This window comes from Pseudomonas sp. NFPP07 (assembly GCF_900115645.1).
In the GTDB taxonomy this organism is placed as follows: domain Bacteria; phylum Pseudomonadota; class Gammaproteobacteria; order Pseudomonadales; family Pseudomonadaceae; genus Aquipseudomonas; species Aquipseudomonas chlororaphis.
This window is the reverse complement of the sequence record NZ_FOXG01000009.1, coordinates 55,427-111,051: the sequence shown is the minus strand read 5'-3', so window position 1 is coordinate 111,051 and position 55,625 is coordinate 55,427. Positions and strand designations below refer to the sequence as shown.

At 59.7% G+C, this 55,625-nt stretch carries 57 protein-coding genes and 1 pseudogene (2 of these 58 running past the window's edge); 29 read left to right on the top strand and 29 right to left on the bottom strand.

The genetic code is table 11. The features are described 5' to 3' along the window. Together BM019_RS23200 and BM019_RS23195 are read left to right on the top strand one after the other, a co-directional pair. On the top strand, nucleotides 1-579 hold the 3' portion of the coding sequence (locus BM019_RS23200; RefSeq protein ID WP_009045796.1) for a C13 family peptidase. 1,140 nt of this gene lie to the left of the window's left edge; the window shows 579 of its 1,719 coding nt (coding positions 1,141-1,719); its start codon lies off the left edge, out of view; it ends in the stop codon at nucleotides 577-579. Nucleotides 580-607: 28 nt separating this feature from the next. Then, entirely contained in the window at nucleotides 608-1,249 is a 642-nt protein-coding gene (locus BM019_RS23195; protein WP_009045797.1) for an oxidoreductase, read from the top strand. Nucleotides 1,250-1,403: 154 nt separating this feature from the next. On the opposite strand, the gene BM019_RS23190 is transcribed toward BM019_RS23195, so the two are convergent. From BM019_RS23190 to BM019_RS23175, 4 genes are all read right to left on the bottom strand, one after another. Beyond that, nucleotides 1,404-1,691 (bottom strand): YceK/YidQ family lipoprotein, encoded by a 288-nt coding sequence (locus tag BM019_RS23190; RefSeq protein WP_009045798.1) that lies wholly within the window; start codon nucleotides 1,689-1,691, stop codon nucleotides 1,404-1,406. Then, a complete protein-coding gene (ubiX, locus tag BM019_RS23185) occupies nucleotides 1,684-2,316 on the bottom strand; it encodes a flavin prenyltransferase UbiX (RefSeq protein WP_007927126.1) in 633 nt (210 codons plus the stop codon). Before ubiX ends, BM019_RS23190 begins: the two co-directional genes overlap by 8 nt. Next, nucleotides 2,313-3,662: a UDP-N-acetylmuramate:L-alanyl-gamma-D-glutamyl-meso-diaminopimelate ligase gene (mpl, locus tag BM019_RS23180; protein ID WP_092420621.1), complete on the bottom strand. Its 1,350-nt coding sequence runs from the start codon at nucleotides 3,660-3,662 to the stop codon at nucleotides 2,313-2,315. The genes ubiX and mpl overlap by 4 nt, the downstream gene beginning before the upstream one ends. Nucleotides 3,663-3,878: 216 nt before the next feature. Continuing rightward, on the bottom strand, nucleotides 3,879-5,792 hold the full coding sequence (locus tag BM019_RS23175; protein WP_092420618.1) for a sigma-54-dependent Fis family transcriptional regulator: 1,914 nt from the start codon (nucleotides 5,790-5,792) through the stop codon (nucleotides 3,879-3,881). A gap of 429 nt (nucleotides 5,793-6,221) precedes the next feature. On the opposite strand from BM019_RS23175, the gene BM019_RS23170 reads away from it, so the two are divergent. The 10 genes from BM019_RS23170 (at nucleotide 6,222) to BM019_RS23125 (ending at nucleotide 17,297) form a co-directional block, all read left to right on the top strand. Next, nucleotides 6,222-7,742, top strand: coding sequence for an acetaldehyde dehydrogenase ExaC (locus BM019_RS23170; RefSeq protein ID WP_009045801.1), 1,521 nt, complete (start codon nucleotides 6,222-6,224; stop codon nucleotides 7,740-7,742). Between the two features lie 164 nt (nucleotides 7,743-7,906). Beyond that, the gene (eat, locus tag BM019_RS23165) at nucleotides 7,907-9,355 is read left to right on the top strand and encodes an ethanolamine permease (protein ID WP_009051053.1); all 1,449 of its coding nucleotides are present in this window, start codon (nucleotides 7,907-7,909) and stop codon (nucleotides 9,353-9,355) included. Nucleotides 9,356-9,410: 55 nt separating this feature from the next. Then, nucleotides 9,411-10,805, top strand: a complete 1,395-nt coding sequence (locus BM019_RS23160) for an ethanolamine ammonia-lyase subunit EutB (protein WP_085534514.1) — start codon at nucleotides 9,411-9,413, stop codon at nucleotides 10,803-10,805. Between the two features lie 10 nt (nucleotides 10,806-10,815). After that, nucleotides 10,816-11,640, top strand: a complete 825-nt coding sequence (eutC, locus tag BM019_RS23155) for an ethanolamine ammonia-lyase subunit EutC (protein ID WP_092420615.1) — start codon at nucleotides 10,816-10,818, stop codon at nucleotides 11,638-11,640. Between the two features lie 107 nt (nucleotides 11,641-11,747). Beyond that, nucleotides 11,748-12,206, top strand: coding sequence for a GNAT family N-acetyltransferase (locus tag BM019_RS23150; RefSeq protein ID WP_009045805.1), 459 nt, complete (start codon nucleotides 11,748-11,750; stop codon nucleotides 12,204-12,206). Between the two features lie 253 nt (nucleotides 12,207-12,459). Then, nucleotides 12,460-13,116, top strand: coding sequence for a DedA family protein (locus tag BM019_RS23145; protein ID WP_092420613.1), 657 nt, complete (start codon nucleotides 12,460-12,462; stop codon nucleotides 13,114-13,116). Between the two features lie 5 nt (nucleotides 13,117-13,121). Then, entirely contained in the window at nucleotides 13,122-13,931 is an 810-nt protein-coding gene (locus BM019_RS23140; protein ID WP_087091878.1) for a M90 family metallopeptidase, read from the top strand. Between the two features lie 264 nt (nucleotides 13,932-14,195). Then, on the top strand, nucleotides 14,196-14,723 hold the full coding sequence (gene ppa / locus BM019_RS23135; protein WP_009045807.1) for an inorganic diphosphatase: 528 nt from the start codon (nucleotides 14,196-14,198) through the stop codon (nucleotides 14,721-14,723). A gap of 589 nt (nucleotides 14,724-15,312) precedes the next feature. Then, complete coding sequence (locus BM019_RS23130) at nucleotides 15,313-16,527, top strand: tyrosine-type recombinase/integrase (RefSeq protein ID WP_092420610.1); 1,215 nt, start codon at nucleotides 15,313-15,315, stop codon at nucleotides 16,525-16,527. Between the two features lie 59 nt (nucleotides 16,528-16,586). Next, nucleotides 16,587-17,297 (top strand): hypothetical protein, encoded by a 711-nt coding sequence (locus BM019_RS23125; protein ID WP_092420607.1) that lies wholly within the window; start codon nucleotides 16,587-16,589, stop codon nucleotides 17,295-17,297. A 51-nt stretch (nucleotides 17,298-17,348) separates the two neighbouring features. Here the strand turns inward: BM019_RS23125 and BM019_RS23120 are convergent, their stop codons facing one another. Together BM019_RS23120 and BM019_RS23115 are read right to left on the bottom strand one after the other, a co-directional pair. After that, entirely contained in the window at nucleotides 17,349-18,440 is a 1,092-nt protein-coding gene (locus BM019_RS23120; RefSeq protein ID WP_175510716.1) for a YagK/YfjJ domain-containing protein, read from the bottom strand. Nucleotides 18,441-18,663: 223 nt separating this feature from the next. Beyond that, nucleotides 18,664-18,879 carry a helix-turn-helix transcriptional regulator gene (locus BM019_RS23115; protein WP_092420853.1) on the bottom strand — a complete coding sequence of 72 codons (216 nt, stop codon included), beginning with the start codon at nucleotides 18,877-18,879 and terminating at the stop codon, nucleotides 18,664-18,666. A gap of 818 nt (nucleotides 18,880-19,697) precedes the next feature. On the opposite strand from BM019_RS23115, the gene BM019_RS23110 reads away from it, so the two are divergent. Beyond that, nucleotides 19,698-20,666 (top strand): DUF932 domain-containing protein, encoded by a 969-nt coding sequence (locus tag BM019_RS23110; protein ID WP_092420601.1) that lies wholly within the window; start codon nucleotides 19,698-19,700, stop codon nucleotides 20,664-20,666. Between the two features lie 250 nt (nucleotides 20,667-20,916). Here the strand turns inward: BM019_RS23110 and BM019_RS23100 are convergent, their stop codons facing one another. Next, complete coding sequence (locus BM019_RS23100) at nucleotides 20,917-21,234, bottom strand: helix-turn-helix domain-containing protein (protein WP_064364033.1); 318 nt, start codon at nucleotides 21,232-21,234, stop codon at nucleotides 20,917-20,919. A 173-nt stretch (nucleotides 21,235-21,407) separates the two neighbouring features. Between BM019_RS23100 and BM019_RS30610 the strand changes: the two genes are divergently transcribed. Next, nucleotides 21,408-22,040 (top strand): hypothetical protein, encoded by a 633-nt coding sequence (locus BM019_RS30610; RefSeq protein WP_139217389.1) that lies wholly within the window; start codon nucleotides 21,408-21,410, stop codon nucleotides 22,038-22,040. Between the two features lie 124 nt (nucleotides 22,041-22,164). Here BM019_RS30610 and BM019_RS30605 read toward each other — a convergent pair whose 3' ends face one another. After that, on the bottom strand, nucleotides 22,165-22,965 hold the full coding sequence (locus tag BM019_RS30605) for an HNH endonuclease (protein WP_139217388.1): 801 nt from the start codon (nucleotides 22,963-22,965) through the stop codon (nucleotides 22,165-22,167). A 377-nt stretch (nucleotides 22,966-23,342) separates the two neighbouring features. Between BM019_RS30605 and BM019_RS23090 the strand changes: the two genes are divergently transcribed. Further along, a complete protein-coding gene (locus BM019_RS23090) occupies nucleotides 23,343-24,197 on the top strand; it encodes a hypothetical protein (RefSeq protein WP_092420591.1) in 855 nt (284 codons plus the stop codon). Here BM019_RS23090 and BM019_RS23085 read toward each other — a convergent pair whose 3' ends face one another. The 3 genes from BM019_RS23085 to BM019_RS30600 form a co-directional block, all read right to left on the bottom strand. Continuing rightward, nucleotides 24,198-25,499, bottom strand: a complete 1,302-nt coding sequence (locus tag BM019_RS23085; RefSeq protein ID WP_175510714.1) for a DNA cytosine methyltransferase — start codon at nucleotides 25,497-25,499, stop codon at nucleotides 24,198-24,200. It lies immediately after the preceding gene. Nucleotides 25,500-25,567: 68 nt separating this feature from the next. Further along, complete coding sequence (locus BM019_RS23080) at nucleotides 25,568-25,996, bottom strand: very short patch repair endonuclease (RefSeq protein WP_092420585.1); 429 nt, start codon at nucleotides 25,994-25,996, stop codon at nucleotides 25,568-25,570. 199 nt (nucleotides 25,997-26,195) lie between these two features. After that, nucleotides 26,196-27,056: an HNH endonuclease gene (locus BM019_RS30600; RefSeq protein ID WP_139217387.1), complete on the bottom strand. Its 861-nt coding sequence runs from the start codon at nucleotides 27,054-27,056 to the stop codon at nucleotides 26,196-26,198. A gap of 2,026 nt (nucleotides 27,057-29,082) precedes the next feature. Between BM019_RS30600 and BM019_RS23065 the strand changes: the two genes are divergently transcribed. Beyond that, nucleotides 29,083-30,897: an ATP-dependent nuclease gene (locus BM019_RS23065; RefSeq protein ID WP_092420576.1), complete on the top strand. Its 1,815-nt coding sequence runs from the start codon at nucleotides 29,083-29,085 to the stop codon at nucleotides 30,895-30,897. A 649-nt stretch (nucleotides 30,898-31,546) separates the two neighbouring features. After that, a complete protein-coding gene (locus BM019_RS23060) occupies nucleotides 31,547-31,933 on the top strand; it encodes a DUF6124 family protein (RefSeq protein ID WP_092420573.1) in 387 nt (128 codons plus the stop codon). A gap of 115 nt (nucleotides 31,934-32,048) precedes the next feature. Here the strand turns inward: BM019_RS23060 and BM019_RS23055 are convergent, their stop codons facing one another. Further along, nucleotides 32,049-32,342: an addiction module antidote protein gene (locus BM019_RS23055; protein ID WP_007924096.1), complete on the bottom strand. Its 294-nt coding sequence runs from the start codon at nucleotides 32,340-32,342 to the stop codon at nucleotides 32,049-32,051. Then, nucleotides 32,339-32,638, bottom strand: coding sequence for a type II toxin-antitoxin system RelE/ParE family toxin (locus BM019_RS23050; protein ID WP_062824477.1), 300 nt, complete (start codon nucleotides 32,636-32,638; stop codon nucleotides 32,339-32,341). The genes BM019_RS23055 and BM019_RS23050 overlap by 4 nt, the downstream gene beginning before the upstream one ends. Nucleotides 32,639-32,809: 171 nt before the next feature. On the opposite strand from BM019_RS23050, the gene BM019_RS23045 reads away from it, so the two are divergent. Then, on the top strand, nucleotides 32,810-33,259 hold the full coding sequence (locus BM019_RS23045; RefSeq protein WP_009045812.1) for a DUF3828 domain-containing protein: 450 nt from the start codon (nucleotides 32,810-32,812) through the stop codon (nucleotides 33,257-33,259). A 24-nt stretch (nucleotides 33,260-33,283) separates the two neighbouring features. On the opposite strand, the gene BM019_RS23040 is transcribed toward BM019_RS23045, so the two are convergent. The 3 genes from BM019_RS23040 to nirK all read right to left on the bottom strand — a co-directional run bounded on the left by BM019_RS23040 (nucleotide 33,284) and on the right by nirK (nucleotide 35,807). Then, the gene (locus tag BM019_RS23040; RefSeq protein WP_175510720.1) at nucleotides 33,284-34,294 is read right to left on the bottom strand and encodes a zinc-dependent alcohol dehydrogenase family protein; all 1,011 of its coding nucleotides are present in this window, start codon (nucleotides 34,292-34,294) and stop codon (nucleotides 33,284-33,286) included. A gap of 57 nt (nucleotides 34,295-34,351) precedes the next feature. After that, a complete protein-coding gene (locus BM019_RS23035) occupies nucleotides 34,352-34,651 on the bottom strand; it encodes an ArsR/SmtB family transcription factor (RefSeq protein ID WP_007924100.1) in 300 nt (99 codons plus the stop codon). A gap of 67 nt (nucleotides 34,652-34,718) precedes the next feature. After that, nucleotides 34,719-35,807 carry a copper-containing nitrite reductase gene (gene nirK, locus BM019_RS23030; RefSeq protein WP_085534503.1) on the bottom strand — a complete coding sequence of 363 codons (1,089 nt, stop codon included), beginning with the start codon at nucleotides 35,805-35,807 and terminating at the stop codon, nucleotides 34,719-34,721. Nucleotides 35,808-36,032: 225 nt separating this feature from the next. On the opposite strand from nirK, the gene BM019_RS23025 reads away from it, so the two are divergent. From BM019_RS23025 to BM019_RS23005, 4 genes are all read left to right on the top strand, one after another. Then, the gene (locus BM019_RS23025; RefSeq protein ID WP_007924102.1) at nucleotides 36,033-36,275 is read left to right on the top strand and encodes an exodeoxyribonuclease VII small subunit; all 243 of its coding nucleotides are present in this window, start codon (nucleotides 36,033-36,035) and stop codon (nucleotides 36,273-36,275) included. Beyond that, entirely contained in the window at nucleotides 36,272-37,159 is an 888-nt protein-coding gene (ispA, locus tag BM019_RS23020; protein WP_092420568.1) for a (2E,6E)-farnesyl diphosphate synthase, read from the top strand. The genes BM019_RS23025 and ispA overlap by 4 nt, the downstream gene beginning before the upstream one ends. A 111-nt stretch (nucleotides 37,160-37,270) precedes the next feature. After that, on the top strand, nucleotides 37,271-39,169 hold the full coding sequence (dxs, locus tag BM019_RS23015) for a 1-deoxy-D-xylulose-5-phosphate synthase (protein ID WP_009045816.1): 1,899 nt from the start codon (nucleotides 37,271-37,273) through the stop codon (nucleotides 39,167-39,169). A gap of 142 nt (nucleotides 39,170-39,311) precedes the next feature. Further along, nucleotides 39,312-41,195 carry a TonB-dependent receptor domain-containing protein gene (locus BM019_RS23005; RefSeq protein WP_092420562.1) on the top strand — a complete coding sequence of 628 codons (1,884 nt, stop codon included), beginning with the start codon at nucleotides 39,312-39,314 and terminating at the stop codon, nucleotides 41,193-41,195. A gap of 15 nt (nucleotides 41,196-41,210) precedes the next feature. Here BM019_RS23005 and BM019_RS23000 read toward each other — a convergent pair whose 3' ends face one another. The 12 genes from BM019_RS23000 to nrdR form a co-directional block, all read right to left on the bottom strand. After that, nucleotides 41,211-42,005 (bottom strand): cobalamin-binding protein, encoded by a 795-nt coding sequence (locus BM019_RS23000; protein ID WP_092420560.1) that lies wholly within the window; start codon nucleotides 42,003-42,005, stop codon nucleotides 41,211-41,213. Further along, the gene (locus BM019_RS22995; RefSeq protein ID WP_009045819.1) at nucleotides 42,005-42,424 is read right to left on the bottom strand and encodes a hypothetical protein; all 420 of its coding nucleotides are present in this window, start codon (nucleotides 42,422-42,424) and stop codon (nucleotides 42,005-42,007) included. Before BM019_RS22995 ends, BM019_RS23000 begins: the two co-directional genes overlap by 1 nt. After that, nucleotides 42,421-43,038 carry a GTP cyclohydrolase II gene (gene ribA, locus BM019_RS22990; protein WP_007924108.1) on the bottom strand — a complete coding sequence of 206 codons (618 nt, stop codon included), beginning with the start codon at nucleotides 43,036-43,038 and terminating at the stop codon, nucleotides 42,421-42,423. Before ribA ends, BM019_RS22995 begins: the two co-directional genes overlap by 4 nt. Nucleotides 43,039-43,150: 112 nt before the next feature. Then, nucleotides 43,151-43,909, bottom strand: a complete 759-nt coding sequence (locus tag BM019_RS22985; RefSeq protein WP_092420557.1) for a substrate-binding periplasmic protein — start codon at nucleotides 43,907-43,909, stop codon at nucleotides 43,151-43,153. Between the two features lie 10 nt (nucleotides 43,910-43,919). Further along, nucleotides 43,920-44,423 (bottom strand): phosphatidylglycerophosphatase A family protein, encoded by a 504-nt coding sequence (locus BM019_RS22980; protein WP_009045821.1) that lies wholly within the window; start codon nucleotides 44,421-44,423, stop codon nucleotides 43,920-43,922. Next, on the bottom strand, nucleotides 44,420-45,385 hold the full coding sequence (gene thiL / locus BM019_RS22975; RefSeq protein WP_092420554.1) for a thiamine-phosphate kinase: 966 nt from the start codon (nucleotides 45,383-45,385) through the stop codon (nucleotides 44,420-44,422). The genes BM019_RS22980 and thiL overlap by 4 nt, the downstream gene beginning before the upstream one ends. An 18-nt stretch (nucleotides 45,386-45,403) precedes the next feature. Beyond that, complete coding sequence (nusB, locus tag BM019_RS22970; RefSeq protein WP_007924115.1) at nucleotides 45,404-45,904, bottom strand: transcription antitermination factor NusB; 501 nt, start codon at nucleotides 45,902-45,904, stop codon at nucleotides 45,404-45,406. Next, nucleotides 45,901-46,377 carry a 6,7-dimethyl-8-ribityllumazine synthase gene (ribE, locus tag BM019_RS22965; RefSeq protein WP_007924117.1) on the bottom strand — a complete coding sequence of 159 codons (477 nt, stop codon included), beginning with the start codon at nucleotides 46,375-46,377 and terminating at the stop codon, nucleotides 45,901-45,903. The genes nusB and ribE overlap by 4 nt, the downstream gene beginning before the upstream one ends. A gap of 91 nt (nucleotides 46,378-46,468) precedes the next feature. Next, entirely contained in the window at nucleotides 46,469-47,560 is a 1,092-nt protein-coding gene (ribBA, locus tag BM019_RS22960; protein ID WP_016702666.1) for a bifunctional 3,4-dihydroxy-2-butanone-4-phosphate synthase/GTP cyclohydrolase II, read from the bottom strand. A 31-nt stretch (nucleotides 47,561-47,591) separates the two neighbouring features. Further along, complete coding sequence (locus BM019_RS22955) at nucleotides 47,592-48,254, bottom strand: riboflavin synthase (RefSeq protein ID WP_007924128.1); 663 nt, start codon at nucleotides 48,252-48,254, stop codon at nucleotides 47,592-47,594. A gap of 46 nt (nucleotides 48,255-48,300) precedes the next feature. Next, the gene (gene ribD, locus BM019_RS22950; protein WP_009045824.1) at nucleotides 48,301-49,434 is read right to left on the bottom strand and encodes a bifunctional diaminohydroxyphosphoribosylaminopyrimidine deaminase/5-amino-6-(5-phosphoribosylamino)uracil reductase RibD; all 1,134 of its coding nucleotides are present in this window, start codon (nucleotides 49,432-49,434) and stop codon (nucleotides 48,301-48,303) included. After that, nucleotides 49,431-49,895: a transcriptional regulator NrdR gene (nrdR, locus tag BM019_RS22945; RefSeq protein ID WP_007924133.1), complete on the bottom strand. Its 465-nt coding sequence runs from the start codon at nucleotides 49,893-49,895 to the stop codon at nucleotides 49,431-49,433. The genes ribD and nrdR overlap by 4 nt, the downstream gene beginning before the upstream one ends. Before the next feature lie 129 nt (nucleotides 49,896-50,024). Here nrdR and BM019_RS22940 point away from each other — a divergent pair, with 129 nt between their 5' ends. From BM019_RS22940 to trxA, 3 genes and pseudogenes are all read left to right on the top strand, one after another. After that, nucleotides 50,025-50,483, top strand: a complete 459-nt coding sequence (locus tag BM019_RS22940; RefSeq protein ID WP_087091866.1) for a hypothetical protein — start codon at nucleotides 50,025-50,027, stop codon at nucleotides 50,481-50,483. Then, nucleotides 50,480-51,135: pseudogene (locus BM019_RS22935) on the top strand (50S ribosomal protein L11 methyltransferase). The gene BM019_RS22940 and the pseudogene BM019_RS22935 overlap by 4 nt, the downstream one beginning before the upstream one ends. Nucleotides 51,136-51,240: 105 nt before the next feature. Beyond that, entirely contained in the window at nucleotides 51,241-52,113 is an 873-nt protein-coding gene (trxA, locus tag BM019_RS22930; RefSeq protein ID WP_062824466.1) for a thioredoxin, read from the top strand. Nucleotides 52,114-52,163: 50 nt separating this feature from the next. On the opposite strand, the gene BM019_RS22925 is transcribed toward trxA, so the two are convergent. Beyond that, on the bottom strand, nucleotides 52,164-52,517 hold the full coding sequence (locus BM019_RS22925; protein WP_092420551.1) for a hypothetical protein: 354 nt from the start codon (nucleotides 52,515-52,517) through the stop codon (nucleotides 52,164-52,166). Between the two features lie 135 nt (nucleotides 52,518-52,652). Here BM019_RS22925 and BM019_RS22920 point away from each other — a divergent pair, with 135 nt between their 5' ends. From BM019_RS22920 to BM019_RS22905, 4 genes are all read left to right on the top strand, one after another. Further along, nucleotides 52,653-53,249, top strand: a complete 597-nt coding sequence (locus BM019_RS22920) for a DUF2796 domain-containing protein (RefSeq protein WP_062824464.1) — start codon at nucleotides 52,653-52,655, stop codon at nucleotides 53,247-53,249. Between the two features lie 130 nt (nucleotides 53,250-53,379). Further along, nucleotides 53,380-54,090, top strand: a complete 711-nt coding sequence (locus tag BM019_RS22915; protein WP_092420548.1) for an ABC transporter ATP-binding protein — start codon at nucleotides 53,380-53,382, stop codon at nucleotides 54,088-54,090. 1 nt (nucleotide 54,091) lies between these two features. Next, complete coding sequence (locus BM019_RS22910) at nucleotides 54,092-55,357, top strand: ABC transporter permease (protein WP_092420545.1); 1,266 nt, start codon at nucleotides 54,092-54,094, stop codon at nucleotides 55,355-55,357. 28 nt (nucleotides 55,358-55,385) lie between these two features. Further along, nucleotides 55,386-55,625, top strand: the 5' end (the start) of a protein-coding gene (locus BM019_RS22905) for a DUF3299 domain-containing protein (protein WP_037005021.1). Its footprint extends 279 nt past the window's final position; 240 of the gene's 519 nt are visible here — the first part of the coding sequence; its start codon is at nucleotides 55,386-55,388; its stop codon lies off the right edge, out of view.

The following is a 55,625-nucleotide window of genomic DNA, read 5'->3' as shown; positions in this document are numbered from 1 at the left end:
AGCCGGCCCATGGCCACCCGGGAAAACCTGCGGCGCGCGGTCCAGGTCCTGGCCGAACGCAGCGGCCCGGAAGACCTGCTGTTTATCTACCTGACCAGCCACGGCACCAGCGAACACGAACTGGTGCTCGACCAGCCGCGCCTGGAGCTGGCCGACCTGCCGGCCGACGAGTTGGCCGCGGTACTGGCGCCACTGAAAAACCGCGACAAGATCATCGTGATCTCGGCCTGTTATTCCGGCGGGTTCATTCCCGCGCTCAAGGATGAGCGGACCCTGATCATGACCGCTTCGCAGGCCGACCGCGTATCGTTCGGCTGCTCGGAAGAAGCCGACTTCACCTACTTCGGCGACGCCCTGTTCGCCCAGGCGCTGAACCAGACCGACGACCTGGAACAGGCCTTCAAGCTGGCCAGGGCGACCGTGGCCGAACGCGAACAGGCGGACAATTTCGAAGCCTCCGAACCGCAGATCTGGGCGCCCAAGGGGGTCTTGGCGCACTGGCAGCATCTGCGCAAGCAACAAGCACGAAAGGCGCTGCAAAGCGCCGCCAACGACAGCAAGGAAGCAAAGAGCAACTAAGCTGAAACAGTATCAAGGGGGAAACATTATGTACTTGACGCCTCAGCATATCTTGCTCGCCGGCGCGACCGGCCTGACTGGCGAGCACTTGCTCGACCGCCTGCTCAACGAACCCACGGTAACCCGCGTACTGGCGCCCAGCCGGCGCCCCTTGAGCGAACATCCGCGCCTGGAAAACCCGGTCGGCGACCCGGCGGTACTCCTGCCGCAGCTCAGCGGCCGGGTGGACCTGGCGTTCTGCTGCCTGGGCACCACGATCAAGAAAGCCGGCTCCGAACAGGCGTTCCGCGCCGTCGACCTGGACCTGGTGGTAGCCTTCGGCAAACGCGCGCGGGAGATGGGTGCGCGGCACCTGGTGGTGATCAGCGCCCTAGGCGCGGACGCGAAATCCTCGATTTTCTATAACCGGGTCAAAGGCGAAATGGAACAGGCGCTGAAGGCCCAGGACTGGCCGCAACTGACTATTTGCCGGCCGTCGCTGCTGCTGGGCGAACGCATCGAACCGCGTCTCGCCGAACAGCTGGCCGGCCCGCTCTCCAAGCTGATTCCCGGCAAATACCACGGCATCGAAGCCTGCCATCTGGCCCGGGCCATGTGGCGCCTGGCGCTGGAAGAGCAGGATGGCGTGCGGATCGTCGAGTCCGACGAGTTGCGCAAGCTGGGCAAATAAACGCCATGGATCGCGCCTGTAGCCGCTGCCGCAGGCTGCGATCGACTGCGCAGCAGGCGCAATCCTGACGACGCGATTTGCCGCACCACAGCGCCGCCCGCCTCTACGGCCGCTACGCGACCGATCGCAGCCTTCGGCAGCGGCTAGAAGGTGGTTACAACCCGCCTGTAGCCTGGAAACCAACCCCCAATACCGTCAGCACCGACAGCGGCAACAGCAGCGTGTCGAGCAAGGCGCTGGCCGGCAGATCGACCCCCGGATAGCTCGGTGCTTCGGCACCGAAGCGATCCATCGGGCAACAGCCGCCCTGCATCACATACAGATCCAGGCGCGTCCCGGAATACACCACCGGAGCTCCCGGCTTGGCTGCGTTCAGCGTGCGTGCCGTGGCGCAGCCGCCCAGTTGCAGGGCGACCAGCAGGACCAGCAGCGACTTACTCATCGCTGCTCAGATGATGCTCGCCCCAACGCGGCAGCATGTCCTGCGGGATATTCAACAGGTTGAGAATCCGCGCCACGACAAAATCCACCAGGTCGTCGATGGTCTGCGGCTGGTGATAGAAACCCGGAGACGCCGGCAGAATGGTCACGCCCATGTTCGACAGCTTGAGCATGTTTTCCAGGTGGATGCTCGAGTAAGGCGCCTCGCGCGGTACCAGGATCAGCTGGCGGCGTTCCTTCAGGGTGACGTCCGCCGCCCGCTCGATCAGGTTGTTGCATGCACCCGTGGCGATAGCCGACAAGGTACCGGTGGAGCAAGGCACCACCACCATCGCCGCCGGCGAACCGGAGCCCGAGGCCACCGGCGACATCCAGTCTTCCTTGCCATACACACGGATCTGCCCGGCTGCCGCACCGGTGTACTCGGTGAGGAAGGCCTGCATGGTCTGCGGCTTGGACGGCAGGGTCACATCGGTCTCGGTCGCCATCACCAACTGCGCGGCCTTGGAGATCAGGAAGTGCACTTCACGATCTTCGCGCACCAGGCAATCGAGCAGGCGCAGGCCGTACTGGGCGCCCGAGGCGCCGGTCATCGCCAGGGTAATGCGTTCCGGGCCGTTGTTCATCGCAGTGCCTCGGCCAGCTTGCCGTGCAGGCCGCCGAAGCCGCCGTTGCTCATGATCACCACGTGGGTGCCCGGCTTGGCCTGGCTCTTCACCCGCTCGATGATGCCTTCCAGGGAGTCGCTGACAATCGACGGCACGCTGCACAGCGCAGCGGTGGCGCCCAGGTCCCAGCCGAGGTTGGCCGGCGCGTACCAGACCACCTGATCGGCCTGGTTGACGCTTTCCGGCAGCCCGTCACGGTGGGCGCCGAGCTTCATGGAGTTGGAGCGCGGCTCGATGATCGCGATCAATGGCGCATCGCCGATGCGCTTGCGCAGGCCGTCCAGGGTAGTGGCGATGGCGGTCGGGTGGTGAGCGAAGTCGTCGTAGATGGTGATGCCATGAACTTCAGCCACCTTCTCCATCCGCCGCTTGACGCTCTTGAACGCGCTCAGCGCAGCGATGCCCATGGACGGCACCACGCCGACATGGCGCGCCGCGGCCAGGGTGGCCAGGGCGTTGGCGACGTTGTGTTGGCCGGTCAGGTCCCACTCGACCACGCCTTGGGCCTCACCTTCGAACATTACTTCGAACTTCGAGCCGTCTTCGCTGAGCAGCTTGACCTGCCATTGGCCGCCCGCGCCGGTGGTTTGCACCGGGGTCCAGCAGCCCATGTCGATCACCCGTTGCAGGGCCGGCTCGGTAGTCGGGTGGATGACCAGGCCTTCGCTCGGGATAGTCCGCACCAAGTGGTGGAACTGCCGTTCGATCGCCGGCAGATCGGGAAAGATGTCCGCGTGATCGAACTCGAGATTGTTCAGGATCGCCGTGCGCGGACGGTAGTGCACGAACTTCGAGCGCTTGTCGAAGAAGGCGCTGTCGTATTCATCGGCTTCGATTACGAAGAACGGCGTGTCGCCCAGGCGGGCCGATACCGAGAAGTTCTGCGGCACGCCACCGATCAGGAAGCCCGGGCTCATGCCCGCATGCTCCAGCACCCAGGCCAGCATGCTGCTGGTGGTGGTCTTGCCGTGCGTGCCAGCCACCGCCAGCACCCAACGGCCTTGCAGCACATGGTCGGCCAGCCATTGCGGGCCGGAAACATAGGGCAGGCCCTTGTTCAGCACATATTCCACCGCCGGGTTGCCGCGGGACATGGCATTGCCGATCACCACCAGGTCCGGCGCCGGGTCAAGCTGGGCCGGGTCGTAGCCCTGGGTCAACTCGATGCCCTGGGCTTCGAGCTGGGTGCTCATGGGCGGGTAGACGTTGGCATCGGAGCCGGTGACATGATGGCCCAGCTCTTTGGCCAGAACCGCCATCGAGCCCATGAAGGTGCCGCAAATACCGAGAATATGAATGTGCATAGTCGACCTCGTAAAACATCGAGGCAGGTTAGCGTAGAGGGCTGCAAATCGCACTCTTTAGCTGATGGGGGAACACGCGGTTGTCACTGCCGGAGGCTGTGACGAGTTCTGTGGGGCTTCTGCCGGGGAATCGCCCGAACACGGTTGGAGCCTTGGGCCGCGGTTACCGATGTATCGGCGGCTGCGCCGCGATGAACGCTGACGCGGTCTCATGTCCTAGCGCGCGATCCCATGCTTGCGCAGCTTTCTATAGAGGGTGTTACGGCTCACCCCCAACTGCTCGGCGGTGTGGGTCATATGCCAGCGCTGTTGTTCCAGGGCATTGAGCAAGGCCAGGCGTTCGGCATCGTCCAACGGGTATCCGCCCGCCTCCTCGGCAGCTGCCGGCATTGGCGCCGGGCGGCCCTGGCGAATCATCGCCGGCACATCCTCCAGGCCGATGCGTCCGTCGTCGCAGAGCGCCGCCAGGGTGCGCAATACGTTGCGCAGTTGCCGCACGTTGCCTGGCCAGTGGAAGTCCAGCAGGGCCTGGCGCGCCGGGCCGTCGAGCGAGACCTGCTGATCGCCGGCTTCCTGCGCCAGGAGAAAATCCAGCAACTGGGATTTGTCACTGCGCTCGCGCAGCGCCGGCAAGCTGATTTCCAGGCCGTTGAGGCGGTAATACAAGTCCTCGCGGAAGCTGCCATCCCGCACCCGCTCCAGCAGGTCCCGGTGAGTGGCGCTGATGATGCGCACGTTGACCGCCTGCGGCTCGCCGCCGATAGGCACCACCATGCGGTCCTCCAGCACCCGCAACAGGCGGGTCTGCAAGGCCAGCGGCATATCGCCGATTTCATCGAGGAACAACGTGCCGCCATCGGCCTGCTGCAACTTGCCGCGCATGCCTTCCTTGCGTGCCCCGGTGAAGGTGCCGCCGCGATAACCGAACAGCTCGCTTTCGATCAGGCTTTCGGGAATTGCCGCGCAGTTCAAGGCAACGAAGGCTTTCTCCGCCCGCTGGCTGGCATGGTGCACCGCCTTGGCGAACGCCTCCTTGCCGGAGCCGGTTTCGCCGTTGATCAGCAACGGCACATCGCGCTCGAACACCCGCAAGGATTTGCGGAAGTCGTCTTGCAGGGCCGCATCGCCCAGGCAGATCTCGGGCAGACGCGGACGCTCCAGCACCGTCCTCGGCGGCAGCGGTTTCGGTACGCTGCGCGGCTGGCCACGCAACACCGCGAACAGGTGCCGCCCATCACGGGTGCGCAGCGGCCAGCTGGCGCTGGCATTGACACTGGCGCGACCCAGCAACTCGTCCAGCGAGCAGTCGAAAAAGGCTTCCACCGGTTTGCCCAGCAAGCCACCGCGAACATGCCCCAGCAGGTTCAAGGCGCTCTGGTTCACCGCGCTGATCCGCCCTTCCCCGTCGAATGCCAGCAAGCCTTCGCTGAACAAGCCGACGGACTCGGCCTGCAGGTGAAAACGCAGCAACCATTGATTGTCGAAATAGCGCAGGAAATAGCAGCTCTCGATCATCTTCGCCGAGAGATTGACCAGGGCCATGGTGTGGAACTGGCTCTGGCGCGACACATCCGGGCGCGCCGAGGAAACGTCGAGCACCGCCAGCAGTTCACCGTGAGGGTCGAACACCGGGCTGGCCGAGCAAGTCAGGCCGGTATGACGGCCACGGAAATGTTCGTCCTGGTGGATGGTCAGGGACTGGCGCTCCACCAGGCAGGTGCCGATGCCGTTGGTGCCCTCGCAGGCCTCGCTCCAGTCGGCACCGAGCCAGAGCCCGGCGCGTTCGAAAATCTTGCGCTCGGCGGGCGCGGTGACGCAGTTGAGGATCACTCCCCGGGCGTCGGTCAAGAGCACCGCATGGCCGGCGCCGGACAGCTGCTGGTGCAGGCTGGTCATCTCGTTGCCGGCGATCTGCAGCACCTGCTGCAGGCGTTCGCGGCTTTCCAGCAGGCGGCCGTGCTCGAGCACGGTGGGCGCCATGCTCAGGGCCGGGTCGAGGTGATAGTCCTCCAGGCAACGCAGCCAGGAGCGGGCGATGGAAGGGTCGCTGCCGGGCCCCTGCAGATGGGCCTTGCCTTGGGTCACGGTCAGCACTTGCTGGGCGTGCCGGGTGAGGTGATTGCTGTGCATTTCTTATTGTTCTCCTGCTGCGCTGACTGCTCAGAAGGCACCCACCTGTAGCCGCTGCCGCAGGCTGCGCCAAGCCCCGCAGGGGCTTCCGCGATCTGAAGAGCAGCGCCCGCTTCGCGGTCGTTCGCAGCCTGCGGCAGCGGCTACAGAAGAGTTCTTCAGATCCTCGCGGCCCACCAGCATCCTCCAGCCATGGACGCATTGCAATGTTGCTTCGACCAATGAGTCACGAGCTGTGCCACAAGCGGTACAAAGTGTCACCCGACCTGTGCCACAACTGCCACATACGCCCGGCACGCAGCCGCTGAAACATTCGCAAACCCTTGATTTTCCTGGCCTGCAACGCAGTGGCCCGGGCTTTGCTCTACGCTTTTACAAGCGCAACAGCGCGTCCTCCCCTATAAGCACAAAAGCCAGGAGATACCCACCATGCGTTATGCACACCCCGGTACTGAAGGCGCTATCGTTTCGTTCAAGAGCAAATACGGTAACTACATCGGCGGCGAATTCGTCGCGCCTGTCAAAGGTCAGTACTTCACCAATACCTCGCCGGTAAACGGCCAACCGATCGCCGAGTTCCCGCGCTCCACCGCCGAAGACATCGAGAAAGCCCTGGACGCCGCCCATGCCGCCGCCGATGCCTGGGGTGCCACCTCGGCACAGGCCCGCTCGCTGATCCTGCTGAAAATCGCCGACCGCATCGAGCAGAACCTCGAACTGCTGGCCATCACCGAAACCTGGGACAACGGCAAGGCCGTGCGGGAAACCCTCAACGCCGACATCCCGCTGGCCGCCGACCACTTCCGCTACTTCGCTGGCTGCCTGCGGGCCCAGGAAGGCAGCGCCGCGGAAATCGACGGCAACACCGTGGCCTATCACATTCACGAACCACTGGGCGTGGTCGGGCAGATCATCCCGTGGAACTTCCCGCTGTTGATGGCCGCCTGGAAACTCGCCCCGGCCCTGGCCGCCGGTAACTGCGTGGTACTCAAGCCGGCCGAGCAGACGCCGCTGGGCATCTGCGTGCTGATGGAGCTGATCGGCGACCTGCTGCCGCCGGGCGTGCTCAACGTGGTGCAAGGCTTCGGCAAAGAAGCCGGCGAAGCCCTGGCCACCAGCAAGCGCATCGCCAAGATCGCCTTCACCGGTTCGACGCCGGTGGGCTCGCACATCATGAAATGCGCCGCCGAGAACATCATCCCGTCCACCGTGGAACTGGGCGGCAAGTCGCCGAACATCTTCTTCGCCGACATCATGCAGGCCGAACCGAGCTTCATCGAAAAGGCCGCCGAAGGCCTGGTGCTGGCGTTCTTCAACCAGGGCGAAGTCTGCACCTGCCCGTCGCGCGCCCTGGTGGAAGAGTCGATCTACGACGAGTTCATGCAAGTGGTGATGAAAAAGGTCGAGCAGATCAAGCGCGGCGACCCGCTGGACACCGACACCATGGTCGGCGCCCAGGCGTCCGAGCAGCAGTTCGACAAGATCCTCTCGTACCTGGAAATCGCCAAGGGCGAAGGCGCGCAGCTGCTGACCGGCGGCAAGGTGGAAAAACTCGAGGGCAACCTGGCCAGCGGTTATTACATCCAGCCGACCCTGCTCAAGGGCCACAACAAGATGCGCGTGTTCCAGGAAGAAATCTTCGGCCCGGTGGTGAGCATCACCACCTTCAAGGACGAAGCCGAAGCCCTGGCGATTGCCAACGACACCGAGTTCGGCCTTGGCGCCGGCCTCTGGACCCGCGACATCAACCGCGCCTACCGCATGGGCCGGGCGATCAAGGCCGGTCGTGTGTGGACCAACTGCTACCACCTGTACCCCGCCCACGCGGCGTTCGGCGGTTACAAGAAGTCCGGCGTCGGCCGTGAAACCCACAAGATGATGCTCGACCACTACCAGCAGACCAAAAACCTGCTGGTGAGCTACGACATCAACCCGCTGGGCTTCTTCTAAAGCCAGCAAAGCCAGGGACAAGGGTGAAGCCGCCAACGCGGCTTCACCCTTGGGGGCCGCTCGCGCAAGCTCGCGATGACGACCTCAAGGCAAAACGCACCATCGCCTTGCAACACCGATCCGGTCTGCCGACCGGGCACAACAATAAGAACAGGTGAACCCTTATGCCTAGCGAACATACCGGCGTGCAGCCGGCTGGCTCTTCGGTCGACTTTGAAAAAGTCGGCTCCGACTACTTCCAACAACGCGAACTGAAAAAAGGCGCGGCAGGCTGGGTCCTGCTGGTGGGCCTGGGCGTGGCCTACGTCATCTCCGGCGACTACGCCGGCTGGAACTTCGGCCTGGCCCAGGGCGGCTGGGGCGGCATGTTCCTCGCCACCCTGCTGATGGCCACCATGTACCTGTGCATGTGCTTTTCCCTGGCCGAGCTGTCCTCGATGATCCCCACCGCCGGCGGCGGCTACGGTTTTGCCCGCAGTGCCTTCGGCCCCTGGGGCGGTTTTCTCACCGGCACCGCGATCCTTATCGAATACGCCATCGCCCCGGCGGCGATCGCGGTGTTTATCGGCGCCTATTGCCAGTCGCTGTTCGGCATCGGCGGCTGGATGATCTACCTGGCGTTCTACATCGTGTTCATCGCCATCCACATCTTCGGGGTCGGCGAGGCGCTGAAGCTGATGTTCATCATCACCGCCGTGGCCGCCCTGGCCCTGGGTGTATTCCTGGTGGCGATGGTGCCGCACTTCTCGGTGGCCAACCTGCTGGACATCCCGGTCACCGAGGCCGTGGGCGCCAGCAGCTTCCTGCCGTTCGGTTATGTCGGTGTGTGGGCGGCGATTCCCTACGCCATCTGGTTCTTCCTGGCGGTCGAAGGCGTCCCGCTGGCCGCGGAAGAAACCAAGAACCCCAAGCGCGACCTGCCGCGCGGCCTGATCGGCGCCATGCTGGTGCTGCTGAGCTTCGCCCTGCTGATCCTGGTGATCGGCCCCGGCGGCGCGGGGGCCAACGCCCTGCTGACCTCGGGCAACCCGCTGGTGGAAGCCCTGGCCAAGGCCTACGGCGGTTCGACCTGGATGGGCAGCTTCGTCAACCTGGTGGGCCTGGCCGGCCTGATCGCCAGCTTCTTCTCGATCATCTACGCCTACTCGCGGCAGATTTTCGCCCTGTCCCGCGCGGGTTACCTGCCGCGCAAGCTGTCGGAAACCAACAAGAGCAAGGCGCCGGTCCTGGCGCTGGTGATCCCCGGCATCATCGGTTTCGGCCTGTCGCTGACCGGCCAGGGCGACCTGCTGATCCTGGTGGCGGTGTTCGGCGCGACCATCTCCTACGTACTGATGATGGCCGCGCACATCACCCTGCGCATCCGCCGCCCCAAAATGGATCGTCCGTACCGCACCCCGGGCGGCATCTTCACCTCCGGCGTGGCCCTGGTACTGGCCTGCATCGCCGTGGTCGCGGGCTTCCTGGTGGATCCGCGGGTGGTCATTGGCGCCGCGATCATCTATGGAGTATTAATTGCTTACTTTGCTTTCTACAGTCGGCATCACTTGGTAGCAGGCACGCCCGAAGAAGAATTCGCGGCCATTCAGAAAGCTGAAGAAGCCTTGCACTAACCGCCGAAAACCTCGACGCAGGGGCCACGTCCCTGCGTCGTCACGGAGAACCTGTATGGCAAGTTTCGCCCACACAATCGGCGCCCAGACTTACCGCTTCGACAGCCTCAAGGAGGTCATGGCCAAGGCCAGCCCGGCGCGTTCCGGGGACTTCCTGGCCGGCGTCGCCGCCCTCAACGACGGCGAGCGGGTCGCCGCGCAAATGACCCTGGCGGACATTCCGCTCAAGCACTTCCTCGAAGAGGCGCTGATCCCCTACGAAACCGATGAAGTCACCCGGTTGATCATCGACACCCACGACAAGGCCGCCTTCGCCACCGTCAGCCACCTCACGGTCGGCGGCTTTCGCGACTGGCTGCTCAGCGACGCCGCCGACGAACAGAGCCTGCGCGCCCTGGCGCCGGGGCTGACCCCGGAAATGGCCGCTGCCGTGTCGAAGATCATGCGTGTCCAGGACCTGGTGCTGGTGGCGCAAAAGATCCGTGTGGTCACCCGGTTCCGCGGCACCCTGGGCCTGCGCGGGCGGCTGTCGACCCGCCTGCAGCCCAACCACCCGACCGACGAACCGGCGGGTATCGCCGCGAGCATTCTCGACGGCCTGCTCTATGGCAACGGCGACGCCATGATCGGCATCAACCCGGCCACCGACAGCATCGCCTCGATCTGCGCCCTGCTGGAAATGCTCGACGCCATCATCCAGCGTTATGAAATTCCCACCCAGGCCTGCGTGCTGACCCACGTCACCACCTCCATCGAGGCGATCAACCGTGGCGTGCCGCTGGACCTGGTGTTCCAGTCGATCGCCGGCACCGAGGCGGCCAACGCCAGCTTCGGCATCAACCTCAATGTGTTGCAGGAAGGCTACGAGGCCGGCCTGAGCCTCAAGCGCGGCACCCTGGGGCAGAACCTGATGTATTTCGAGACAGGCCAGGGCAGCGCGCTGTCGGCCAACGCCCACTTCGGCGTCGACCAGCAGACCTGCGAAACCCGCGCCTATGCCGTGGCCCGGCACTTCAAGCCGTTCCTGGTGAATACCGTGGTCGGCTTCATCGGCCCGGAGTACCTGTACAACGGCAAGCAGATCATCCGCGCCGGCCTGGAAGACCACTTCTGCGGCAAGCTGCTGGGCGTGCCCATGGGGTGCGACATCTGCTACACCAACCACGCCGAAGCCGACCAGGATGACATGGACACCCTGCTGACCCTGCTGGGCGTGGCCGGGATCAACTTCATCATGGGCATCCCCGGTTCCGACGACATCATGCTCAACTACCAGACCACCTCCTTTCACGACGCGCTCTACGCCCGCCAGACCCTGGGCCTGAAACCGGCGCCGGAGTTCGAGCAGTGGCTGGCGAAAACCGGCATCTTCACCCAGCCCGACGGCAAGGTGCAGTTCGGCCACAACCTGCCGCCGGCCTTCCGCCAGGCGCTGGCACAGCTTCAGTAAGGACAGGCTCATGGACAAACATCCGACCGACAGCCAGAACCCCTGGCTGGATCTGCGCCGCCTGACCCCGGCGCGCATCGCCCTGGGCCGCACCGGCACCAGCCTGCCCACCGGCGCCCAGCTGGACTTCCAGTTCGCCCACGCCCAGGCCCGCGATGCGGTACACCTGCCCTTCGACCATGCCGGGTTGAGCAGCCAACTGGCCGAACTCGGCCGCGACAGCCTGCTGCTGCACAGCGCCGCCAGCGATCGCCACAGCTACCTGCAACGCCCGGACCTGGGGCGCAAGCTCAGCGACGAGTCGGCCCAGGCCCTGCGCGATCACGCATCCGCCAATCCGGGCGGGGTAGATCTGGCGGTGGTGGTGGCGGACGGCTTGTCGGCGCTGGCGGTGCATCGGCATACCCTGCCGTTTCTCGCCCGTTTTGAAGAACAGACCGCGGCCGAAGGCTGGTCGCTGTCGCCGGTCATCCTCGTGGAACAAGGCCGGGTGGCGGTGGCCGACGAAATCGGCGAGCTGCTCGGGGCAAAAATGACCGTGATCCTGATCGGCGAACGCCCGGGCCTCAGCTCACCGGACAGCCTGGGGCTGTATTTCACCTACAACCCGAAGGTCGGGCTCACCGATGCCTATCGCAACTGCATTTCCAACGTGCGCCTGGAGGGCCTGAGCTACGGCATGGCAGCCCACCGCTTGCTGTACCTGATGCGCGAGGCCTGCAGGCGGCAGCTCTCGGGGGTCAACCTGAAAGACGAGGCCCAGGTGAACACCCTGGACAGCGACGCGCCCGACACCACCAAGGGCAATTTCCTGCTGGGGCCTGCAAAACCATGACTTTTCGAGACGATTGCGCTTTTTCCAGGCTTTAGGCAGCATCGAAACACGGCTGCCCGAGTAATGAACCGTTTGCCGTCGTATCCATTCGAAGTTGAGGACAACTCATGCGGATTACTCAAGCAACCCTCGAACACCTGGATCTGTTGACCCCCCTGTTCGTCAAATACCGCGAGTTCTATGGCGCCCTGCCTTTTCCGGACTCGTCCCGAGCCTTCCTGGAAAAGCGCCTGCGCCGCAAGGAGTCGGTGATCTACCTGGCCCTGCCCGACGATGACGACAAGAAACTCCTCGGTTTCTGTCAGCTCTACCCCAGCTTTTCCTCCCTGTCCCTGAAGCGCGTGTGGATCCTCAACGACATCTACGTCGCCGAAGATGCCCGTCGCCAACTGGTGGCCGACAACCTGATCCGCACCGCGAAGAAAATGGCCAAGGACACCCAGGCCGTACGCATGCGTGTCTCCACCAGCAGTGATAACGAAGTGGCACAGAAAACCTATGAATCCATCGGTTTTCGCGAAGATACCCAGTTCAAGAACTACATATTGCCGATCAGCGACGACTAAGCCCCCTCTGCAACCGCCCGATCACGACCTTCGACAGTGCCTGGGAAGACGCTGCCGAAGGCCACGATCTTTCGCCTCTGGCCAGCCAGCGCCGTCAATACATTCCTCGCTACAAACTCAACGCCCATTTCACCTATCAGGTCTTATAATGCCGACCTTTTCGGGGCGTAAGATGAATCTGCGCCAGCTGTAAGTTTTTTGCCCCAGTCATCGCACAGGCCCGCAGAGTCGGGCCGTCACCACAGGTGCCCCAATGGATTTCAACCCGATCGACCTCATCCTCCATCTCGACGTTTACCTCGACATGTTGGTGACCAACTACGGGCCATGGATCTACGCCATCCTGTTCCTGGTGATTTTCTGCGAGACCGGCCTGGTGGTGACGCCGTTCCTGCCTGGCGACTCCCTGCTGTTCATCGCCGGCGCGGTCGCCGCCGGTGGCGCCATGGACCCGGTACTGCTCGGCGGCCTGCTGATGCTGGCGGCTATCCTCGGCGACAGCACCAACTACATCATCGGGCGAACGGTGGGCGAACGACTGTTCAGCAACCCGAACTCGAAGATCTTCCGCCGCGACTATCTGCAAAAGACCCACGATTTCTATGACCGTCACGGCGGCAAAACCGTGACCCTGGCGCGTTTCCTGCCGATCATCCGCACCTTCGCCCCCTTCGTCGCCGGCGTGGCCAAGATGCCGTACCCGCGCTTCTTCGCCTTCAGCGTGGTCGGCACCATCCTGTGGGTCGGCGGCCTGGTGACCCTGGGCTACTTCTTCGGCAACGTGCCGTTCATCAAGAAAAACCTGTCGCTGCTGGTGGTGGGCATCATCCTGCTGTCGCTGGTGCCGATGATCATCGGCGTGGTGCGCAGCCGCCTGGGCCGCTCGGCGGCAAAGGCTGAAAGCCACTGATCGCTATGTGGCCCCTCAGTACCTGGCGCCGCCGGCGTCGGCTGGCCAAGCACCCGGTTGCCGATGAAATGTGGCAACGGGTGCGCCAGCACCTGCCCTTTCTCGACGGCCTGAGCGATGCCGAGGATCAGTGGCTACGGGAAACCAGCGTCCTGTTTCTCGACGACAAGCACCTGAGCGCCCTGCCCGGGGTCGAGCTGCACCAGTTCGAACGCCTGCTGCTGGCCGCCCAGGCCCAGTTGCCGCTGTTGCACCTGGGGGATTTGAACTGGTACCAGGGCTTCCACGAAATCGTCCTCTACCCCGACGACTTCCTCAGCCCCCAGCGCCATCGCGATGCCAGTGGCGTCGAACATGAATGGGACGGCGAGCACAGCGGCGAAGCCTGGCAACAGGGCCCGATCATCCTGGCCTGGCCCGGCGTGCTCGCCAGCGGCGGCTGGGAAGCCTACAACCTGGTGATCCACGAGCTGGCGCACAAGCTGGACATGCTCAACGGCGACGCCAACGGCCTGCCGCCGCTGCACAGCGACATGCGCATCAGTGACTGGGCACAGGTGATGCAGGCGGCCTACGACGACCTCAATCGCCAGCTCGACCACAACCCGGACGCCGAAACCGCCATCGACCCTTACGCCGCGGAAAACCCCGCGGAATTCTTCGCCGTCACCAGCGAATACTTTTTCAGCGCCCCGGATCTGCTGCACGAGGCCTATCCGAAGGTCTACCAGCAACTGCAGCTGTTTTACCGGCAGAATCCCCTGGCCCGGCTCCAGCAATTGCAGGCCAGCGACCCGCACTACCAGCAACACTGAGGCGTCCTGCCGGAACGCGCCCGCTGGCGAAATAATCATCGATCCTGACGGGTGTCTCTGAACTAAACAGGCTGCGGCGACTCTTCTTTTCGCAAGCAATCGAGCGTCGACCGACGGCTCCTGCACAGGGTTCGCGGCGTTTGGCCCAAGGCGTCCATACGTCCTTCGGTACGTGGCATAGCCCTTGGAATGTGCCTATAATCGCCGCCACTTTTTGGTCAATCCGGCCAAGACATTTTGGTCAACTAACGGGGGCATCGCCCAATGAGCTACAGCAAGATTCCGGCTGGCAAAGACCTGCCGAACGACATCTACGTCGCAATCGAGATTCCGGCCAACCACGCGCCGATCAAATACGAAATCGACAAAGACAGCGATTGCCTGTTCGTTGACCGTTTCATGGCCACCCCGATGTTCTACCCGGCCAACTACGGCTACATTCCAAACACCCTGGCCGACGACGGTGACCCCCTCGACGTGCTGGTCGTGACCCCTTACCCAGTGGCTCCAGGCTCGGTGATCCGCGCCCGTCCGGTCGGCATCCTGAACATGACCGACGACGGCGGCGGCGATGCCAAAGTCATCGCTGTACCACACGACAAGCTGTCCCAGCTGTATGTCGACGTGAAGGAATACACCGACCTGCCGCCGCTGCTGATTCAGCAGATCGAGCACTTCTTCGCGAACTACAAAGATCTCGAAAAAGGCAAATGGGTGAAGATCGAAGGCTGGGACGGCGCCGACGCCGCCCGTGACGCGATCCTGAAGTCGGTTGCCGCCTACAAAGGCTAAGCAGCAGCTGCAAGCTTCCAGCGCCAAGCTTCAAGAAAAAGCCCCGCTAACCCGGGGCTTTTTTATGCCTGTCGAATGCCCCTCCCCCGTAGGAGCGAGGCTTGTCTGCGATAACAGCCCCCAGAACAACAGCCCATTCCCCGCCAACAACGCCCTCCGATACAAAACGCCCTGCTTTTTGCCCTCGTCACAGGCTCCGGCTAACGCTTTGCGCTGGGAATTCTCTTCGAATATCAGTATGCTGCGCCCCACCTTTGCGCATCGACCTGTTCAACCGGTCAGATCCGCCCGACGCGGCAGATGATTTTCTCGCCAAGTCCCACAGCCAGCCGCAAGAGCTGGGTGTACGTTTTGCAGGCTGGTGCGGTTTACCAAAAATGAACCAAGCCAGTCCCCGAGAAGCCGGCCACAAGCCGGCTTTTTAATTGTCCGAAATAATCCTATCCCATCCAAGAATCTTCCTGATAGCTTAGCTATTCCGGGGGTTTCAGGCATTCCTCTGTCCGATGGTGTTCAACGCCATCTGACCTCATCCGACGATGAAGTGGGGGGACAGATGGGGGGACAAACGGACTACAGGGGAAATCCAATGGGTAAACTGAATCCGAAACAAATCGAAAACCTGACCGAACCTGGCACCTATGAAGATGGTGATGGCCTACGGTTGGAAGTCAAACCTAGCGGAAGTAAATCCTGGACACTTCGCTTCCAACTGGCAGGTCGCCGTAGAGAGATGGGCTTGGGCTCATTCCCTGAAGTGAGCCTCAAGAAGGCCAGGCAAGATGCCAGTGCTAAACGCAGCCAACTGAGTGATGGCATCGATCCCTTGGCAGCCAGAGACATAGAGCGAGCAGCTCAACGGGAAGCCCAGCGTGCAAGCGAAGCCAAGCAACTGAAGTTCGAGACGCTCGCAACGGAATACCGTGATGCTCATGGCGCGGCGTGGTCGGAGAAGTGGCGTAAAGGTTGGCTGCGAAAGCTGGAGCTGTATGCGTTTGATCACATAGGCAAGCTGTCAGCCGAAGACATCGGTACTCCCGAAGTGCTCAAGGTGTTACAACCCATTTGGGCCACCAAGACCAGAACCGCTGACGAGGTACGCGGCCAGATTGAGCAAGTTCTGGATGCAGCCAAAGCACGCAACCTCCGACAGGGTGAGAACCCTGCTCGCTGGCGCGGGCACTTAGACAACCTGCTGAGCCGTTCTGAAAAGAGGAAGGCTCGGAAGCGTGAGCACTTTGAAGCCTTGCGCTGGCAGGAAGTGCCTGAGTTGATGTTAAAGCTCAGGACAAACTCGACACCTCCGTCTCAGGCCGCTCAACTGTTGATCATGACCAGCGCACGCGCCCACATGGTCAGGTTCGCTCGCTGGGATGAGTTTGATCTAAAAGCTGGGACTTGGTCGCTGCCAGGTGAGCGAATGAAGATGCGGGTAGCTTTCGTAATTCCGCTTGCCGAGGAAGTCGTAAAACTGGTGAAGAGCATTCCACGGGATGAGGGAAGCGCCTTTCTATTTCCAGGCCAGGGCAAGACAGGAGTCATGCACGCAAACGCAGTACGGACGCTCCTGCATGGCATGGGGTACGAACACATCACCCGACACGGCTTTCGATCCTCATTTAGAGACTGGGCCGGCGAATGCACTCACTACCCACGGGAGGTTTGCGAGATGGCTCTGGCGCATGATGAACGTGACCAAACTGAAGGGGCGTACTCTCGCTCAGATTTTCTAGACAAACGCAGAGCATTGATGACCGACTGGGCAAGCTTTATGGGAAGCAAAACCAGCGGCAGAGCGGAATAACAAACTTTAGCAAACAGCAATTAAAACTAACTATGCGGTCAAAAAAACCAGGACTTGAGATGCCTACCATTGACAAAAAAGTAGCCGCGCCGAAGCCTAAAAAGAATGAAACAACGGGGCTAGGCGTAACTGAAGAATTTTATCAAGCACTAGCCCACCGAACTCCACGAGACGCAATTGAAAAGAATTTCCAGTTACTTGATGAGAGTACTAAGCTCATCGACAAGAAAACCAATTTCAACCGACTCAAAAAAGAAATAGAAAATGACATAAGAATAAATCCCGAGTTCACCAACAAGATCGAAGTTCTTTGGGTAAAACATACGTTAGGGCTCGCGAGAAATTCTTATGAGTACTTTTATTACGCCTCGCTTACGCTGACCATAATGGCGACCCTAGCGGTGGAAGAGGGAGAAACGGAAAAGGCTTGGTCTTACGTTGCCGAGGCCTTATTTCTAAGCGGGACACTCGCAGAAAAAGAGATGGCTACAATCCGACAAGAAAAAAATCAATCAAAGAAAACAAGCAACTCAACTGGCGGAATAAAAGCAGCTAAACGTTATGACGCTGTAAAGCTGCTAATCAAGAAACTTTTAACGGCCAAACGATCAACGAGCAACTGGATTACAGCAACAGATGCCGCTAACTCCATCATGAAAGAGCTTCGATCAAATAAAGAGTTCATCCTTTCAGGGGACAATGCTGGAAAAACCATAAGAAAGTGGATTATCCATGATGATATATTCAAAGAGTTTGGATTTAAATCTTGATCTTCACCTCATAAAAAACAACTCAAGCCAGTGCTAGGCTTGAGTTGTTTTTTATGAGGCTTGAACCAGTGACCTGGGCCTTCCCATCTTCTTAGCTGGTATTTTAGGCGCTAATCCCTTACCGAGTGCTCGAGATTTTCCCGGGAGAACCATTCGCAAATAATAGTCGGGCTTCGTTAAGTAAGAGGCAGCCAGCATTAAGTTTTCGCGCTTTTTTTGATCATGATGCTCTACAATTCCAATTCCGCAGTCTCTGTAAAGATATTTCTTACTATTACAATTAAAGTAAACACCATCACCGCTTGTAACCTCGCTGACCCAGATCTCTCCTGCCCGCTTGGCCCACATGACATCTTCCTGGACCTGAGAACCGTCGAAAAACAACATCAAATGGTAGTGATAAAATTTATCCAGGCCATACTCTAATTTCCAAACAAAACCGACCATCTTATCTTTTGCTAACTTATTTAAAGCCTTAAAAAACTCCACTCTATCTTTACTTACGTTCCTGTGCTCAACTTCTTTTTCGACGTCTATATCTGCTAGCGTCCTACTGTATCCGAGATCAAGACGAACAACCATAAGCCGCGAATAAACTGAGAACATCCCGTTTATATATCTTTTAACCTCAATAAAATTCTTATCCGCAACTCGACGGAAATTTCTTAATTTAGCCTTAAATCTCTCCACCTTACCTAAGCGCCTAAGCTCTTCAATAGCTGTATTTAGGGTAGCCACAGACAAGGTAAGGTTTGGTACAAGCTTACCCCTTAGCTCCCAAGCCAAGTTATTAAGCTCAAGCTTGTAGGCAACATCAAAGAAGATAGAAACATACGGATTAAATTCATAGTACGGAAAATTCCTGGACACCAACTTAAGTTCGGCCTGTAGAAGATTAATGAACTTAACTCCTAGCTCACTCATCTTCAATCTATGACCACCGAACCGACCAACCGTCACCACATAAAACAAAGGATTCTTAGTCGATATTATTTTTTTCAACACTTTTTCTATCGTGCAAATATAATCTGCAACATGCCACTCATCACCTAGCACACGAACAGCTAATTCTCCCCCACCCGCATTACTCCCCGCCGTCTTATAACAAGATGCAAATAGTGCCATTTCATTTTCTGAGTACATGGCCAACCCCATTCCTTCCGACTACTATCAAGATTAGTTTTATAGACGTATTTCTTTTATTCATATTAACAATAACAAATGAACCAGAACTCGCCTGAAGGCTTATGCCTATAGCGGTGGCGCTTTGACTGGGAAATTGTTAGTAAATACTAATAGCTAAAAAATTTATAACTTAAAGAGTTAGTGCCATAGCCCACCTCCTCGATCAACTCGATTTACGGTGTCAACAGCTAGGGCGATTGCCTATCCATTCGTTCAGCGAGGATTCGATCCAACCTACGGCAGAGATCCCTATTTTCACGGGCTTAGGGAATGAAGCATCGTAGCGAGGAGAGCGATTGTTGAGCCGATCATAAATGGTTGAACGTGAGAGCCCCAAACGCTCGCGGACCTGTGTGAGCCTCAAAATTCTGGCGGTTGGTGGGGTATCTAAACTCATCATTTGCCTACCTTCGTATCGTTGCGGAGAGAAAACTCTACCGGCACATCAACAGGCGTGGTTGTGCTCTTCTTGAATTAAAAAAATACACGATTTGAGCCATTGGAAATGAGACACGAAGCCATCATCACGAGGCAGCAAATCCTTGCCCCCCAACTCCCCCCTCCCCACCACCGGCCAACGAGGTCGATGGCTTCAGATCTGGCCCAGCGTTGCTCAAAACCCATCTTGCAATGCTAGAGCTCGGTTGTTGCCCAGAACCGATCCAAGCAACAACGCAAAAAATCTCAGCCACACATCATGAACAGGAGAGTCCAAGTTTTTGGGCATCCTCGTCGACAACCAACCTGCAAAGAGCAGGCCTCTCAAGACCTATTAGTCCATTCAACAGGAGCACAGGCATGCCACTCAGTTGCCCATCATGCAGTCCAAATCCAAGAGCTTCGAACACACCCTCTCGGAAAATTTTCTCAATTATTTCACTGGCTGGTGCCACGTTGCAGGCTATCGCTGACGGAAAGGACGTGAAATCTAAGCTGAGCAGAAACAGCCCATTCACCGGGTTCGCTGGAGCTTTCCTTCACGCACTTTCGAGGGAAGCTGCCAGCTTTACCAACGCAAATAACAGCGTTCAAAACACGCTATCTCCCAGTGCCTGCCAAAGCTGCTTGAACCTCGCCAGACACCGTTAAATCCGGGCTGGGCCCTAAGTCTCACCAGCCCCATAACGTTCCCACCTTCCGTTAAAAAATACGCCACCGTCACCCCTATGAGTCTGTATGGAGGATGAGCTGTGGCAATAACTTTAAGGACATTGCATGACACACCTTATCGAACACATGGCGTACAGCGGTGCAGCACCTTGGCACGGCTTGGGCTCCAGTCTTTCGCCGAAGCAACCTCTGGAGATATGGCAGCGAGAAGCCGGGATGAGCTGGCAGATCGAGGAAAGCCCTGTACATTTCAAAGCCGATGCCGTCGGACACCTGAGCACGATTCACTCCTTTTCAGAACAGAAAGTCCTTTACCGTTCCGACACAAAATCTCCGTTGTCGGTGGTTTCTAGTCGTTATCAAGTGGTCCAGCCTGGCGAAGTGCTGGAGTTCTACCGAGATCTCACTGAGGTGTCAGGGTATGAGTTGGAAACGGCAGGTGTATTGAAAGGAGGCCGCAAATTCTGGGCTCTCGCCAGAACGGGCCAAGCGACCACACTCAAAGGAAACGATCAGGTGAACAGCTATCTGCTGCTGGCAACCTCTTGTGACGGCACACTAGCCACCACGGCAACGCCCACCAGCATTCGTGTGGTTTGCAACAACACACTGGCGGTTGCATTGGATGGAGCCACACACGCCATCAAGGTCCCACACAGCACACGTTTTGTTCCACAGACAGTGAAGAAACAATTGGGCATCGCCGTCTCGCAATGGGACGAATTCATGTACCGAATGAACATGCTCGCCGCACGCAAAGTACAGTGGCATGAGGCTATGGGCTTTTTCATGGAAGTACTGTGCGACACCGGCTCTGGGGACCCCATCCCCGAAGTGCTGCCAAATAAACGAGCGATGGAAAAGGTGCAAAGCCTGTACGAAGGAAAGGGCCGAGGGGCGGATCTGGAATCCGCCCGAGGCACCGCATGGGGTCTGTTGAACGCAGTGACTGAATACGTTGATCACGAGCGCAGGGCCAGGACCTCGGAGTACCGGGTAGATTCAGCCTGGTTCGGTCAGGGTGCGACAATCAAACAACGCGCCCTCGACTCTGCTCTTCGATTGGTAGCCTAACGTTGTCCCCACCACAGCTGCTTGAGCACTTTCCGCTCAAGCAGCTCTATACCTAAAGGAAATCGCGATGAATGTAATACGCTTTATTGGTCTACTTTTTGTGTTTTTCGGAATACTAGCGAGCTGTGTCTTGGCAGTTTTGCTTGTGTTCATCCTGGCGCGCTTTTGGCCCTTGCTGATCGCGGTGGTGGTCTCATGTGTAATATTTGAAGTTATAGCCAGAAGCGCCGGGGACCCGGTACCTGTAATGTCAGTCTGAGGGCTCAGCGACAAGCATCTCATCCAACCGACTCATTAGCTCAACACGTCCCAACGCATGAAGCTTATGAAACTTGACCAGCAACTCCGCCTCATCATCCTCAACGGCATAAAAAAATGCTGCCGGTACGTTGAGCACCTTGCTCAAACGCTCGACGAAGTCAGGAGCTGGAACCCGCTTTCCCAGCTCATAGCGGTTCATGCGAGTACTCGCAGACATCTCATCCAGTCCAGCATCCAACCCCAATCGCTCCTGCGATAAGCCTGCCTGCACGCGCGCCTGCTTTATGCGCTTTCCCAAGACTGACATTCACACGATCCATTTACCAAAAAGGCATCGTGCATGGGTGTTTTTTGCCAGATACTACCGTTTTGGTAGTATTGGAATTAGCTACCTACCAGTATGGCCTCTGAGACGTCTCGGTTTCGCCAGAAACGCCTCACGGCTTCGCTGATTTTTTCCTCTGATAAAAAGGCATCATCATGAAACGCTCACTATTTACTCTACTACCACTCCTAATGATTCTTGGCTCCGCAGCCCAAGCTAATGACGATGTCACAGGCTGTTCTCTAATTCGAATAGATCAATACTACGGAATTCACGAATGGGACTGTCGTGTTCCCAACAGCCCCGTCCGAATCAGTAACGTCTACACAGACCAGCATGGTCAGCAACGTGTAGAAAGCATAAGCAGCCAACAAAATGCGATGTGTGACGATCAAGGAGTCTGCTCGAATAGCGGCAGCTTCGCAGGTAACGCACCTGCGGGCAGTTATCACTACACATTCGGGTGGTACTTGGGCACGGATACGAAAGGCAACCCTGCGTCTTACAAAAACGGGGTAGGGCCTGGATTTGGCGGGAAATATTTGAACCCTACGGCCCAGTCTGCGACTGCCAAATCAACAAAGCCTCTACCTGAAGTGGTCTGTATGCCGACGGCCAGTTTTAATTGTTCGATAGATGGTAAAGAAATAGAAGATGAAGAACTTCCTAAATACTTACCAAAAGTGAAAGAGCAGGAAGTAAAAAAAGCCGGAGGCAACTGCCAGAGCACGCCACTGTGCTATGACAAGAACATGACTTTTCTGGGGCTGAATGAAAAGTTTTTCTAGGCAAAAACCTTCACCCACAACATCAAAATATCTAGAAACTCAATAGTAGCGGATGACTTACGAAGTAAGTCACTCGCTATTAAAATCAAAAAAAACCAAACAAACTCAAAAACACATAGAAATTCTAGTCAGCCAACTCAGCACCATAACTATCCAAATACATCTTCACTCGATTCCACTCGCTATAATACAAAAAAATCGCAGATGCCAACTCCCCCAAAAAAACCAACTCCTCTGCGCGCCCCTCATGACTAGTATCAACAATTCGCTCACCGCGATATACGATACTAAACTCGGGATATTCACTAATGATTTTTAACAACCGTATCAGTTCAGCTTGGCGTCTGTGAAAGTCAGGAAAAAAGCACCAATGCTCATTGTCATTATTCCAAGAGTACCCAACATTCCCTCTAGCAATCTGAAATACCCTAGACACTATCTCCTCAGGGACAAGAAAGTTATTGCCTCTCGACCTATAAAAAACCATATCCTGAAAAGCAACTATTATTAAAATCTGGTGTTCCAGGAAGCTTTTGGCTCGCCTCAACTCATCCCTAAGATCCAAGCCCGGATACGACAATGCAGGTCTACCTAGCTGGTACCCGTAGTCCTCCATGGCCTTCTGCTTCCACCCAATCAGCAAATCTACCGGATATAGCACAGTATTTTGATCTACACGGCGATGGCAGTTCCGACACAACCATATTCCATTTCCAAAATCATGACGCTCCGAATCAGACTGATCAGGATCATACCTCGGGCCTCTAGCTCCTCTAATGTGTGCTGCCTCACCGATATCTATTTTTTTCCCCGTCTGAATGTCAAATTTTGCTGTACGAACTCTACAGTGAGGGGCAGAACAAAGATCCCCAACAGAATCCATCAGCTTTTTTCTTATCAACTCTGGAAAACGAACTCCATTCATTTTCGAAACCTTTCCATACAGAAACATCGGCGATAATTGATTCAAGCAGAAATCATACTAAAATCACTTCACATTCAAAACAACGAAATCTCAAAATGAAAAAAAATCTCAATTAACAGCCTCCTGTTTTGAAGCTGCTAAGCGAACACACAGAGCACGGAAACCGCTTAGTACCTAATAAACGCTTTGAATGACAAGCACGATCACAGCCGAGCAAGTTTTTTCGCTAGCACTCGCATCAATCGGCAGCCCGCGCGCATGATTTTCCCTAAGCTCGACGGTATGCAAATCGGCGCAAGCTTGGCTCGGTAAATGCCCCTCCATCACCTTTCTTGTTACCATCTGTAAGATCGTAAATTTCAGATGGAGACTGGTGGATGGCCGTTAGCGAAAAAACAATAATCATCGAGCGGATATTCGATACGCTTTACGACGAGAAGACCAAGACGTTTTCACGCACGTTGGTTAGCGCAGCAGATGTCCAAGACGCGAAGCGCTACTGCGCAGAGCACCACGGCATCAAAATGAAGCTGAACGGCAACCCGTTTAATTTCATGAAGGATATAGTCAGAGGAAAAAGCGCATCGAAAATTTGGCCTCAGCGCCTGAAGGACTTAGAGATAGGTGGAGTCCAGAGGACTGGTGATGGCGCCATTTTCGAATTTGTTCACGGAATGGCCGGAGCCTTGGACAGTCTTGATGAAGACTTTCTCCCTTCTGACTCGACGCCTAGCTTTCCTGTGCAAAGCCTCAGCTTGCCCCTTGCGTCGAAAGCGCTGGGGCGTACAGATGAGTCATGGCTACTTCAGGTGGCAGTAAACCTTCGAATTATAGAAAGTCACTTTGCTAACGCGACGAACAGCCAGATTGAAGTGCTAGAGCTCACCCATCTTCAAATGGATATCAAACTGAGGAAGGTCCAGATAGATGCGTTGTTTCGGGCACTCCATGCGGCGCCTGACGGTAGCCAGTCAGATGTACTCATTACAGTTGAAGCCAAACAAGGCAATCAGCGCATTTTAACCGAACAAATTGGCCGTCAAGTGATAGCTGCATTCGAGTCAACTGATACTGAACTCGTAATCCCCGTCGCAATTGCAGCGATCAAGAATAAGGGGATTTACGTGGTCGAGTTTGCAGCAGTGACCAGGGACACGTTAGGTCAGTTTAGCGTCCCGACATTCCATCGAGACGCCATGTTCGTGCTTCAGCCGAAGGTAAAGGGCATTTAACTACGCGGGCTGAATGGCTGACTGCCTAGGTTTTGGCGTTCCCTTGCGATCTCGCTGCTTGATCGGAACATTGATCTCGAAATGGCGAGAAGCCTGCCCCATGTCCATGGAAAGCAGTCGCTCATCCCCCATCAAAATGGCGCCGGTAGGACTGGATGGTTCCCAGCCAATGGCGTCAATGATGCTTGCTGCAACTGCTCGAGCCAATGGCGGAGGAACAGCGTTGCCGACCTGTCTCGCCCCGTGCCATTTCGTTACATGTGTGCGAAACCAGTCAGGAAAGCCATGTAGACGAAGCATTTCACGCACAGTGATGCAGCGCGGGTACTTATAGTGGATGGGTCTAGGGCTGGTGAATGCACCCCGAGCAGAATCAGTGCCCGCACGAAGCGTGTTAGACACCCCATTAGCGTGCAGCTTAAAGAATCGAGAGGTTGGCTCTACCTGGCCCATCTCTGTTGACGCAAATCGAGCACGAGATATTTCAGAGTGATTCGTGCGAAGGCTGCTTGTTAGTAGTTCTTTGTTCCATTTTCTTTTGTAGCCGTAGTGGGTCGACTCGGCAACCATGTCGCGAAGAATTTTGGCATAGGCACTCGGGCGACCCCACTTGACGGCTGCCGAATCATTTTCGATCAACGCCTCGTAGTCTTCTGCATCAGGAATATCTCCCAGAGCATCTTGGCAAGACGGTCCCTCTGGCAACTGCGCATCGAGTAGCAGAGAGGATCTAGGCGACCTAGTTGTCGGCTCCGGGTACTCAGGAAGTTTTAATCCACGCTTCGCCCCAATCAGAATCAAGCGCTCTCGTTCCTGCGGTACGCCATAGTTTGCTGCGTTGAGCACTCTCCAAGGCAGAACGTCGTAGCCGTTGCTCTGAAACTCTTCGATCAACTCTGCAAGAAACTGCTTATGTCGGCCAACCGTAATGCCTTTAACATTCTCAAAAACAAAGTATGAGGATTCCAAGCCTACGACAATGCGTACAAAGTCTTTGACCAGCGAGTTACGCGGATCATCCAGGGCGCGCTGCCCCATCAAGCTAAAGCCTTGGCACGGGGCGCCACCAAAAACGATATCTACATTTCGGCTGCCAATGTTCGCAGCGTCACGAATATCCTCAGCAGTTAACGAGGATACCGATTGAGGTATCACCACACAGTTGGGGAAATTGTAAGAGTGCACGGCTGCATGGATTGGGTCGATCTCAACGGCAGCTACCACGTCAAAGCCCGCCTGCTCGAAGCCCAGGGACATTCCACCGGCTCCTGCAAAGAGATCTATTCCAATTGGTCGTGTCATCTGCATTCCTCCCTCGGCGAGAAAAATCATCGCCTTCATACGAGGCGTGGAATTTACGCGATTCTGGATCAGATGTCGATCGGTTTTTTTCTGGGGCCAAGAAACGCCGACAAACGACACCGTAAGTGGTGAAGGTCTTTAAGCTCACATTGCCATACGGTCAGAACGTCCCATCCCAACAGCCGAAGGGTGCTCTCGGTCTCACGATCCCGTTGGCCATTGCGCTCAATTTTTGGCCCCCAGTAATCCAGTCTGCTTTTGGGTAGGCGCCCCTTGGGGCAACCATGCCCGTGCCAAAAACAGCCGTGGACGAAGATTACTTTACGTTTTTTTTCAAAAACGATATCAGGTTTTCCCGGCAAGTCTTGTCGATGCAATCTGTACCTGTAGCCCAAGGCAAACAGAGTTCGGCGTACGACCATCTCAGGCCCGGTATGAACTGTTCCAACGGATTGCATGATTTTGCGGCGCTGCTCTACAGAACGAAGGTCAACCATTCGTCCTCCATATCCCAGCAGGGGGCTACTGTGTAGTGAAGATCAAAAAAGACGCCGATGCTGATCACCAACGCTTAATTCCAGGCAGTGATCCCAACGACAATTCTAATCCAACATTCGTTAAACAGAATCCGACGAGGTATCGAAATGAATCCAAGGTGAATGACTACTCATCATGACGAAACTCACGATGTCCCACTTATGGACGCCGGTTGCGGATCATTCTGTAGCCTTCGGTGCAAAACCAATCTGAATCTCTAAGTCCTTCGTAAAGCGCAGTCTTCCAGGAATTTGCATCACGGTCATATCGTGATCGGAACTGCCCATCAAGATGTTGGCGGACGCCAACTGGGCCAGTGCTAACCCCGACGTCTTCAAGTGAATAAGAGATATCTGCCATTTCGCTTGCAGCCTGTGCGGCATACAGCTCGCCGAGACCCATTACGCGAAAATGGTAATTCACTCGCGCTATTAGCACATCATTCCATGCCCCGGCGGGACGAATGGCAAACGAAATTGTCGGTGGCGAGGAGGCCTGGATTTCAACAACCAGCCAACGGTCATTGCCGAGGTCGTCAAAGTAGGGGTGAAGGGTTTGATCTTCGGCTCTCGTAGGGACACCAGCAAGCTTATTTTTATTACAGTCTGAGCACGCAGGGACAAGATTGACGGGGGTCAAATTGAGCTTTGGGTGGCGAGATTGGGGCAGATAGTGGTCAACCGTAGCGACAGTCCTTTGAGCACATAGAGGACAGATACCGTACTCAGGCGCCATCCTAATTTGCTCATAAAGCGCTCTTGAAGGTGATCCCTTTCGGGCGAAATGCGCCTTGTAGATAACCCCCATCAGGACCGCATCGATTTGTGAGGTAACAATATTGCTTTCGGTGATTTGAAACAATTGGCCGGCTGGACCAAGTTCTCGATACTCGGCCTCCGAGGCTTGTATAACAGGCAGCGCGTCCAGCAATGCTTGAGCTCGCTCATGGATGGAGATACCCGAGGCGCAGACCTCTATAGCTTGGGTGGCATTGAACGCAGGCGGATCAAGGCGTTTCACGGAACGTCCCTTCGAATGGTAAGACTTCGGGCTAACGCTCGTGCTTCTGCGCCTAACTGCCCTCCAAAATGGTTTTCGACTGCTTCGTACGTTCGACCAGGTTGGCGAGCAACGGCCGAGACAAGCTGATGGAAGCCTGAATCCGTAACCTCCAAGCCGAATACTTCGCGGGTCAAGACTCCAGCGCTTTCGCCGAAGGTTTCTATGGATGGGCGCTCAACAGCCGAATTTGTCCGGGTCCTCCTCAGCATCCACACACAGCTACGGGGGACTTCTTGCAGTACCACAGGAGAGTGTGTCGATATCAGTGCAACCCCGTTCCGAGCGACGAGGAGATCGGCGACGGCACGCACAAATGCGGAAAGCAGCGGTGGATGCAAGTGTCCTTCAGGCTCATCTAGAACCACCAACGTGCGCTCATCAACTAGCTCCACCAGGCGAGTTGTCGTTAGCAGAACTATCGCGTGTCCAGAACTTAGGAGTCTAAAAAAGCGGGTGGCACGCTCTCTCCACTCCGTATCAGGTTCGATGAGTTGTTCAACTCCTGTTTCGGCAAAGAGCGGATCAGTGGCTAGGCTTGCGACAGCACGAAGCCAACGTGCCCGTCGAGGTTCGCTTTGACATCTTTCCAAGCTCTGCACGAAGTCATTCGCTAGCTCCTGGGTGCTTTTGAGTTGCTCAACAATTTGCCCATCTACTTCTCTTTGGGATCGGAGGCCGACAAATACCGCAGGGGTACGCAAAGAAGCTTGTGGTGGTAGCTCGAAGCTATCGAAGGCACTGAATGACACGGAGACAAGGCCTGAGAACGTCCAGTCACCTTGATTGACCCCTAGCCGATGCAACTCACCTCGTGGCGCTGTATCGCTGTCGCGCTCCAATAGCGTGTTGATGATGCTCTGAACGCAACGGGTCTTCCCTACCCCGTTTCGTCCCACAAGTACGTGAAGATTCGTTGGGGGTTCAGCGCCAGGGATGACGCGAAACTGCATTGTTGGAGGCGGCGCAGCGCCAATCTCGTTGGGAGGAGCTGGCAGCGTGTACTCGAACTCAAAACGAGTCAGGACTGCATTGCCATGAGCAAGACGATTGAGACGATTGCGTACGTTTGGCTCTTGCAACGACCGTAGCAACGACTCTCCCATGACCACTTCGTGACGGTGTCGATCAAAGATTTGGAGGTCAAAAGCGCAATCGCATAGCCCCCTGAGAATAACCGGACCGAAGCCTTGGGGTAGCGATGAAAGTGTTGCGTAATAGTCTTCATCTTGGCCAAGAGAGAAAAACTGCGCCGGATCGAGAGCGTCGAAACTTTCCGGGAGGGTAGGGCTGCGAGTCCCTACTAGACGGTCAACTCCTCCTGGCCCAGGAAGCAAGCCCACTTGGCCAATCTTGAGAGATCCAGGCACGTGCCGAGTGCCGTTAGTATCAAAAACGATGAGCCTGAACGTCGTGCGAAATTTGAACCAATCATCCCAGTTATCCACGAGAAGAAAGACTCGGGAGCTTGCTTGGGGTGGTATCTGCTGCGCTGAATCAACGATGGTAAACATCTTTTCCCAACCTTATTTCCATGGTTTGAGTACGACTTGATCCCTAACACACAGCTCAGGCCTATAGTCGTTGATTGTTGTTCATTTCACAAAGCCTCCTTGATCAAACATCTCACACAACGGCATACCTTCTCGTAGGATTATACAAATGCTCAAACAGCTGAGCTCATCTGAGGGTGCGCTTAGGAGGATCCGCAGGCGAAGAGAGGCTTTTGATAAACTGCTGCCCACCGCTCGGCTCCAACAGCCAGATTCTTGCCTATTTCATGGTTATGAGCTTGCCGACCAAAATCCAACCCAACGGTATTGAGATTCAATAGTCGGCGCATTCGGTTGCAAACAAATCTCATTTGATGCGCAACTCCGTATCTGAAAGCGGATTTCGAATGAAGCGCGTCTGAAGCAACCTAACGGCCAGTTCTGTGCCATATTTCCCAGGCGGCAAAAACGTCGCGGCAAGTCTGTGAGGGAACATGGCTATTAAACCGGTTAAAAAGGCTGTCGAAAAAACCGAGGCTAAAGCGGAGGTGGCGCCGAGAGCAAGGTTGCATAAGTTAATAATCTCAAATTTCAGAGCTATAGGGAAAAAGCCAGTAACCATCGAGCTAGATGACATTGTCGTGCTCGTCGGCCCCAACAATGCTGGAAAAAGCTCAGTATTAAGAGCATATGAAGTAGTAATGCAATCGGGAAAGCTGGGAGAGCTAACGATCGAAGACTTTCCTAATGCAAAAGTCCCCGAAGCTGATGACACTGAATCCTACCCGACTATTGAACTAGAAACTGTACTTTATGAAAACAGTAAGTTTCCCGCTCAACAATGGATGGACGTGAAGGAAAATGGCGATCGGCACGTACGTGAACGCTGGATCTGGAAAGATATTGGAAAACCTGAAAAGCGTGGGTTCGATACAACTAAAAATGCGTGGGACGAGAATCACGGTCCTTGGGGTGCCGCAGCCGTTGCTCAAATTAATCGCCCTGAAACTCATCGAATCGAAGCATTTGACGACCCACAAAAACAAGCAGTAGAAATTGTCTCACTATTACAAGAAGCCATTAAAGAAAAAATAAAGGAAGTAAGTTGCAAAAAAAGTGAAGAACAAGAAGAAAAAAGTCAATATGAGCTACTACTGCAATCAGTAGGAACGCTACAAATACAAGTCGCAAAAGATGCGGTTACAGCGATCCAAAACGTACAAGAAAGTCTCAATAAATCGATTTCCGATGTATTTCCTGGTTATTCCATTACTCTTGATGCTAGACCAGAAGATGATCTAGAAAAAGTTCTAAACTTTTTCAAGTCGTTACCACTACTTAGAATGGGACCTACGGACGGCCATCAGTCCACGTTAGAGCATCAAGGAAGTGGCGCACGCCGGACCTTGCTGTGGACGGCACTTCGTATTCTTGCAGAACATAAACGAACAAAAAGTGATAAAACTGACTTAGCGGAGCGGCCTCACGTCCTTCTTCTCGACGAGCCAGAAATGTGCTTACATCCGAGCGCAATCCGAGATGCTTGCAATGTCCTATACTCGCTTCCACTATCGGGTAAGTGGCAAGTTATGGTCACTACCCATTCACCTGTATTTATCGATCTTTCCCGAAATAATACGTCAATTGTGCGTGTTGAGCGCGAGATAGGTGGGGACGTTTCAGGGACCACAATTTTTCGCCCCGAGAAGGTAAAATTAAGCGATGAAGATAGGGAGGAACTGAAGCTCTTAAACATGTACGACCCTTTTGTTGCGGAGTTCTTTTTCGGAGGAAAAACCATTGTAGTTGAGGGAGACACTGAACACTCTGCATTTAAGGAAATAATCGACTCAAACAAGGCTCTGTTCGGCGACATACACGTTGTTCGAGCAAGAGGAAAATATACAATTGTCGCACTTTGCAAAATCCTCAACCAATTTGGCAGCCCCTACTCCGTCCTACATGACTCTGACAAGAAAACTATAACAACAAAAAAAGGAAAAATTCGCGCAAACTCCGCGTGGCCCGCAAACCAACAAATACTCAACATAGTTACTGGCGCACCTAACAAAAGCGCTACGTTAGTAGCATCAGTACCAAACTTTGAAGAAGCAATGTTCGGAGAGCCAGCAGATGGCGAAAAACCGTATGGAGCTTGGGAGAAAGTTAGAAAGGATCCCGAGGTCAGAAAGAAAGTAACGGATCTCCTAATGTTCTTAGGTAAAATTGGGGGACAGCTTCCGCCTGGCACCTTGCAATGGTCTAATGTCAATGAGTTAGAAAAAGCGGTAGACGCTTTAGATCTATAATGTCAACACAAACCGTAGCCTTGCTCAGCATGGCTACGGACACTGTATCTTGGGCGCCCTTAGAATTTGGCTCCATCGAACAAATCCGCTGCACAACCCGCAATTCATGCCCACGTCGTTCGAGAGGATCGGAGCCAGTCAGTTCCACGCCGCGTCCGAGTGGGGGGACAAATGGGGGGATAAATTCAGCGAGATCGACATCCCCAAGCAAAACAAGGCCACAACCAAACAATAACGCCGCCCACAAGCCGGCTTTTTAATGCCTGGAAAACCCTGCTCAATGCGTAACCCGATGGACCGGACAGGTCATCGGCAGCCGTTTCTGCCCCGGCAAAAGTAAGGTTCTTCGCTTTCTATTGAGCGACTTTTCCTAGAAACTCCCACCCGCTTGCGCCTGTGAAACCTGCTGTCTAGGCTCGGCCTGTCACTGCTTATTCAGTGATCGGGTTTAGCAGCTCGAAACATCACATTGGGCGCATCGATGTCACCGGTCGGTAGATTTTTTATTCTGCCTGTCATGGTGGCTGTGCGCAGGGCATCTTCGGATGCGCCGGTTTTCCAATGTGACCGGCCTGCTAACCTGCGTACAGCTGCCACCCCATCGTTTAGCAGCGACATCTGGCAGCTCCACTCACGTTGGAGATGCACCATGAAAAAGCTCGTTCCCGATCCGCCCCTGCCCGGGCAATTCAGAACCCCCGAACACGATCTCGCCACCCAGCGCATCCGCCTAGCCCTGGCCGCGAACACCGCTGAAACCTCAATCCTCGGCAACCTGAAAGCCACCGTCCCGACAGCCGTGGGCTGTGACGCCCTGTTCAGCGTCCGCCCCGGCGTCAGCGCCGAAGAAGCCTTGGTGCATGTGTCGCTGCTACTGGATTGCGCGGTACAGGTCAGCGACGAGATCAGCGAACGCGCCAGCGGTGTGGAGCGCGGGCTGATTTGGTCGATGATCCACTCGGTGGAGATGGCCAATGCCGTAGTGAGCGCGTTGCTCGACGCCAACCGGCCGGCCGAGGCTGGCGCGGGGCGTTAAAAATCGACGAACACTGGAACGGGGCGAAGCTCATTCGCCCCGTGCGCCATGAGCTCCCGCCAGGCGCTGGACAGGGCCGCCCACCCCGACATTGGCGGCTCGACCCGGCCATCAATCAAGACGCCCCATGCACCCGCGCCGTCATGTCCAGCCCCAGTGCACGCATCACCGCCAGCAGGGTCTTCAGGGTCGGGTTGCCCTTGTCGCTGAATGAGCGGTACAGCTGCTCGCGGGACAGCCCGGTTTCATGGGCCAGTTCGGTCATGCCCTTGGCCCGCGCCACCACGCCCAGGGCTTTGGCGATGTAGCCGGCATCGCCGGTCTCGAAGGCGTCCGCCATGAACAGGGCAATGGCTTGCGGGTCACGCAGGGCCGTGGCGGGGTCATAGTCGAAAAGCGGTTCGTTCATGATCGGCTCCAACGACGGGCCAGCTGTTTGGCCAGTTCGATATCGCGGCCCTGGCGACTCTTGTCGCCGCCGCACAACAGAATGACGAGTTGCAAGCCGCGCTGCTGGAAGTAAACCCGGTAGCCCGGCCCGTAATGGATGCGCAGCTCGCTGACGCCTTCGCCCACCGGCGACACGTCCCCGGCAAGACCGTTGGCCAAGCGAAAAATCCGCGCAGCAATCAACGCCCTGGCTCTGGAATCCTTGAGCCTGTTTTCCCACTCCATAAAGGTCGCGGTCTGTTTGATCTCGATCATCCCGCGACTGTAGTTTCAAGACTACAGCATTTGAAAGCGTATTTGTATTGCAAATCGCTGCCAGCGCACAGGCCGATAGCGATCCGAGACGCAGCGTGTTGAAATCGAGCACTCGGCCATAAACCTGATGTCTCAACGGCTCAATGTCTTAACTCCTGTAAGGACGTCCCCATGAGAAAGCTGTTCCCCCTGCTGCTCCTCGCCGCGGCTTTCCATCAACCCCTCGCCTTCGCCGACTGCGCCAGCTCGCCCAAGCCGGTGGCCGAGGCTTTCTACAATTGGTACCTGCAGAGTTTCAGCAACGAAAAAGACCCGATCACCGATGACCTGCCGCACCTGCAGCAGTACGTCACGCAAACGCTGATCGAACGGATCAAGAAGCAGATGAGCAGCCCCGAGGGCCTGGAAGAGGACTACTTCCTCAAGACCCAGGACTACATGGATGAGTGGCTGACCCAGATCAAGGTCAGCGAACCGCAGGTGCAAGGCACCTCGGCGCGTGAGTCGGTGACCCTGGGCAATACGCCGGATACCACGCAGATCGTCGACCTGCTGCTGGTCAAGGACAAAGGCTGCTGGAAGATCAACGAGGTGCTGGCCACCACGGATCAGAGCGAGTGATCCGCGGCGGCCGGCCAGGCAGGATCAGATATCGAGAATGATCTTGCCGAAGTGCTGGTTGCTTTCCTGGTAGCGGAAGGCATCGACCATCGCGTCCAGGGCGAAGTGCTTGTCGAGGATCGGATGCATGCCGTTGGCGTCGATCGCGCGGACCATGTCCTGCTGCTGCCGGCGGCTGCCCACCAGCACGCCTTGCAGACGCAGTTGCTTGACCAGCGCGGTGACGATCGGGAACTCGCCGGCAACCCCGGTCAGGATGCCGATTACCGAGATATGGCCACCGACCCGCGCAGCGATCATCGACTGCTCCAGGGTGGAGGGGCCGCCCACTTCGATCACGTGGTCGACGCCACGGCCGGCGGTGAGCTTCTGCACGGTTTCGCCCCAGGTCGGGTCCTGGCGGTAGTTGATCAGGTGATCGGCGCCGAGGGCTTTCAGCCGCTCCAGCTTGGCATCGCTGGACGAGGTGGCGATCACGGTAGCGCCGAGCATCTTGGCGAATTGCAGGGCGAAGATCGACACGCCGCCAGTGCCTTGCACCAGCACGGTATCTCCAGCGGTCACCCGACCGTCGTCCACCAGCGCGCGCCAGGCGGTAAGGCCGGCGGTGGTGAGGGTCGCTGCTTCGGCGTGGCTCCAGCCCTTGGGCGCACGGGTGAAGGAGGTGGCGCGGGCGGTGACGACTTCCCGGGCGTAACCATCCAGACCATCGCCCGGCACCGTGGCGAAACCTATGACATTGGGCCTGCCGTCCAGCCATTCGGGGAAGAAGGTGCTGACCACCGAGTCGCCAACGGCGAATTCACTGACACCCTCGCCCACCGCTACCACTTCACCGGCGCCATCGGCCATCGGAATGCGCGACTCAGTCGGCCCCCACATGCCGCTGACCACCGCGAAATCGTGGTAGTTGAGGGAGCTGGCGCGCAGGCGCACGGTGATTTCGCCCGCTTGTGGCGCCGCGGCCGGAGCCTCGCCAACCACTACTTTGTCGTAGCCACCACCGGGTTGTACGTAGATTGCTTTCATGAACAGATCCTCCTGGGTTGCCTTTTCATTTCGAAAAATAACGAAATGTTCAAGTAAAAAAACTCAGAGTTCGCGCTTCAGTTGCTCGGCAAAAGCAGCAATGGCCGCTTCGTTACGGCGAAAGTAAGTCCATTTGCCGATACGCGTGGCCTCGACCAGCCCGGCCTGCTGCAGGATCGCCAGATGGCTGGACGTGCTGGACGCCGAAAGCGCGGCCTTGTGCTGCAGGTGAGTCATGCAGATGCCGATTTCTTTCGGCGCGTCATGCCCCTGGGGCGGGAAGTTGCCTTCCGGGTCCTTCAGCCATTCGAGCATCTGCATACGGATGTCGCTGGCCAGGGCTTTGATTTGGTCGATGAGCATGGCGAGGATATTACGGACTTTTACGAAATGTTCAAGACCCGAGCAATATCCCCCGCCCGCCCTCCTATTACTTGCTCTCGACGATCGGCCCCGGCGCTTTCACCTGGGTCATCAGGTCATCGTCCCACTGCCCTTGCACCTTGATCTGGGCCAGGGCCCCCAGTTCCATGGCCTCGATCAGGTTGTGGCTGAGGTACACGTAGGTACCCGGCTGCTTGAAGGTGTACAGCGCCGCAACCGCGGAACCGCCGGGGATAAACCAGGTTTCCATGTTGCGTTGCGGCGGATTGGCGAATTTGCCGGTGGTCCAGACCCAGTCGCCATGGCCGCCAATCAGGTGCGGACGGCTGTCGCGGTTGGCCTGGGAATGGATGAACAGCACGCTTTCACCGACCTTGGAGGTCAGCGCGTTGGCACCGGTCAGGGCGCCGACACGGCCGTTGAACACTACGTGGCTCGGGGTCAGGGTGCGCATGACCGCGCGGGTGTCCTGGTAGCTGGACGCCAGGTCCGGGTAGTCCTTGTAGTGGCCGTCCTTGTCCTTGGGGATATACAGGTCGGACTCGCCTATGGTGTAGACGCGGTCGTAATGCAGGGGCTTGCCCTGAGGATCGCGCAGGCCGTCACGGGGCAGCACCATCAGTGCGCCGTTCATGCCCGACACCACGTGCCACGGCACCATGCCTTGCGGCGCGCAATGGTAGACAAAGGTACCGCTGCGATCAGCCTTGAAACGCAGCACCACTTCCTGCCCCGGCACCACCTGGGTCAGGCCCGCCCCGCCCAGGGCGCCAGTGGCCGCGTGAAAGTCGACGTTGTGGGGCATGCTGTTGGTCGCTGGGTTGACCAGCGTCAGCTCCACATAGTCACCCTCATGCACCACCAGCGTCGGGCCGGGCATGGAGCCGTTGAAGGTCATGGCCTGGAGCGTGGTGCCCTGGTCGTCGATGACCATTTTTTTCTCTTCGATACTCATGCGGAACTGCACCACCTTGGGCGGCCCGCTGACCACTTGCTCATGAGGATGAACCAGCGGCGGTGCGACCAGCTCGACCTGCACCCGCTGCAACCCCTCTGCCCCACCGGCCAGAACCAGGCTGCTGGCACAGCTGCCAAGCAGCGCACAGGCCCCCAATACACTTCGAAAAACACTCATTGCAGCCTCTCCTTGCCAATCAACGATGGGGCATTGCAAGGCAAGTGCGCGCAACTTTCCTTGTCGTAAAGCAAGAAATGGCGACAGAAGGTCGACCCGCACAACCGGCCCTGATCCAGGGCAAAAAATCGCCCTGCCGATCCGTTCGGCAACCGCCGCTCATTTGCCCCAAACCCCCATGTCTGCTAGTGTCGCGCCGGTTTAACGTCAACCGGGATAGCCGCCATGGCCCGCAAAAAAGCTGCCTTAGATTTCGAACAATCCCTCGCCGACCTGCAAACGCTGGTCGAGCGTCTGGAGAACGGCGAGCTGTCGCTGGAAGACTCGTTGACCGCCTTCGAGCAAGGCATCGGCCTGACCCGCGATTGCCAGGCGGCGCTGGCCCAGGCCGAGCAGAAGGTGCAGATCCTGCTGGAGCGCGATGGCGAACTGGCCGAAGAACCCTTCGACGCGGAACAGCCAGAATGATCGCGGCCTATCAGGTCAGCAGCCAGGCCCGGGTCAATGCTGCACTGGAAACCCTGTTCCACGCGCCAAGCCCGGAGCTGGCCCGTCTTTACCAGGCCATGCGCTACAGCGTGATGAATGGCGGCAAGCGCGTGCGCCCGCTGCTGGCCTACGCCGCCTGCGAAGCCCTCGGTGCCCGGCCGGAACAGGCCAACGGCGCGGCCTGCGCGGTGGAGCTGATCCACGCCTATTCCCTGGTGCACGACGATCTACCGGCGATGGACGACGACGACCTGCGTCGCGGCCAGCCAACCACCCATAAAGCCTTCGATGAAGCCTGCGCGATTCTTGCCGGCGACGGTTTGCAGAGCCTGGCCTTCAGCGCCCTGCTCGACCCGCGCCTGAGCGATTCGAGTGCCGAGATCCGCCTGCAGATGGTCAGCACCCTGGCGCTGGCCGCGGGCCCCGCGGGCATGGTCGGCGGTCAGGCCATCGACCTCGGTTCGGTGGGCCTCAAGCTCGACCAGAAAGCCCTGGAGTACATGCACCGGCACAAGACCGGCGCGCTGATCGAGGCCAGCGTCAAGCTCGGCGCCCTGGCCAGCGGCCGGGCCGAAAAAGACGAGCTCAAGTCCCTGCAGACCTACGCCCAGGCCATCGGCCTGGCGTTCCAGGTGCAGGACGACATTCTCGACGTGGAAAGCGATACCGCGACCCTCGGCAAACGCCAGGGTGCCGACATCGCCCGGGACAAACCGACCTACCCGGCCCTGCTCGGCCTGGACGCGGCCAAGGCCTATGCCCTGGAACTGCGCGATCAGGCCCTGCACGCACTGCGACCCTTTGACGCGGGCGCCGAGCCTCTGCGGGAGCTGGCGCGTTATATCGTCGAACGACGCAGTTGATCGACCCCGGCGCGGCAGACCGCATATCGGCCAAGTTCCGCGCTCTGCGTGGGCAGCTTGCGATGCATAAGGTAAACTGCCGCCTCTTTTATACCTATAACGATTCGCCTGATGCCCACGACGTTTCATGAGATTCCCCGCAAGCGCCCGACCACGCCCCTGCTCGACCGTGCCAACACGCCGGACGGCCTGCGCCGGTTAGGCGAAGCCGAGCTGGAAACCCTGGCCGATGAGTTGCGCCTGGAATTGCTCTATACGGTCGGCCAGACCGGTGGGCATTTCGGTGCCGGCCTGGGCGTCATCGAGCTGACCATCGCGCTGCATTACGTCTTCGACACGCCGGACGACCGCCTGGTGTGGGACGTGGGTCATCAGGCTTATCCGCACAAGATCCTCACCGGTCGCCGCGAGCGCATGGCCAGCCTGCGCCAGAAGGACGGCCTGGCCGCCTTCCCGCGGCGCTCCGAGAGCGAGTACGACACCTTTGGCGTCGGCCACTCCAGCACCTCGATCAGCGCGGCGCTGGGCATGGCCATTGCCGCACGCCTGCAGAACAGCGAGCGCAAGGCCATCGCGGTGATCGGCGACGGCGCCCTGACCGCGGGCATGGCCTTCGAGGCGCTGAACCACGCGCCGGAAGTGGACGCCAACATGCTGGTGATCCTCAACGACAACGACATGTCGATCTCGCGCAACGTTGGCGGCCTGTCCAACTACCTGGCCAAGATCCTCTCCAGCCGCACCTACGCCAGCATGCGCGAAGGCAGCAAGAAGGTACTGTCGCGCCTGCCCGGCGCCTGGGAAATCGCCCGCCGCACCGAAGAATACGCAAAAGGCATGCTGGTTCCCGGCACCCTGTTCGAAGAACTGGGCTGGAACTACATCGGCCCGATCGACGGCCACGACCTGCCGACCCTGATCGCCACCCTGCGCAACATGCGCGACCTCAAGGGCCCGCAGTTCCTGCACGTGGTGACCAAAAAGGGCAAAGGTTTCGCCCCGGCGGAAGTCGACCCGATCGGCTACCACGCCATCACCAAGCTCGACCCCCTGGACAGCCCCGCCGCCGCGCCGAAAAAGGCCGGCGGGCCGAAGTACTCTGGAGTATTCGGCGAATGGCTGTGCGACATGGCCGCCGCCGACCCGCGCCTGGTGGGCATTACCCCGGCGATGAAGGAAGGCTCGGACCTGGTGGCCTTCAGCGAGCGCTTCCCGCTGCGCTACTTCGACGTGGCGATTGCCGAGCAGCACGCCGTGACCCTGGCGGCCGGCATGGCCTGCGAAGGCGCCAAGCCGGTGGTGGCGATCTATTCGACCTTCCTGCAGCGCGGTTACGACCAGCTGGTGCATGACGTAGCGGTGCAGAACCTCGACGTGCTGTTCGCCATCGACCGTGCCGGCCTGGTGGGCGAAGACGGCCCGACCCACGCCGGCAGCTTCGACCTGTCGTTCCTGCGCTGCATCCCCGGCATGCTGGTGATGACCCCGAGCGACGAGAACGAGCTGCGCAAGATGCTCAGCACCGGCCATCTGTACAACGGCCCGGCCGCCGTGCGTTATCCACGCGGTACCGGCCCGAACGCCACCATCGAGAAAGACCTGCAGCCGATCGAGATCGGCAAGGGCGTGGTCCGTCGCCAGGGCAGCAAGGTCGCCCTGCTGGTGTTCGGCGTGCAACTGGCCGAGGCGCTGAAAGTCGCCGACAAGCTGGATGCCACTGTGGTCGACATGCGTTTCGTCAAACCGCTGGATGAAGCCCTGGTGTGCGAGATCGCCGCCAGCCACGAACTGCTGGTGACTATCGAAGAGAACGCCATCATGGGCGGCGCCGGTGGCGCGGTCGGCGAGTTCCTGGCGCGCGAGGCGATCCTCAAGCCGATCCTGCACCTGGGCCTGCCGGACCTCTACGTCGAACACGCCAAGCCGGCGCAGATGCTGGCCGAATGCGGCCTGGACGAAGCCGGTATCGAAGCCGCCATACGGGCACGCCTGCAACGGCTCGGCCTGTAACCTGTAGCCGCTGCCGAAGGCTGCGATCGCCCCCGAAGGGGGCGTTGCTTTTGAGGTCGCAGGAAGGTCCTGCGGACCTTATCGCAGCCTGCGGCAGCGGCTACGGTTTTTCCTCGCATGCTCCATTCGCTATAGATTGCCGATGAAACCCGCCCTCCTCGTCCTGCCCCTTGCCCTGCTGCCCACCGGCCAACTGCTGGCCGACACTCTCGAGCGCGAACAGGCCCTCAAGCTGCCCGACACGCTGATCAGCGCCAACCGCCAGGTAGAGGTGCGCAACGACAGCAGCGCCGCCAACACCGTATTCACCCGCGACGACATCGACCGCCTGCAACCCTCCAGCGTCACCGACCTGCTGCAACGGGTGCCTGGCGTGCAAGTGGCGCAGAGTGGCGGCCGGGGCAGCGTGCCGGGGATCTATATCCGCGGCACTTCGTCGGCGCAGACCCTGGTACTGGTGGATGGCCAGCGCATCGGCAGTTCGAGCTCCGGCGACAGTAATCTGCAGCATCTGAATATCCAGCAGATCGAGCGGGTGGAAGTGCTGCGCGGCTCCCGCTCGGTGATCTACGGCAGCGACGCCATTGGCGGGGTGATCCAGATCTTCACCCGGCGCAGTGCCGAGCAGGGCCTGCAACCCCGCCTGCACCTGGGGGTCGGCAGTCACCAGACCTGGGAGCGCAGCATCGGCCTGTCCGGCGGCGACCAGCAGACCCGCTTCAGCCTGGGCGCCAGCCTCGACGACACGGCCGGGAGCAATCGCACCCATGAGTCCTATGCCAGCGATCGCGATGATGACGCCTACCGCAACCAGTCCCTCAGCCTGAGTCTGAGCCATGCGTTCAATGACGACTGGGAGGCGGGCCTGAACCTGCTGGATAACCGCGGCAAAAGCGAGTTCGACAACCCCTTCGGGCGCTTTGACAGCAGCACCTTCGAGAGCTTCCCGCAGAAGCCCTACAGCGAATTCGCGGTCAGCAGCTTCAGCAGCTATGTCGACGGGCGTATCAACGACGTCTGGAAGTCGCGCCTGGAACTGGGCCACAGCGAGAACCGCGAGAAGACCTTCGACAAGCTCAGCGACGAACGCACGGTGTTCAACACCTACCGCGACTCGGTCAACTGGCAGAACGACCTGACGCTCGACGAACGCAACAGCCTGATCGTTGGCGGCGACTGGTACCAAGACCGGGTCAACAGCAGCACCGCCTTCGCCGAGGACAGTCGCTGGAACCGCGCGGCCTTTGTCCAGCATCGCTTCAAGGCCGACAGCTTCTCCACCGAGCTGGGCTTGCGTCGCGACCAGAACCAGCAGTTCGGTGGCCAGAACAGCTGGAGCGGCACCCTCACCCTGCCGCTGAACGCCGACAACGATGTCCTCCTGACCTACAGCGAAGGCTTCCGCGCCCCGACCTTCAACGACCTGTATTACCCCGACTTCAGCAACCCCGACCTCAAGCCCGAGACCTCGAAAAGCTACGAGTTGCAATGGCGCAGCCAGTTGAGCGAGAGCACTCGCCTGGAGACCTCGCTGTACCGCACCGACCTGGAAGACGCGATTATCTTCGGCAGCAATTCGCGCCCGCAGAACGTCGCCTCGGCACGCATCAACGGCTTCGAGGCGACGCTGCAGCAGGAGTTGTTCGGCTGGCAGAGCAATCTGGGGCTGGCGATCATCGATCCCCGCGACCGCGACACCGGTCACACCCTGGCCCGCCGTGCCCGGCGCACCCTGAACCTGGACCTGGATCGGCAGTTCGACCGCCTGGGCCTCGGTGCCAGCTGGCAGGCGGTGAGCAGCAGCTATGACGACCTGGCCAACCAGCAATACCTCGGCGGTTATGCCCTGCTGGGCTTGCGCAGCAATTGGGCGCTGACTCGCGAGGTGCGGTTGGAGTTGAAGGTCGACAATCTGCTAGACAAGTCCTACAGCCGGGCGCTGTACAGCCATGACGGCGCGCAATACGGGTATCGGGAGCAAGGCCGGGCCTGGATGTTCGGGGTGACCTGGACGCCGGAGCTTTAGTGGCGCCAGTAGCCGCTACTCGGAATCAAGCAACTCACAGAGCTTGGCCGTCGCGGCGATCATCTGCCCGCTCGGCCGCTCCAGGCCTTTATCGCTGATCAGCAACAACCGGCCTTGCGCCACGGCCTTCAGTTGCGGCCAGGCTTTCCAGGCGTCAAGTTGCGCCTGGGTGCTGGCCAGGATCACCTCGGGATTGCGCTGCAATACTGCCTCGACGCTGACCTGGGGCGCCGGCAGCGGCAAGTCGGCAAACACATTGCGCGCGCCGCACACACTCAAGGCATCGCTGATGATTTGCCCACCGCCCACGGTGTACAGCGGCTGGTCCCAGACCTGATAGAACACTGCCAGGGGCGCGCTGCGGGCATAGCGTTGACGCAGGCCGGCCAGTTGCTGCCGCAACTCATTGGCACGCTCCAGGCCGCGTTGTGGGCGCCCTAGCCGGGCGGCAACGGTTTCAATTTGAGTGGTGAGCTGGTCGAGGCTATGGGGTTCGGCCACCAGGGTCGGGATGCCCAGGCGACTGAGTTGCTCGCGCTGGGCCGGGCCGACGCTGCCGGGCCAGAGCAGGAGCAGATCCGGCCTGAGGCTGAGCAGCCGCTCCATGTCCAGCTGGCCATAACGGCCCACCGACGGCAGGTTGTGCAATTGAGGGGGGCGCTCGCCAGCGTCGAGCACACCGACCAGCAGGTCGGCGGAATCCAGTTCGACGACGATTTCCGATAGCGAAGGCGCAAGGCTGACCACCCGCTCCACGGCCAGCGCCGGGCCTGCGAGGGCCAGCAGCAGGACTGCCAGCCAGCGGCGCATCAACCGAGCTGACGCGGGATGCGGTAGAGGTAGAACAGCACCGCGGTGGACAGCGCCAGGAGGATCAGCGGCACCGCTTCCAGGCCGACGAACACCGCCAGGGCCCCGACCCAGGCTGGCAGGGCCGCGGCCAGAAACGCCGCGCGACGGCGGGCCGCCAGCTCGATCCAGGCCGCTGGCTCTTCGGGGGTATCGAGGGCTTTATGGGTGGCGATCAAGGCCCGTTTGTAGCCGCCGAAAAAACGCAGGCTGACAAACATCGAAGCTACGCCAGCGATGAAAAACGGCATCGCCAGGATCGGCAGCAGCGGCTCGCCCTGGCCAAACACCAGGTTGATCACAAACAGCGGCAGCAGCGCCAGCGCCAGGTATTGCCACCAACTGACGGCCAGGCGCCGCCGGACCTGACCGCGGGTCACGCCCGGTCTACCTCGCCCTGGTGCTCGTTACCCATCATGTGGTCGAGCTTGCTGGCCTTGGTGGCCAGGTAGAGTTTGTTGTGCGGGTTGTGCCCGGTATGCAACGGCACGCGCTCGGCGACCACGATACCCATCTCGGTCAGGGCTTTGACCTTGCGTGGGTTGTTGGTCATCAGGCGCAGGGATTTCACCCCCAGGTGCTCGAGCATCGGCAGGCACATGGCGTAGTCACGCTGGTCGGCGGCAAAGCCCAGGCGTTCGTTGGCTTCCACGGTGTCGGCGCCGCCATCCTGCAACTCATAGGCGCGGATCTTGTTCAGCAGGCCGATGCCACGGCCTTCCTGACGCAAATACAGGAGTACGCCACGGCCTTCGCGGGCGATCGCCTGCAGGGCGGCTTCCAGTTGCGAACCGCAGTCGCAGCGCTGGCTGAACAGGGCATCGCCGGTCAGGCATTCGGAGTGCAACCGGCCGAGCACCGGAGCGCCATCGGCAATATCACCCAGGCTGAGCACGACGTGCTCGCGGCCGGTGGCTTCATCGAGAAAACCGTGCATGGTGAATTGCGCAAAAGGGGTGGGCAGCTTGGAAGCGGCGACAAAAACGACGGGCACCGTTGTGCTCCTGATCTGTATGGGACTGGAGATTCGCAGAGGCGGCATTGTAACAGCAGCTTCCGACAGACGCTTAGGCTGAATTATCGGACATAAAGATCGAGAAGTTAGATCAACGGTCTTCAGGCGGACGCCCGGTATCGAACGGATAGGGCTGCTGCCAGCGCTGGAAAATCGGGCGCAAACGGCCGTTTTTCACCAACTCGGCCATCCGCCGATCGAACAGCGCGCATAGCACCCGGCCCCGTTCATTGTCGGCAAAGCCCAGGAATAGCGGCAGTTCGGCCAAATGGCTGCGCCGGAACTGCGAGCGGTCCCCGGCCTGGGACAGGACAATATCGACCTCGGTCAGGGCATCGATATAGAAGTCGGCACGACCTTGCTGGAGCATCGGCAAGATACCGACACGCCGGCGGATTTCATTGAAACGCTGAATATTGGGCAAGTAGTCCTGGTAGCGGTAGCCGCGTACCCAGACCAGGCGGTAGTTGCCGAGCGTGGCCAGGGTCGGCGGCGGGTTCGTCGCCAGGCCCAGGCTGTAGATATGGTCGGTGTCGTAGTTCCAGCGTGGATACAGGGCTCCATCGGTTTCGTCCCGATAGGAGCCGACCAGGGCATCGACTTCACGCCGCTGCACCAGCCCGACCGAGCGGGTGTACGGCACGCTGCGCATGTCGAGCTTCACGCCCTGGGTCTCGAAGACCTCGCGCAGGATATCCCAGGCCATGCCCTGGCCATCGGCCTGGGTGTAGCTGTCCCACTCCTCGCTGGCCACCCGGATTTCGCCGGGAAGCGCCGCCGGCTCGGCGGCCCGGACCAGGCTGGCGGTCAAGACACAGAGCATTACCAGCAGAACGCGAACGGCCGGCATGGCTGACTCCTCAGGCAAAGCACCACACCAGCCCCTGCATGGCCAACCAGGCGAAGACACCGGCCAGCACGTCGTCGAGCATGATCCCGATACCGCCGTGCACATGCCGGTCGATCCAGCGAATCGGCCAGGGCTTGAGAATGTCGAAGAAGCGGAACATCAGGAAACCCGCCAGCAACCACTGCCAGCCTTCCGGCACCAGCCACAGGGTGATCCACATGCCGACCATTTCGTCCCAGACGATGCCTTCATGGTCATGCACCCGCAGGTCGTCGGCCACCTTGCCACACAGCCAGAAGCCGAACAGCATGGTGATGCCGAGCATCAGCCAGTAGCCCCAATCCGGCAGCATCTGCCACAGCGGAATAAAGGGTAGCGCCACCAGCGAGCCCCAGGTACCCGGAGCCTTGGGCAAGGTGCCCGAACCGAAGCCAAAGGCCAGAAAATGCCAGGGATTACGCCAGACGGAGGGCGGCACGAACTCTGCCGGAACCTGTTTGGGATGATCTGTCACGGTGTCTCCCGAAAATGTTGATAACCCCGAGTGCTCGGGGTGATGTCCCGCCCCTCGGCATCCAGCAGCACCACGCCCTGCCCGGCCACGACCCGGCCCAGCACATGCACCGGCCAGCCGGCGGCGAGCAGCGGCGCCAGCTCGGCTTCGGGCAAGGTGAAGACCAGCACGTAATCGTCACCGCCGCTGAGTGCCGCCGAGCGGGCGCCATTCTCACCGAGAAAGCTCAACAACGCCCGGGACATCGGCAGTTTTTCACTTTCGATCAGCAAGCCGACAGCTGAAGCGGCAGCAATGTGCCCGCAGTCGGCCAGCAGGCCATCGGAGATATCCATGGCCGCGCTAGCCTTGCCGCGCAGCGCCTGGCCCAGGGCCAGTTGCGGTTGCGGCGACCAGTAATGGGCCAGCAAAGGCTCGGCGACCGCCGGCTCGGCGCTGCGTTGTCCGAGCACCAGGGGCAAGGCACCGGCGCCATTGCCCAGCTCGCCGCCGACACACAGCAGCTCGCCCGGACGGGCACCGCTGCGGGTCAGGGCCTGGCCGGCGGGCACGCGACCGAACACGGTCATGGTCAGGGTCAACGGGCCACGGGTGGTGTCGCCGCCTACCAGGCGCACGCCGCAGCTCTGCGCCATGGCGCTCAGGCCGTTGGCATAGGCTTGCAGCCAATCGGCGTCAACCGTCGGCAGAGTCAGGGCAAGGGTGAAGGCGACAGGCGCGGCGCCCATGGCCGCCAGGTCGCTGACCGCCACCGCCAGCGAGCGCTGGCCGAGCAGGAAAGGGTCGCAGGGATCTGCGAAATGCACACCGGCCACCAGGGTGTCGGTGGAAATCGCCAACTGTTCGCCAGGGGGAACAGCCAGCAAGGCGCAGTCGTCGCCAATCCCCAGTGCAACGCCCTCGCCGCCCTGCGCACAAGGCGCGGCAGCGAAGAAGTTACGGATCAGCTCAAACTCGCCCATGGCAGCTGCAAGCGCGGATCAGCGCTTGAATGCCTTCACTTCAGCTTCACGCAGACGCGGGGCCAGCTTGTCGAGTACGCCGTTGACGAACTTGTGGCCGTCGGTGGAACCGAAGACCTTGGCCAGTTCGATACCTTCGTTGATCACAACGCGGTACGGCACATCGACGCGCTTGAGCAGTTCCCAGGTGGACAGGCGCAAAACCGCCAGTTCGACCGGGTCCAGCTCTTCGATGGTGAGGTCCAGGCAAGGAGTGAGAGCGTTGTCGATCTCATTCTTGTTGGCCGGAACGCCGTGCAGGATCTCACGGAAGTAGGCACCGTCGATGTCGGTGAAATCGTTGTCGACCCGAAACTGCGCTTCGATCTCGTTCAGCGAGTGCTTGGCCATGTGCCATTGGTACAGCGCCTGGGTCGCGAGCTGACGGGCTTCGCGACGCTTGGCGCTCTTGGATGGCTTGCCAGCGTCCGCAGGTTTCGGATCGCGCGGGTTGAAACGATCGCTATCGTCGCTAATCACTTGGCCTCCAACTGCGCCAGCAGGCTGACCATTTCCAGAGCGGACAAGGCAGCTTCAGCACCTTTGTTGCCGGCCTTGGTGCCGGAACGTTCGATGGCTTGCTCGATCGAGTCGACGGTCAGCACGCCGAAGGCGACCGGTACGCCGAACTCCATGGACACCTGGGCCAGACCCTTGGTGCATTCGCCCGCCACGTATTCGAAGTGCGGAGTGCCGCCACGAATGACCGCGCCCAGGGCGATGATCGCCGCGAACTCGCCCTTCTGCGCGACTTTCTGCGCAACCAGCGGAATCTCGAAGGCGCCAGGGGCACGAATCACGGTGATGTCGCTTTCGCTCACGCCGTGACGGACCAGGGCGTCAACGGCGCCGCTGACCAGGCTTTCGACGACGAAGCTGTTGAAACGGCCGACCACCAGGGCATAGCGGCCTTTGGGGGCGATGAAGGTACCTTCGATGGTCTTCAGGGTCATTCGACAAATCTCTTAAAGAGCCGGAGCGCGTTCACTACGCGCTCACTAGTGATATTTGAACCGCGAATTTCAAGCCCGAAACAACCGGCTTTTATTCGGAGGGCACGTATTCTACAACTTCCAGGTCGAAACCGGATATCGCATTAAATTTCATCGGCGCGCTCATCAGGCGCATTTTGCGTACGCCCAGGTCGCGCAGGATCTGCGAACCGGCACCGACGATGCTGTAGGTGGTCGGTTTTTTCGCAGGCGCGTGCTCGGCCGTTTCGCGGATATGCGCCAGCAGCACGTCGCCGTCCAGCGGGTGACCCAGCAACAGCACCACGCCGCTGCCGGCCTCGGCCACCGTGGCCATGGCGGCCCGCAGGCTCCAGCGGCCAGGCTGCTTGACCATCAGCAGGTCACGCAACGGGTCCATGTTGTGCACGCGAACCAGGGTCGGTTCTTCGGCGCAGATGTTGCCCAGGGTCAGCGCCATGTGCACGTCGCCTTCCACCGAATCACGGTAGGTCACCAGGTTGAACTGGCCCAATTCGCTGTCCAGCGGCTGCTCGGCAATCCGCTGAACGGTACGTTCGTGGATCATCCGGTAGTGAATCAGGTCGGCGATGGTGCCGATCTTGATGTTGTGTTCGGCGGCGAAGGCTTCCAGCTCGGCGCGACGGGACATGGTGCCGTCGTCGTTCATCACTTCGCAGATCACCCCGCTCGGCTCGAAACCGGCCATGCGCGCCAGGTCGCAGGCGGCTTCGGTGTGGCCGGCGCGGGCCAGGGTGCCACCCGGCTGGGCCATCAGCGGGAAGATGTGGCCCGGGCTGACGATGTCTTCGGCCTTGGCGTCCTTGGCGGCAGCCGCCTGCACCGTGCGTGCGCGGTCGGCAGCGGAGATGCCGGTGGTCACGCCGGTGGTGGCCTCGATGGAAACGGTGAACTTGGTGCCGAACCCGGAGCCGTTGCGTGGCGCCATCAAAGGCAGCTTGAGCAGCTCGCAACGCTCGCGGCTCATCGGCATGCAGATCAGGCCGCGGGCGTGCTTGGCCATGAAGTTGATGTGTTCGGCCTTGCAGCACTCGGCGGCCATGATCAGGTCGCCTTCGTTCTCGCGGTCTTCGTCATCCATGAGGATGACCATCTTGCCTTGGCGGATGTCTTCAACCAGTTCTTCGATGCTGTTGAGCGCCACGCGGCACCCCCCTTCTTTCAAAATTTGAGGTTCAGGATTTGAGGTAGCCGTTAGCGGCCAGAAAACTTTCGGTGATGCCACCGCTCGAAGGCTCCGCGGCCTTGTCGCCCAGCAACAGGCGCTCCAGGTAACGCGCCAGCAGGTCGACTTCGAGGTTGACCTGCCGACCCGGCCGGTAGTCGGCCATGATGGTTTCGGCCAGCGTGTGCGGGACGATGGTCAGCTCGAACTCGGCGCCATTGACCGCGTTGACCGTCAGGCTGGTGCCGTCGACGGTGATCGAACCCTTGTGGGCGATGTACTTGGCCAGGTCCTTGGGTGCGCGAATACGGAACTGGATGGCGCGGGCATTTTCTTCCCGGGCCACCACTTCGCCAACGCCGTCGACGTGACCGCTGACCAGGTGACCGCCCAGGCGGGTAGTCGGGGTCAGGGCCTTTTCCAGGTTGACCCGGCTGCCGGCCTTCAATTGATGGAAAGCAGTGCAATCCAGGGTCTCGCGGCTGACGTCGGCCCAGAAGCCGTCGCCCGGCAGTTCCACCGCGGTCAGGCAGACGCCGTTCACCGCGATGCTGTCGCCCAGCTTCACGTCGCCCAGGTCGAGCTTGCCGGTTTCCACATACACCCGCACATCGCCGCCCTTGGGAGTCAATGCACGGATGCTGCCGATGGATTCGATGATGCCTGTAAACATGGAGTCCTCCTCGAGAACAGGGTCGCCGCGTGGCGAAGGCCCGAAATTATACGCTCGCTGCTGGCAGAGGAATGGCAATGACTCGCCAGTCATCGCCTACGGCGCGCATTTCAATGATTTTCAGCTGCGGCGCCTCACTCATCTGCGCCAGCGGCCAGTCGAGCAGCGGCCGGGCCGTAGAGCCGAGGAACTTGCCGGCGACAAAGATCTGGTACTCGTCCACCAAACCCTGCTGGGCGAACGCCCCCGCCAGGCGCGGGCCGGCTTCCACCAGCACCTCGTTGACGCCGCGGGCAGCCAGCTCGCCCAGCAGCCGACGCAGGTCCACCTGGCCATCGGCGCCCGGCACGATCAGGCACTCCGGACCATTGGCATACTGTTCCTCCACCGCGGCGCAGGTGGCGACCAGCGCCGGCCCCGCCTTGAAGAACGGCGCATCGAGCGGCACCCGCAGGCGGCCGTCGATCAACACGCGCAAGGGTGGACGGCTCATGGCCAGGGCGGTCTGTTCCGCATCCAGCCCCAGTTCCTCGGCACGTACCGTCAGCCGGGCATTATCCGCCAGCACCGTGTCGGCACCGGTCAACACCACGCTGGCCTGGGCCCGCAGGCGCTGCACCGCGGAACGCGCGGCGGGGCCGGTGATCCACTGGCTTTCGCCGCTGGCCATGGCGGTGCGCCCGTCCAGGCTCATGGCCAGCTTGACCCGCACGAACGGCAAGCCCTGTTCCATGCGTTTGAGGAAACCCTGGTTGAGGGCACGGGCTTGCTGCTCCATCACCCCGCTGTGGGTAGCGATGCCGGCCTGGGCCAGGCGCTGCAGGCCACGGCCGGCGACTTCCGGGTTGGGGTCCTGCATCGCCGCCACGACCCGCGCCACGCCGGCATCCACCAGGGCATCGGCGCACGGCGGCGTACGGCCGTGATGGCTGCAGGGTTCGAGGGTCACGTAAGCGGTGGCGCCGCGGGCGTTGGCACCGGCGGCACGCAGGGCGTGGACTTCGGCGTGGGGCTCGCCGGCCCGCACATGCCAGCCTTCGCCGACGACCTGGCCGTCGCGCACGATCACGCAACCGACGCGGGGGTTGGGGTGAGTGCTGAAGCGGCCTTTTGCGGCCAGCTCCAGGGCGCGCGCCATATAGTGGGCGTCGAGCACCGCCTGTTCGCTGGAGGTGTTCATTCTTTACCCGGCTCGCGGGCGAGACGGTCGATCTCTTCGCGGAATTCGTTGAGATCCTGGAACCGTCGGTAGACCGAGGCGAAGCGGATATAGGCCACTTCATCGAGCTTTTGCAGCTCGGCCATCACCAGTTCGCCGACGACCAGGGATTTGACCTCGCGCTCGCCGGTGGCGCGCAACTTGTGCTTGATATGCACCAGCGCGGCTTCCAGGCGCTCGACGCTGACCGGACGTTTTTCCAGGGCACGCTGCATGCCAGCGCGGAGTTTTTCTTCGTCGAAGGGCTGACGGCTGCCGTCAGTCTTGATCAGGCGCGGCAACACCAGTTCGGCGGTTTCGAAAGTGGTGAAACGCTCACCGCAGGCCAGGCATTCACGCCGGCGGCGCACCTGTTCGCCTTCGGCGACCAGACGCGAGTCGATGACCTTGGTGTCGTTGGCACCGCAGAAGGGACAGTGCATGGTGGCAGGCAACAAAAAAAGGGAGGGCCATGGTAGCGCATCCCACTGGCAAGACAAGCCATAGCCTTTACGGTATACAGACCGACTATTATGTTTTGCACATGGAATTTCGCCTTGTTGGAGCTTCGCATGCCACTACGACCGCTCGTTTTGCTCAGCCTTTTCAGCCTGCTGGTCGCTTGCAGCAGCGACGCCCCGAAACCGGCCGCCTCCACCGTGCCGCCCCAGCAGAGTGTGAAAAAAGCCCAGGAATCCACTGACCTCGGCCCCCTGCCGGCCTACCAGCGTGAACTGAGCGGCACCCTGCAGGGCGTACCGAGCGGTGCCGAGGTGGAACTGGCGCTGCTGGTGATCGACGAGCGCGGCCGGCCGCAACGTTTGCTGGCCAGCAGCAACCTGATCGGCAACAACAAGGTCCTGCCGTTTCGCCTGCGCTTCAATCCCGATGTCTTCCCGGTAGGCGCCCGCGTTGAACTGCGCGGCCGCGCCAGCCAGTCCGGCCAGTTGATCCTGCACCTGCCGGCGCAACTCATCACCCAGCCGACCACCCAGGCCGTGGGCCAGCTGCAATTCGTCAAAGCACCATGACCCCACCGCTCGACCTGCAACACGCCCTGAGCGAACTGCTGGGCGATGCCCAACTGGTGGCCTGCGAACTGCCGGACACCGAGCTGAAGCTGTGGTTGATCGATGCCGACAACATGGACCGCGCCTTCACCCCGGAAGAAACCCGGCGAATTCTCCACGAACCGCCGTACTGGAGCTTCTGCTGGGCCAGCGGCCTGGCCCTGGCGCGCTATCTGGCCGAGCGTCCGCAGTGGGTGCAAGGCAAGCGGGTCCTGGATTTCGGCGCCGGCTCCGGCGTGGCCGGTATCGCGGCGCTGAAAGCCGGCGCGCTGGAAGTGGTGGCCTGCGACCTCGACCCGCTGGCCATCGCCGCCTGCAAGGCGAATGCGGCGCTCAACGGGGTTGAACTGGGTTACTCCACGGACTTTTTCGCGCAAGCGGATCGCTTCGACCTGATCCTGGTGGCCGACGTGCTCTACGACCGCGCCAACCTGCCGCTGCTGGATGAGTTCCTCAGCCGCGGACGCAGGCGCTGGTGGCGGACTCCCGGGTCAAGGACTTCCAGCATCCGCTGTACCAACGTCTGGAAATGCTCCACGCCCTGACCCTGCCGGATCTGGCCGAGCCCTGGGAGTTCCGCGAAGTGAGCCTGTATCACGCGCAGCGCGATTGAGCCCCTATCAGCGCTACGCGATAACCGGCGAGCGGACAGCCACCGCTTTCAGGCACACCCCGCCAGCCCTTATAGTTGGCCCATTCACGTTCTTCGAGATCCCCCATGAGTCAGGACACGCCGTACATTTTCGACGCCAGCACCGCCGACTTCGACCAGTCGGTGATCGAAAACTCGTTCCACAAGCCGGTACTGGTGGATTTCTGGGCCGAATGGTGCGCGCCCTGCAAGGCGCTGATGCCGATGCTGCAACAGATCGCCGAGAGCTATCAGGGCGAACTGCTGCTGGCCAAGGTCAACTGCGATATCGAGCAGGACATCGTTGCCCGCTTCGGCATTCGCAGCCTGCCGACCGTGGTGCTGTTCAAGGACGGCCAGCCGGTGGACGGCTTTGCCGGAGCGCAACCGGAGTCCGCGGTGCGCACCATGCTCGAACCCCATGTGCAGATGCCGCCGCCCAAGGCCGCCGACCCGCTGGAGCTGGCTGAAGCGCTGTTTGCCGAAGGGCGCATCGCCGATGCCGAAGCCACGCTGAAAGTGCTGCTGGGCGAAGACAACAGCAACGCCAAGGCCTTGATCCTCTACGCCCGCTGCCTGGCCGAACGCGGCGAACTGGGCGAAGCCCAGACCGTACTCGACGCGGTCACCGGCGATGAACACAAGGCGGCGCTGGCCGGGGCCAAGGCACAGATTACCTTCCTCAAGCAGGCCGCCGACCTGCCGGACAGCGCCGAGCTGAAAAGCCGCCTGGCGCAGGACCCGCAGGATGACGAGGCGGTGTATCAGCTGGCCATCCAGCAATTGGCGCGCCAGCAGTACGACGCGGCACTGGATGCCCTGCTCAAGTTGTTCATCCGCAACCGCAGCTACAACGAAGGCCTGCCACACAAGACCTTGCTGCAAGTGTTCGAGTTGCTGGGCAACGACCACCCGCTGGTGACCACCTACCGTCGCAAGCTGTTCGCCGCGCTGTACTGATTCATAGCTGATAGCCGCGCCGGTTTATCGCAAGCCGGCGCAGCCCTCGTCTACTCGATCCAGCTGTAGAGCGGCGTATCACCGCCGCTCACCACCTTGACCTGTGCGCTATGGCGCAAACGCACCAATAGCCGCTTGCCCGCCGCGGCGCTGCCGGTCAGGCCTTCCAGTTGCTCCAAAAGATCCGGGCCGCTCAATTGCCCGGCCTTGCGCAGCAGGTCCTGGGTGATCTGCCACAACGCATCATCCTGGCTCGCCGGCTTGGCCACAGGCGCGCCGCTTTCGGCTGTGGCCGCCTGCAACGGCGTCCCCAGCCGGGCACTCAACTGATCCCAGTCGGCCTCATCCAGTTCCAGGGTCAAGTCCACCGGCCATTCGCCGATGCTTCCACGAATCCGCACCATCGCTCTGCTCCCGAATTTTTCTGACGAGCATGCTCCCATGCGTCTTGCGCAACGCCAAGCAGGCGGTCACACTCTCGCCGCTTCCGTTATAAGATTACATAACATTATTTTCATGTTCGCTCCCGGAGACTTGCCATGCGTCGTCTGCTGCTCGCCCTGCCGTTCGCCCTGTTGCCCCTGGCCATCGCTCACGCGGCCGAAAAACACGACCACGACCATGAGCACGGCAGCCTCGGTGCTCACGAGCATGGCGTGGCCCGCCTGAACGCGGCACTGGACGGCCAGACCCTGGAGCTGGAACTGGAAAGCCCGGCGATGAACCTGGTGGGCTTCGAGCACGCCGCCAGCACCGACGCGGACAAGGCCAAGGTCGCCGCCGTGCGCGCGCAGCTGGAAAAACCGCTGGCGCTGTTCAGCCTGCCGCCCGCCGCCGGTTGCGTGGTGGCGCAACAGGAACTGGAAAGCCCGCTGTTCGGCGACAAGCCCGAAGATCACGACGAAGACCATGACGACGCGAAGAGTGCCGGCGGCCACGAACATCACCACGAACACAGCGAGATCCATGCGCACTACCAGTTCACCTGTGCCACGCCGGGCGCGCTGAAGAACCTGGACCTGGCCGGCGTGTTCAAGACCTTCCCCGCCACCCAGAAAATTCAGGTACAACTCATCTCGCCAAGTGGCCAGCAAGGCGTGGAAGCGACCTCCAAGGCCGCCAGCCTGAAATTCTGATCACGTCCCCTGTAGGAGCGAGCTTGCTCGCGATGGCGATGTCATAGCCGACAGATGATGCCAACCGCATGACCGTTATCGCGAGCAAGCTCGCTCCTACAAATATGAATCAACCGACGAACCATCGCCCATGACCCAAGCACTGATCCAACTGTCCGACCTGGGCTTCAGCTGGCCCGGCCATCCGCAGTTGCTGGATATCCCGGCCTTTCGCCTGGAAGCGGGTGAAACGCTGTTCCTCAAGGGCCCCAGCGGCAGCGGCAAGACCACCCTGCTCGGCCTGCTCGGCGGCGTGCAGAAACCCGGCCGCGGCAGCATCCGCCTGCTGGGCCAGGAGCTGACCGAACTCTCCGCCGGCGCCCGCGACCGCTTCCGGGTCGATCACACCGGCTACATCTTCCAGCAGTTCAACCTGCTGCCATTTCTCTCGGTACGCGAAAACGTCGAGTTGCCCTGCCACTTCTCCAAATTGCGCGCCAGCCGCGCCGTGCAGCGCCACGGCAGTGTCGACCAGGCAGCCGCCACCCTGCTCGCCCACCTGGGGCTTAAAGACCCCGACCTGCTCGGTCGCCGCGCCGATTCGCTGTCCATCGGCCAGCAACAACGGGTCGCCGCCGCTCGCGCGCTGATCGGCCAACCGGAACTGGTGATTGCCGACGAACCCACCTCGGCACTGGACTACGACGCCCGCGAAGCCTTTATTCGCCTGTTGTTCGCCGAATGCCGCGAGGCCGGGGCCAGTCTGCTGTTCGTCAGCCACGACCAAAGCCTGGCGCCGCTGTTCGATCGCAACCTGTCGCTGGCCGAGCTCAATCGCGCCGCCACGCCCGCGGAGGTCTGAGATGTATCTGTTCCGTCTAGCCATGGCCAGCCTGGCTAACCGCCGCTTCACCGCGATCCTCACTGCCTTCGCCATCGCCCTGTCGGTCTGCCTGCTGCTGGCGGTGGAACGGGTGCGCACCGAAGCCCGCGCCAGCTTCGCCAGCACCATCAGCGGTACCGACCTGATCGTCGGCGCCCGCTCCGGTTCGGTGAACCTGCTGCTGTACTCGGTGTTCCGCATCGGCAACGCCACCAACAACATTCGCTGGGACAGCTTCGAGCACTTCGCCAATAGCCCGAAAGTGAAATGGGCGATCCCGATTTCCCTCGGCGATTCCCATCGCGGCTACCGGGTGATGGGCACCACTGCGGCCTACTTCGAGCATTACCAGTACGGCCACCAGCAGAACCTGCAACTGGCCAGCGGCCGCGAGTTCGCCAGCGATCCGTTCGAAGTGGTGCTGGGCGCCGAAGTCGCCGAGGCCCTGCATTACAAGCTCGGCGACAAGCTGGTGCTGGCCCACGGCGTAGCGGCCATCAGCCTGGTCAAGCACGACGACAAACCCTTCACCGTGGTCGGCATCCTCAAGCGCACCGGCACCCCGGTGGACCGCACGCTGCACATCAGCCTCGGTGGCATGGAGGCGATCCATATCGACTGGCACAACGGCGTACCGGCCCAGGGCAACGGCCGCATCAGCGCCGACCAGGCGCGCAACATGGACCTGACGCCGCAAGCGATCACTGCCTTCATGCTCGGCCTGAATAGCAAGATCGCCACCTTCGCGGTGCAGCGCGAGATCAACGAATACCGCGGCGAACCGATGCTGGCGATCCTGCCCGGGGTCGCCCTGCAGGAGCTGTGGAGCCTGATGGGCACCGCGGAAAAGGCCCTGTTCGTGGTGTCGCTGTTCGTGGTACTGACCGGCCTGATCGGCATGCTCACGGCGATCCTCACCAGCCTCAACGAGCGCCGCCGGGAAATGGCGATCCTGCGTTCGGTCGGCGCCCGCCCCTGGCATATCGCGACCTTGCTGGTGCTGGAGGCCTTCGCCCTGGCGCTGGCCGGTGTGCTCGCCGGGCTGGGCCTGCTGTACCTGGGCATCGCCCTGGCCCAGGGTTATGTGCAGTCGAGCTACGGCCTGTATCTGCCGCTGTCCTGGCCAAGCGAGTATGAGTGGACGCTGCTCGGCGGTATCCTGATCGCCGCCCTGCTGATGGGCAGCGTGCCCGCCTGGCGCGCCTACCGACAATCGCTGGCCGATGGCCTGTCCATCCGTTTATGAGGAACTTCCGGTTATGAGGAGCTCCGGCATGCCCCGTGCCCTGCTTGCGCTATTGATGCTGGTCGCCCTGCCACTGTGGGCCGCCGAACCCCGTGATCTGGCCTGGTCGGAAATGATCCCGCCGGACGCGCCGGCGGAGGTGCCGAACATGCAGCCGCTGCACGACCTGTCGCAGATGAGCGACGCCCTGGCCGCCGAGTCTGCCCCGGCGGCCAAGCAGGACATGCCCAACGCTCCGGTGGTGCAGAGCCTGGACGGCCTGTCGGTG

Excerpts from the sequence above, each read along its gene's own strand:
- BM019_RS23115 (WP_092420853.1), bottom strand. The coding sequence starts at position 18,879 with ATGAGTTTAGATACCCCACCAACCGCCAGAATTTTGAGGCTCACACAG.
- BM019_RS23080 (WP_092420585.1), bottom strand. The coding sequence starts at position 25,996 with ATGGTTGACCTTCGTTCTGTAGAGCAGCGCCGCAAAATCATGCAATCC.
- BM019_RS23145 (WP_092420613.1), top strand. The coding sequence starts at position 12,460 with ATGGATTTCAACCCGATCGACCTCATCCTCCATCTCGACGTTTACCTC.
- BM019_RS23100 (WP_064364033.1), bottom strand. The coding sequence starts at position 21,234 with ATGTCAGTCTTGGGAAAGCGCATAAAGCAGGCGCGCGTGCAGGCAGGC.
- BM019_RS23085 (WP_175510714.1), bottom strand. The coding sequence starts at position 25,499 with ATGACACGACCAATTGGAATAGATCTCTTTGCAGGAGCCGGTGGAATG.
- BM019_RS23090 (WP_092420591.1), top strand. The coding sequence starts at position 23,343 with ATGGCCGTTAGCGAAAAAACAATAATCATCGAGCGGATATTCGATACG.
- BM019_RS23025 (WP_007924102.1), top strand. The coding sequence starts at position 36,033 with ATGGCCCGCAAAAAAGCTGCCTTAGATTTCGAACAATCCCTCGCCGAC.
- BM019_RS23060 (WP_092420573.1), top strand. The coding sequence starts at position 31,547 with ATGAAAAAGCTCGTTCCCGATCCGCCCCTGCCCGGGCAATTCAGAACC.
- BM019_RS30610 (WP_139217389.1), top strand. The coding sequence starts at position 21,408 with ATGAAACGCTCACTATTTACTCTACTACCACTCCTAATGATTCTTGGC.
- mpl (WP_092420621.1), bottom strand. The coding sequence starts at position 3,662 with ATGCACATTCATATTCTCGGTATTTGCGGCACCTTCATGGGCTCGATG.
- BM019_RS23000 (WP_092420560.1), bottom strand. The coding sequence starts at position 42,005 with ATGCGCCGCTGGCTGGCAGTCCTGCTGCTGGCCCTCGCAGGCCCGGCG.
- BM019_RS23160 (WP_085534514.1), top strand. The coding sequence starts at position 9,411 with ATGGCAAGTTTCGCCCACACAATCGGCGCCCAGACTTACCGCTTCGAC.
- eutC (WP_092420615.1), top strand. The coding sequence starts at position 10,816 with ATGGACAAACATCCGACCGACAGCCAGAACCCCTGGCTGGATCTGCGC.
- nirK (WP_085534503.1), bottom strand. The coding sequence starts at position 35,807 with ATGAGTGTTTTTCGAAGTGTATTGGGGGCCTGTGCGCTGCTTGGCAGC.
- BM019_RS22940 (WP_087091866.1), top strand. The coding sequence starts at position 50,025 with ATGCCACTACGACCGCTCGTTTTGCTCAGCCTTTTCAGCCTGCTGGTC.
- BM019_RS23170 (WP_009045801.1), top strand. The coding sequence starts at position 6,222 with ATGCGTTATGCACACCCCGGTACTGAAGGCGCTATCGTTTCGTTCAAG.
- eat (WP_009051053.1), top strand. The coding sequence starts at position 7,907 with ATGCCTAGCGAACATACCGGCGTGCAGCCGGCTGGCTCTTCGGTCGAC.
- BM019_RS22910 (WP_092420545.1), top strand. The coding sequence starts at position 54,092 with ATGTATCTGTTCCGTCTAGCCATGGCCAGCCTGGCTAACCGCCGCTTC.
- BM019_RS23045 (WP_009045812.1), top strand. The coding sequence starts at position 32,810 with ATGAGAAAGCTGTTCCCCCTGCTGCTCCTCGCCGCGGCTTTCCATCAA.
- BM019_RS23065 (WP_092420576.1), top strand. The coding sequence starts at position 29,083 with ATGGCTATTAAACCGGTTAAAAAGGCTGTCGAAAAAACCGAGGCTAAA.
- BM019_RS22925 (WP_092420551.1), bottom strand. The coding sequence starts at position 52,517 with ATGGTGCGGATTCGTGGAAGCATCGGCGAATGGCCGGTGGACTTGACC.
- BM019_RS22915 (WP_092420548.1), top strand. The coding sequence starts at position 53,380 with ATGACCCAAGCACTGATCCAACTGTCCGACCTGGGCTTCAGCTGGCCC.
- thiL (WP_092420554.1), bottom strand. The coding sequence starts at position 45,385 with ATGGGCGAGTTTGAGCTGATCCGTAACTTCTTCGCTGCCGCGCCTTGT.
- BM019_RS23195 (WP_009045797.1), top strand. The coding sequence starts at position 608 with ATGTACTTGACGCCTCAGCATATCTTGCTCGCCGGCGCGACCGGCCTG.
- ispA (WP_092420568.1), top strand. The coding sequence starts at position 36,272 with ATGATCGCGGCCTATCAGGTCAGCAGCCAGGCCCGGGTCAATGCTGCA.
- BM019_RS23055 (WP_007924096.1), bottom strand. The coding sequence starts at position 32,342 with ATGAACGAACCGCTTTTCGACTATGACCCCGCCACGGCCCTGCGTGAC.
- ribE (WP_007924117.1), bottom strand. The coding sequence starts at position 46,377 with ATGACCCTGAAGACCATCGAAGGTACCTTCATCGCCCCCAAAGGCCGC.
- BM019_RS23140 (WP_087091878.1), top strand. The coding sequence starts at position 13,122 with ATGTGGCCCCTCAGTACCTGGCGCCGCCGGCGTCGGCTGGCCAAGCAC.
- BM019_RS23050 (WP_062824477.1), bottom strand. The coding sequence starts at position 32,638 with ATGATCGAGATCAAACAGACCGCGACCTTTATGGAGTGGGAAAACAGG.
- dxs (WP_009045816.1), top strand. The coding sequence starts at position 37,271 with ATGCCCACGACGTTTCATGAGATTCCCCGCAAGCGCCCGACCACGCCC.
- BM019_RS23130 (WP_092420610.1), top strand. The coding sequence starts at position 15,313 with ATGGGTAAACTGAATCCGAAACAAATCGAAAACCTGACCGAACCTGGC.
- BM019_RS22920 (WP_062824464.1), top strand. The coding sequence starts at position 52,653 with ATGCGTCGTCTGCTGCTCGCCCTGCCGTTCGCCCTGTTGCCCCTGGCC.
- ppa (WP_009045807.1), top strand. The coding sequence starts at position 14,196 with ATGAGCTACAGCAAGATTCCGGCTGGCAAAGACCTGCCGAACGACATC.
- BM019_RS23110 (WP_092420601.1), top strand. The coding sequence starts at position 19,698 with ATGACACACCTTATCGAACACATGGCGTACAGCGGTGCAGCACCTTGG.
- BM019_RS23125 (WP_092420607.1), top strand. The coding sequence starts at position 16,587 with ATGCCTACCATTGACAAAAAAGTAGCCGCGCCGAAGCCTAAAAAGAAT.
- BM019_RS23150 (WP_009045805.1), top strand. The coding sequence starts at position 11,748 with ATGCGGATTACTCAAGCAACCCTCGAACACCTGGATCTGTTGACCCCC.
- BM019_RS23005 (WP_092420562.1), top strand. The coding sequence starts at position 39,312 with ATGAAACCCGCCCTCCTCGTCCTGCCCCTTGCCCTGCTGCCCACCGGC.
- trxA (WP_062824466.1), top strand. The coding sequence starts at position 51,241 with ATGAGTCAGGACACGCCGTACATTTTCGACGCCAGCACCGCCGACTTC.
- BM019_RS30605 (WP_139217388.1), bottom strand. The coding sequence starts at position 22,965 with ATGAATGGAGTTCGTTTTCCAGAGTTGATAAGAAAAAAGCTGATGGAT.
- nrdR (WP_007924133.1), bottom strand. The coding sequence starts at position 49,895 with ATGCACTGTCCCTTCTGCGGTGCCAACGACACCAAGGTCATCGACTCG.
- ubiX (WP_007927126.1), bottom strand. The coding sequence starts at position 2,316 with ATGAACAACGGCCCGGAACGCATTACCCTGGCGATGACCGGCGCCTCG.
- BM019_RS23175 (WP_092420618.1), bottom strand. The coding sequence starts at position 5,792 with ATGCACAGCAATCACCTCACCCGGCACGCCCAGCAAGTGCTGACCGTG.
- BM019_RS23120 (WP_175510716.1), bottom strand. The coding sequence starts at position 18,440 with ATGTACTCAGAAAATGAAATGGCACTATTTGCATCTTGTTATAAGACG.
- BM019_RS23190 (WP_009045798.1), bottom strand. The coding sequence starts at position 1,691 with ATGAGTAAGTCGCTGCTGGTCCTGCTGGTCGCCCTGCAACTGGGCGGC.
- BM019_RS23035 (WP_007924100.1), bottom strand. The coding sequence starts at position 34,651 with ATGCTCATCGACCAAATCAAAGCCCTGGCCAGCGACATCCGTATGCAG.
- ribD (WP_009045824.1), bottom strand. The coding sequence starts at position 49,434 with ATGAACACCTCCAGCGAACAGGCGGTGCTCGACGCCCACTATATGGCG.
- BM019_RS22985 (WP_092420557.1), bottom strand. The coding sequence starts at position 43,909 with ATGCCGGCCGTTCGCGTTCTGCTGGTAATGCTCTGTGTCTTGACCGCC.
- BM019_RS22955 (WP_007924128.1), bottom strand. The coding sequence starts at position 48,254 with ATGTTTACAGGCATCATCGAATCCATCGGCAGCATCCGTGCATTGACT.